The sequence below is a fragment of the Streptomyces sp. NPDC007901 genome (assembly GCF_042959465.1).
Taxonomy (GTDB): domain Bacteria; phylum Actinomycetota; class Actinomycetes; order Streptomycetales; family Streptomycetaceae; genus Streptomyces.
The window spans coordinates 968,468-1,025,022 of the sequence record NZ_JBIBKW010000001.1; the positions used below are offsets into that span (position 1 = coordinate 968,468).

At 71.1% G+C, this 56,555-nt stretch carries 49 protein-coding genes, 2 tRNA genes, 1 pseudogene and 1 riboswitch (2 of these 53 running past the window's edge); of the genes and pseudogenes, 24 read left to right on the top strand and 28 right to left on the bottom strand.

The genetic code is table 11. The features are described 5' to 3' along the window. From ACFZDK_RS04620 to ACFZDK_RS04630, 3 genes are all read left to right on the top strand, one after another. Positions 1–6: transfer RNA gene (locus ACFZDK_RS04620), tRNA-Met, on the top strand; it begins 68 nt to the left of the window's first position. A gap of 216 nt (positions 7–222) precedes the next feature. Further along, on the top strand, positions 223–2,061 hold the full coding sequence (locus tag ACFZDK_RS04625; RefSeq protein ID WP_390969678.1) for a tetratricopeptide repeat protein: 1,839 nt from the start codon (positions 223–225) through the stop codon (positions 2,059–2,061). An 85-nt stretch (positions 2,062–2,146) separates the two neighbouring features. Then, positions 2,147–2,220, top strand: a tRNA-Met gene (locus tag ACFZDK_RS04630). A 50-nt stretch (positions 2,221–2,270) separates the two neighbouring features. Here ACFZDK_RS04630 and ACFZDK_RS04635 read toward each other — a convergent pair. From ACFZDK_RS04635 to ACFZDK_RS04650, 4 genes are all read right to left on the bottom strand, one after another. After that, positions 2,271–3,401, bottom strand: coding sequence for an ABC transporter substrate-binding protein (locus ACFZDK_RS04635; protein WP_390969680.1), 1,131 nt, complete (start codon positions 3,399–3,401; stop codon positions 2,271–2,273). Next, complete coding sequence (locus tag ACFZDK_RS04640; protein WP_390969682.1) at positions 3,398–4,261, bottom strand: ABC transporter permease subunit; 864 nt, start codon at positions 4,259–4,261, stop codon at positions 3,398–3,400. The genes ACFZDK_RS04635 and ACFZDK_RS04640 overlap by 4 nt, the downstream gene beginning before the upstream one ends. Further along, positions 4,258–5,025 carry an ATP-binding cassette domain-containing protein gene (locus tag ACFZDK_RS04645; protein ID WP_390969684.1) on the bottom strand — a complete coding sequence of 256 codons (768 nt, stop codon included), beginning with the start codon at positions 5,023–5,025 and terminating at the stop codon, positions 4,258–4,260. The genes ACFZDK_RS04640 and ACFZDK_RS04645 overlap by 4 nt, the downstream gene beginning before the upstream one ends. Positions 5,026–5,155: 130 nt before the next feature. Next, a complete protein-coding gene (locus ACFZDK_RS04650; RefSeq protein WP_390969686.1) occupies positions 5,156–5,575 on the bottom strand; it encodes a transcriptional repressor in 420 nt (139 codons plus the stop codon). A 91-nt stretch (positions 5,576–5,666) separates the two neighbouring features. On the opposite strand from ACFZDK_RS04650, the pseudogene ACFZDK_RS04655 reads away from it, so the two are divergent. After that, a pseudogene (locus ACFZDK_RS04655) lies at positions 5,667–6,637 on the top strand (catalase). A 38-nt stretch (positions 6,638–6,675) separates the two neighbouring features. Here the strand turns inward: ACFZDK_RS04655 and ACFZDK_RS04660 are convergent. Together ACFZDK_RS04660 and hisN are read right to left on the bottom strand one after the other, a co-directional pair. Next, entirely contained in the window at positions 6,676–7,068 is a 393-nt protein-coding gene (locus ACFZDK_RS04660; protein WP_355715858.1) for a CBS domain-containing protein, read from the bottom strand. Between the two features lie 180 nt (positions 7,069–7,248). Further along, the gene (gene hisN, locus ACFZDK_RS04665) at positions 7,249–8,049 is read right to left on the bottom strand and encodes a histidinol-phosphatase (RefSeq protein WP_390969689.1); all 801 of its coding nucleotides are present in this window, start codon (positions 8,047–8,049) and stop codon (positions 7,249–7,251) included. A 207-nt stretch (positions 8,050–8,256) separates the two neighbouring features. Between hisN and ACFZDK_RS04670 the strand changes: the two genes are divergently transcribed. After that, positions 8,257–8,853: a TetR family transcriptional regulator gene (locus tag ACFZDK_RS04670; RefSeq protein ID WP_390969692.1), complete on the top strand. Its 597-nt coding sequence runs from the start codon at positions 8,257–8,259 to the stop codon at positions 8,851–8,853. A gap of 92 nt (positions 8,854–8,945) precedes the next feature. Here ACFZDK_RS04670 and ACFZDK_RS04675 read toward each other — a convergent pair whose 3' ends face one another. The 9 genes from ACFZDK_RS04675 to ACFZDK_RS04715 form a co-directional block, all read right to left on the bottom strand. Further along, a complete protein-coding gene (locus ACFZDK_RS04675) occupies positions 8,946–9,269 on the bottom strand; it encodes a multidrug efflux SMR transporter (protein WP_355715863.1) in 324 nt (107 codons plus the stop codon). A 76-nt stretch (positions 9,270–9,345) separates the two neighbouring features. Then, positions 9,346–10,356, bottom strand: coding sequence for a ribosome small subunit-dependent GTPase A (gene rsgA, locus ACFZDK_RS04680; RefSeq protein ID WP_390969695.1), 1,011 nt, complete (start codon positions 10,354–10,356; stop codon positions 9,346–9,348). Between the two features lie 12 nt (positions 10,357–10,368). Further along, positions 10,369–11,697, bottom strand: coding sequence for a 3-phosphoshikimate 1-carboxyvinyltransferase (gene aroA / locus ACFZDK_RS04685; RefSeq protein WP_390969697.1), 1,329 nt, complete (start codon positions 11,695–11,697; stop codon positions 10,369–10,371). A gap of 171 nt (positions 11,698–11,868) precedes the next feature. Next, the gene (locus ACFZDK_RS04690; protein WP_390969699.1) at positions 11,869–12,582 is read right to left on the bottom strand and encodes a M50 family metallopeptidase; all 714 of its coding nucleotides are present in this window, start codon (positions 12,580–12,582) and stop codon (positions 11,869–11,871) included. Between the two features lie 136 nt (positions 12,583–12,718). Then, positions 12,719–18,574, bottom strand: coding sequence for an amino acid adenylation domain-containing protein (locus ACFZDK_RS04695; protein ID WP_390969700.1), 5,856 nt, complete (start codon positions 18,572–18,574; stop codon positions 12,719–12,721). Beyond that, positions 18,571–19,362, bottom strand: a complete 792-nt coding sequence (locus tag ACFZDK_RS04700) for a methyltransferase domain-containing protein (RefSeq protein WP_390969701.1) — start codon at positions 19,360–19,362, stop codon at positions 18,571–18,573. The genes ACFZDK_RS04695 and ACFZDK_RS04700 overlap by 4 nt, the downstream gene beginning before the upstream one ends. Then, a complete protein-coding gene (locus ACFZDK_RS04705; RefSeq protein ID WP_390969703.1) occupies positions 19,356–20,060 on the bottom strand; it encodes an alpha/beta fold hydrolase in 705 nt (234 codons plus the stop codon). Before ACFZDK_RS04705 ends, ACFZDK_RS04700 begins: the two co-directional genes overlap by 7 nt. A 143-nt stretch (positions 20,061–20,203) precedes the next feature. After that, positions 20,204–21,703: an AarF/UbiB family protein gene (locus tag ACFZDK_RS04710; protein WP_390969705.1), complete on the bottom strand. Its 1,500-nt coding sequence runs from the start codon at positions 21,701–21,703 to the stop codon at positions 20,204–20,206. A gap of 116 nt (positions 21,704–21,819) precedes the next feature. Then, a complete protein-coding gene (locus tag ACFZDK_RS04715) occupies positions 21,820–22,338 on the bottom strand; it encodes a hypothetical protein (protein ID WP_390969708.1) in 519 nt (172 codons plus the stop codon). 313 nt (positions 22,339–22,651) lie between these two features. Between ACFZDK_RS04715 and ACFZDK_RS04720 the strand changes: the two genes are divergently transcribed. The 10 genes from ACFZDK_RS04720 (at position 22,652) to ACFZDK_RS04765 (ending at position 32,800) form a co-directional block, all read left to right on the top strand. After that, on the top strand, positions 22,652–23,467 hold the full coding sequence (locus tag ACFZDK_RS04720) for an SOS response-associated peptidase family protein (RefSeq protein ID WP_390969710.1): 816 nt from the start codon (positions 22,652–22,654) through the stop codon (positions 23,465–23,467). 34 nt (positions 23,468–23,501) lie between these two features. After that, positions 23,502–24,134: an alpha/beta family hydrolase gene (locus ACFZDK_RS04725; RefSeq protein WP_390969712.1), complete on the top strand. Its 633-nt coding sequence runs from the start codon at positions 23,502–23,504 to the stop codon at positions 24,132–24,134. A 256-nt stretch (positions 24,135–24,390) separates the two neighbouring features. Further along, on the top strand, positions 24,391–25,071 hold the full coding sequence (gene sigR, locus ACFZDK_RS04730) for an RNA polymerase sigma factor SigR (RefSeq protein ID WP_390970104.1): 681 nt from the start codon (positions 24,391–24,393) through the stop codon (positions 25,069–25,071). Further along, positions 25,068–25,382: a mycothiol system anti-sigma-R factor gene (gene rsrA / locus ACFZDK_RS04735; protein ID WP_355715892.1), complete on the top strand. Its 315-nt coding sequence runs from the start codon at positions 25,068–25,070 to the stop codon at positions 25,380–25,382. Before sigR ends, rsrA begins: the two co-directional genes overlap by 4 nt. 121 nt (positions 25,383–25,503) lie before the next feature. Next, the gene (locus ACFZDK_RS04740; RefSeq protein ID WP_390969714.1) at positions 25,504–26,820 is read left to right on the top strand and encodes an HD domain-containing phosphohydrolase; all 1,317 of its coding nucleotides are present in this window, start codon (positions 25,504–25,506) and stop codon (positions 26,818–26,820) included. Between the two features lie 77 nt (positions 26,821–26,897). Next, positions 26,898–28,139, top strand: a complete 1,242-nt coding sequence (locus ACFZDK_RS04745; protein WP_390970106.1) for an HD-GYP domain-containing protein — start codon at positions 26,898–26,900, stop codon at positions 28,137–28,139. Between the two features lie 114 nt (positions 28,140–28,253). Next, positions 28,254–29,234, top strand: coding sequence for a tetratricopeptide repeat protein (locus tag ACFZDK_RS04750; RefSeq protein ID WP_390970108.1), 981 nt, complete (start codon positions 28,254–28,256; stop codon positions 29,232–29,234). A 153-nt stretch (positions 29,235–29,387) separates the two neighbouring features. Next, a complete protein-coding gene (gene def, locus ACFZDK_RS04755) occupies positions 29,388–30,038 on the top strand; it encodes a peptide deformylase (RefSeq protein WP_359220191.1) in 651 nt (216 codons plus the stop codon). 291 nt (positions 30,039–30,329) lie between these two features. Further along, positions 30,330–31,415 (top strand): epi-isozizaene synthase, encoded by a 1,086-nt coding sequence (gene cyc1, locus ACFZDK_RS04760; RefSeq protein ID WP_390969716.1) that lies wholly within the window; start codon positions 30,330–30,332, stop codon positions 31,413–31,415. Next, positions 31,412–32,800 carry a cytochrome P450 gene (locus ACFZDK_RS04765; RefSeq protein WP_390969718.1) on the top strand — a complete coding sequence of 463 codons (1,389 nt, stop codon included), beginning with the start codon at positions 31,412–31,414 and terminating at the stop codon, positions 32,798–32,800. Before cyc1 ends, ACFZDK_RS04765 begins: the two co-directional genes overlap by 4 nt. An 81-nt stretch (positions 32,801–32,881) precedes the next feature. Here the strand turns inward: ACFZDK_RS04765 and ACFZDK_RS04770 are convergent, their stop codons facing one another. Then, positions 32,882–33,850: a helix-turn-helix domain-containing protein gene (locus ACFZDK_RS04770; protein ID WP_390969720.1), complete on the bottom strand. Its 969-nt coding sequence runs from the start codon at positions 33,848–33,850 to the stop codon at positions 32,882–32,884. Between the two features lie 93 nt (positions 33,851–33,943). On the opposite strand from ACFZDK_RS04770, the gene ACFZDK_RS04775 reads away from it, so the two are divergent. Next, positions 33,944–34,120, top strand: coding sequence for a hypothetical protein (locus tag ACFZDK_RS04775; RefSeq protein WP_390969722.1), 177 nt, complete (start codon positions 33,944–33,946; stop codon positions 34,118–34,120). A 34-nt stretch (positions 34,121–34,154) separates the two neighbouring features. Beyond that, entirely contained in the window at positions 34,155–34,934 is a 780-nt protein-coding gene (locus ACFZDK_RS04780) for a hypothetical protein (protein ID WP_390969724.1), read from the top strand. Between the two features lie 15 nt (positions 34,935–34,949). On the opposite strand, the gene ACFZDK_RS04785 is transcribed toward ACFZDK_RS04780, so the two are convergent. From ACFZDK_RS04785 to ACFZDK_RS04805, 5 genes are all read right to left on the bottom strand, one after another. Next, positions 34,950–35,960: a ribonucleotide-diphosphate reductase subunit beta gene (locus ACFZDK_RS04785; protein ID WP_390969726.1), complete on the bottom strand. Its 1,011-nt coding sequence runs from the start codon at positions 35,958–35,960 to the stop codon at positions 34,950–34,952. Continuing rightward, a complete protein-coding gene (locus ACFZDK_RS04790; protein ID WP_390969728.1) occupies positions 35,960–38,353 on the bottom strand; it encodes a ribonucleoside-diphosphate reductase subunit alpha in 2,394 nt (797 codons plus the stop codon). The genes ACFZDK_RS04785 and ACFZDK_RS04790 overlap by 1 nt, the downstream gene beginning before the upstream one ends. Positions 38,354–38,477: 124 nt before the next feature. Then, positions 38,478–38,626, bottom strand: a riboswitch (cobalamin riboswitch). Positions 38,627–38,806: 180 nt separating this feature from the next. Beyond that, entirely contained in the window at positions 38,807–40,435 is a 1,629-nt protein-coding gene (mctP, locus tag ACFZDK_RS04795) for a monocarboxylate uptake permease MctP (protein WP_390969730.1), read from the bottom strand. After that, complete coding sequence (locus tag ACFZDK_RS04800; protein WP_390969731.1) at positions 40,432–40,701, bottom strand: DUF3311 domain-containing protein; 270 nt, start codon at positions 40,699–40,701, stop codon at positions 40,432–40,434. The genes mctP and ACFZDK_RS04800 overlap by 4 nt, the downstream gene beginning before the upstream one ends. Before the next feature lie 150 nt (positions 40,702–40,851). Continuing rightward, positions 40,852–41,616 carry a GntR family transcriptional regulator gene (locus ACFZDK_RS04805; RefSeq protein ID WP_355715924.1) on the bottom strand — a complete coding sequence of 255 codons (765 nt, stop codon included), beginning with the start codon at positions 41,614–41,616 and terminating at the stop codon, positions 40,852–40,854. Positions 41,617–41,974: 358 nt separating this feature from the next. Between ACFZDK_RS04805 and ACFZDK_RS04810 the strand changes: the two genes are divergently transcribed. The 4 genes from ACFZDK_RS04810 (at position 41,975) to ACFZDK_RS04825 (ending at position 46,739) form a co-directional block, all read left to right on the top strand. Then, positions 41,975–43,261, top strand: a complete 1,287-nt coding sequence (locus tag ACFZDK_RS04810) for an extracellular solute-binding protein (RefSeq protein WP_390969733.1) — start codon at positions 41,975–41,977, stop codon at positions 43,259–43,261. Positions 43,262–43,437: 176 nt separating this feature from the next. Continuing rightward, a complete protein-coding gene (locus tag ACFZDK_RS04815; RefSeq protein WP_390969735.1) occupies positions 43,438–44,412 on the top strand; it encodes an ABC transporter permease subunit in 975 nt (324 codons plus the stop codon). Next, the gene (locus ACFZDK_RS04820) at positions 44,409–45,248 is read left to right on the top strand and encodes an ABC transporter permease subunit (RefSeq protein ID WP_390969737.1); all 840 of its coding nucleotides are present in this window, start codon (positions 44,409–44,411) and stop codon (positions 45,246–45,248) included. The genes ACFZDK_RS04815 and ACFZDK_RS04820 overlap by 4 nt, the downstream gene beginning before the upstream one ends. Positions 45,249–45,257: 9 nt before the next feature. Further along, a complete protein-coding gene (locus ACFZDK_RS04825) occupies positions 45,258–46,739 on the top strand; it encodes a glycoside hydrolase family 3 N-terminal domain-containing protein (RefSeq protein ID WP_390969739.1) in 1,482 nt (493 codons plus the stop codon). 120 nt (positions 46,740–46,859) lie between these two features. Here the strand turns inward: ACFZDK_RS04825 and nagB are convergent, their stop codons facing one another. Next, complete coding sequence (gene nagB / locus ACFZDK_RS04830; RefSeq protein WP_390969741.1) at positions 46,860–47,645, bottom strand: glucosamine-6-phosphate deaminase; 786 nt, start codon at positions 47,643–47,645, stop codon at positions 46,860–46,862. A 602-nt stretch (positions 47,646–48,247) separates the two neighbouring features. Here nagB and ACFZDK_RS04835 point away from each other — a divergent pair. Then, positions 48,248–49,714: a histidine kinase N-terminal domain-containing protein gene (locus ACFZDK_RS04835; RefSeq protein ID WP_390970110.1), complete on the top strand. Its 1,467-nt coding sequence runs from the start codon at positions 48,248–48,250 to the stop codon at positions 49,712–49,714. A 185-nt stretch (positions 49,715–49,899) separates the two neighbouring features. Here ACFZDK_RS04835 and ACFZDK_RS04840 read toward each other — a convergent pair whose 3' ends face one another. After that, entirely contained in the window at positions 49,900–50,157 is a 258-nt protein-coding gene (locus tag ACFZDK_RS04840; RefSeq protein WP_006142322.1) for a WhiB family transcriptional regulator, read from the bottom strand. A 320-nt stretch (positions 50,158–50,477) separates the two neighbouring features. Then, a complete protein-coding gene (locus tag ACFZDK_RS04845; RefSeq protein ID WP_390969743.1) occupies positions 50,478–51,446 on the bottom strand; it encodes a diacylglycerol kinase family protein in 969 nt (322 codons plus the stop codon). A 116-nt stretch (positions 51,447–51,562) separates the two neighbouring features. Here ACFZDK_RS04845 and ACFZDK_RS04850 point away from each other — a divergent pair, with 116 nt between their 5' ends. Further along, entirely contained in the window at positions 51,563–52,003 is a 441-nt protein-coding gene (locus ACFZDK_RS04850; RefSeq protein ID WP_390969745.1) for a hypothetical protein, read from the top strand. A 104-nt stretch (positions 52,004–52,107) separates the two neighbouring features. On the opposite strand, the gene ACFZDK_RS04855 is transcribed toward ACFZDK_RS04850, so the two are convergent. The 3 genes from ACFZDK_RS04855 to ACFZDK_RS04865 form a co-directional block, all read right to left on the bottom strand. Then, on the bottom strand, positions 52,108–53,181 hold the full coding sequence (locus ACFZDK_RS04855; RefSeq protein WP_390969747.1) for a SigB/SigF/SigG family RNA polymerase sigma factor: 1,074 nt from the start codon (positions 53,179–53,181) through the stop codon (positions 52,108–52,110). 17 nt (positions 53,182–53,198) lie between these two features. Then, positions 53,199–53,612 carry an anti-sigma regulatory factor gene (locus ACFZDK_RS04860; RefSeq protein ID WP_004925829.1) on the bottom strand — a complete coding sequence of 138 codons (414 nt, stop codon included), beginning with the start codon at positions 53,610–53,612 and terminating at the stop codon, positions 53,199–53,201. Between the two features lie 281 nt (positions 53,613–53,893). Beyond that, the gene (locus ACFZDK_RS04865; protein ID WP_390969749.1) at positions 53,894–54,154 is read right to left on the bottom strand and encodes a UBP-type zinc finger domain-containing protein; all 261 of its coding nucleotides are present in this window, start codon (positions 54,152–54,154) and stop codon (positions 53,894–53,896) included. Positions 54,155–54,215: 61 nt separating this feature from the next. Between ACFZDK_RS04865 and ACFZDK_RS04870 the strand changes: the two genes are divergently transcribed. Then, entirely contained in the window at positions 54,216–55,811 is a 1,596-nt protein-coding gene (locus ACFZDK_RS04870; RefSeq protein WP_390969751.1) for a Na+/H+ antiporter, read from the top strand. A gap of 38 nt (positions 55,812–55,849) precedes the next feature. Here ACFZDK_RS04870 and ACFZDK_RS04875 read toward each other — a convergent pair whose 3' ends face one another. Continuing rightward, positions 55,850–56,555 carry the 3' portion of a pyridoxal-phosphate dependent enzyme gene (locus tag ACFZDK_RS04875; RefSeq protein ID WP_390969753.1) on the bottom strand. Its footprint extends 203 nt past the window's final position, so the window shows 706 of its 909 coding nt (coding positions 204–909); its start codon lies beyond the right edge, outside the window; the stop codon is at positions 55,850–55,852.

The window sequence follows — 56,555 nt, forward strand, 5'->3', positions numbered from 1 at the left end:
CCGCTACTGAAGTCGAAGGCCCGGATCCTCTTGGGATCCGGGCCTTCGTGCTGTCCGGACGGGCGGCGAACGCATGTACCGATGCGCGGGGGCGCCGTGCCGCCGTGGGGAGTTGAGGGAGATGTGTTTGACTTGTCGTTCTGTGGGCATGTCGACAAAACGCTGAAGTGACCTCACGGTCTGCGGTATACGTGGTGTACCCAGGTTGCAGGTGGTGCGACGATGAACGTTATGGGGGACAAGGCAACTCTGTTCGAGACAGGGCGATTTGTGCAGCCTTCGGGCGAGGAGCCGACCCGCGACGAGGCCGCCGAGGCCGCTGAGGAGGCACGTCACCGGCTCCAGGCCGAGGCCGGTGACGTCGAGTCGATGAGTGTGCTCGGCGCCATGCTGCTGCGCCGTGGCGACCTCGACGGAGCCGAGCCCCTGCTGCGTGCCGCCACCGCCGCCGGTGACCGGGCCGCCGCCAACAACCTCGGTGTCCTGCTGCACCAGCGCGGTTACCCCGAGGAGGCCGCCGGATGGTGGCGGATCGCCGCCGTCGCCGGCTCCGCGGCCGCCGCCCACGCGCTGGGCCGGTACCACCGTGAGCGCGGGGACGAGCCCGCCGCCGAGTACTGGCTGCGCCAGTCCGCCGAGCAGGGACACGCGCTCGGCGCCTACGCGCTGGCCGACCTGCTGGAGCACCGCGGGGACCCGGGCGCCGGCCGGTGGATGCGGGCCGCCGCCGAGCGGGGGCACCGGGAGGCCGCGTACCGGCTGGCCCGTGCGCTCGACCGCAGGGCGACGGGGGCCGAGGGGGAGGCCGGGGGCGACAACGGTGTCGCCGCCGGTGCGGAAGCGGAGACGGAGACCGAAGAGGCGGAGCAGTGGTACCGGCAGGCCGCCGCCCGCGGGCACCGCCGGGCCGCGCTGCACCTCGGCGCGATCCTGGAGAAGCGGGGCGCGCTCAAAGAGGCCGGGCGCTGGTACCTGACCTCCGCCAAGGACGGCGAGGCCCGGGCCGCCTGCGCGCTGGGCTTCCTGCTGCGCGACGCCGGGGACACCGAGAGCGCGGCCGTGTGGTGGCTGCGGGCCGCGCAGGACGGCGACGGCAACGCGGCGAACGCGCTCGGCGCGCTGCACGCCGAGCGCGGCGAGACCCAGACCGCCGAGCGCTGGTACCGGGCGGCGCTGGACGCCGGGGACGACAACGGGGCGTACAACCTCGGGCTGCTCTGCGCCGAGCAGGGGCGGACCCCGCAGGCCGAGCAGTGGTACCGGCGGGCTGCCTACGCCGGGCACCGGGAGGCGGCGAACGCGCTGGCCATCCTGCTGCTCCAGGTGGGTGACACGAGCGGTGCCGAGCCGTGGTTCTCCAAGGCCGCCGAGGCCGGCAGCGTGGACGCCGCGTTCAACCTCGGCATCCTCTACGCGGGGCGCGGCGAGGACCGGGTCGCGCTGCGCTGCTACGAGCAGGCGGCCGCTGCCGGGCACACCGAGGCGGCGCTGCAGGTCGGCATCGCCCGGCTGCGCGAGGGCGACGAGGCTGCCGCCGAGCGGCATCTGCGGTGCGCGGCGGGCGGGGGCAGCGCCGAGGCCGCCTACCGGCTCGCCGCCGTGCTCGACGCGCGCCGGCCCGCGGTGTCCGAGCACGAGCTCGGGGAGTCGTCCCTGAACGTGAAGACCGAGTGCGAGGAGTGGTACGAGCGCGCCGCCTCGCAGGGACACCGGCGCGCCCAGGTGCGGGTCGGGATGCTCGCCGCGGCCCGCGGGGACGTGGTGGAGGCGGCGCGCTGGTACCGGGCGGCGGCCGAGGCCGGGTCGCGCAACGGCGCGTTCAACCTGGGGCTGCTGCTGGCCCGGGAGGGCAGCGAGCCGGAGGCGGCCGTCTGGTGGGAGCGGGCCGCCGACGCGGGGCACGGACGGGCGGCGTTGCGCCTCGCTCTCGTCTACGCGCGTCGGGGCGAGCTGGCGGTGGGACAGCAGTGGGCGGACCGGGCGGTGGCGCTGGGACCGGCGGAGGTGACCGAGCGGGCGGAGCGGCTACGGGACGCCCTGCGGGAGGAGCTGTCGGCGTAGGCCGAGGTATTTCCGCAGGTCAGATCGGTTCACCGGGATGGATTTGCCTCTGCCCGCATCCCTCACGTAATGTTCAGTTCACCGACGCGGGGTGGAGCAGCTCGGTAGCTCGCTGGGCTCATAACCCAGAGGTCGCAGGTTCAAATCCTGTCCCCGCTACTCAAGGCCGAGGGCCGGAATCCGGAAACGGATTCCGGCCCTCGGTGTTTCTACGGCGTGTGCCCCACCGCTTCCTCGTACTGGGCGCGATCCACCGTCCGGGACTCCGGCAGGGGCGCGCCCGAGGTGACGCCCTGGGCCTTGTAGGCCGACTGCAGACGCGTCGTCGTACCCGCCCGGATCTCCCAGTCCATGCGCAGGGGCGGGGTCGAGCGCAGGATCGCGGCGTCGGTCTTCAGGAGTTTCGCGAGGTAGGTGACGAAGCTCGCGTCCTTCTTGTAGTCGGCGGCGAAGTACGTGTCGACCGTCCGGATGTACGCCCTGAGCAGGGCCACGCCCGCGTCCACGTCCTCGCTCAGAAGCGAACGGCCGTACAGCATCCCGCCCAGCGGTTCGCCCTGCGGCTGGCCGCCCAGGAACGCGTAGCCCGCCTTGCCGGTGACCTGGCGCCAGACCGGGTCGAGCAGCCAGGCCGAGTCGACGCCGCCGTTCTGCAGGGCCGTGAGGACGTCGGCCGAGCCCAGCTGCTGGTAGCGGATCCGGTCCAGGCCCCCGCCGTGGCTCGCCAGCGCCTTCTGCATGGGGTACGCGATCACCGACCCCTTGCCGATCATCGTGCCCAGCGTGCGCCCCGCCATCGTCACGCCGGACGCGTTCTCGCCGTTCTTCAGCCGCACCCACAGGCCGCTCTGCGACTCGGGGTCGGGCGAGAAGTTGCCCGCGACCCACTTGATGTCGAAGCCGCCCCGGATGCCGTTCATCACGGCCGCCTCGGGCGCCGCCCACATCGCGTCGATGTCCCCCTTGGCCAGCAGGGGCAGCGCGTCCGGGGTCGGCAGCACCTTGAGCGTGACATCCAGGCCCTCCGCCTTGAACTCACCCTTGTCGAGGGCGACTTCCAGCGGGGCCACGTACTCCGCGCTCAGGGTGCCGGTCGCGATCGTGATCGTGCGCGGCTTCGCGAGCGGGACGGGCGCCGGCTTCCCCGGTGAGCAGCGGGCGGGGGAGCGGGTCGGGGAGAGGTCGGCCGGGTCGGTCCAGGAGGCCGTGCCGCAGCCCGCCACCGGACGGACCGTGCGGGGCGCCGAGGCCGTCTCCGGGTCCCCCGGGTGCTGCGCCGAGCAGGCCGTGGCCAGCAGGGCCAGCGCGGCCGTCGCCACCAGGCACCGAAGGGTTCTCATGACTGCCCCCGTCCCCGGTCCCGGGGCGCCCACGGGGTGAGCAGGCGTCCGGCGAGCCGGATCAGCTCGGAGAAGACCACGCCCAGCACGGCGACGCAGACGATCCCCACGAACATGACGTCGTTCTGGAACAGCGCCCGCGAGTCGAAGATCAGATGGCCGAGGCCGTCCGTGGCCGCTATCTGCTCGGAGGCGACGATCACCAGGACCGCCACCCCCGCGGCGATGCGCGCGCCGACCAGGACCGCCGGCAGCGAGGCCGGCAGCAGGACGTGCCGGAACATCTGCCACGGCGAGGCGCCGAAGACCCGGCCCGCGTCCAGGTGGCCGGACGGGACGGCGATCACCGCCGACATGGTGGAGATCCAGACGAAGAAGAAGACGGTCACCGCCACCAGGGCCACCTGCGGCCCTTCGCCCAGCCCGAACATGTTCAGGAAGATCGGCAGCAGGGCCAGTTTCGGTACCACGTACAGGGCGTCGAGGAGCGGTTCCAGGGCCGCCCTGACCAGGGGGAGCGACCCCATCAGCAGCCCCAGCGCATAGCCGGCCGCGGTGCCCACGGCGTAGCCCGCGAGTACCCGGCGGGTGGTGGCCCGGACGTCCGGCCACAGGTCGCCCGCGGCCGCCCGGTGCCAGCCGTCGGAGAGGATCGTGGACGGGGCCGGGTAGACGCGGTCGTCGATCCAGGCCCGGTTCGCGGCCAGTTGCCAGAGCAGGACCAGCAGGAGCGGGACGGCCGTCGCCAGGGTCAGTTCCAGGGCGCGGCGGCGCCGGTGGGTGCGGGCCGGGTGGAGTTCGGCCGGGCCGGGGGCACGGACCAGGACCCGGCTCTCCCGGTCCGGGGTGAGGGTCGTCATGCCGGGACCGCCTCCTTCCGCAGCAGCTCCCACAGTTCGCTCTTCAGCGCCGTGAACGCGGGGGTGTCGCGGATGTCGCCGGTGCGCGGGCGCGGGAACGGCGGGCGGTGCTCGGCGATGACCCGGCCCGGGCGGGCGGACATCACCAGGACGCGGTCGCCGAGCACCAGCGCCTCCTCCAGGCTGTGTGTGATGAAGAGGGTGGTGGTGCGCAGGGCCTGGGTGAGTTCGAGGAGTTCGTCCTGGAGGATCACCCGCAGTTGGGCGTCCAGGGCCGCGAACGGTTCGTCCATGAGGAGGAGTTCGGGCTCGACGGCGAGGGCGCGGGCGATCGCCACCCGCTGGCGCATGCCTCCGGACAAGGTCGCCGGGTAGGCGTCGGCGAAGTCGGACAGGCCCAGCCGGGCCAGCCAGTCCCGGGCCCGGGCGTTCGCCTCGCGGCGCGGGACGCGCTGCACGTCGAGGCCGAAGCGGACGTTGGCCAGGACCGTCTTCCAGTCGTAGATGCCGTAGTCCTGGAAGATCATCGCGGCCGGGCGGGGGCTGTCGGTACGGATCTCCAGACGCCCGCCGCTGGGGCGGAGCAGGCCCGCCGCGATGCGCAGCAGCGTGGACTTGCCGCAGCCAGAGGGGCCGACGAGACAGACGAACTCGCCGGGCGCGACGGTCAGATCGAGGGGGCCGAGAGCGTCGACCGCGTGGGGGGTTCGGCCGAAGGTGCGGGTCAGGGCATGGGCGCGGAGCTTCGGATACGGCTCTCCCACGGGATCTCCTCGCAAGAGTGCGGACCAGACGACCATATGACGGACCGTCAGATTCGGGAACCCCGTGTGCGGGTGCGACGCGAAGGCCCCGGCACCCGTGGTGGGTGCCGGGGCCTTTCGGGAACGTGTGTCAGACGCCCGTCGCGCAGTCCGGGCAGAGGCCGCGGTAGGTCACCTCGACGTCCGACACCGTGAAGCCGAAGCGCTCCGAGGTGGGGAGGTCGGCCAGCGGGTTGCCGGTCGGGTGGACGTCGCGGATCGAGCCGCACCGGGCGCAGACCAGGTGGTGGTGGGGCCGGTGCGCGTTCGGGTCGTACCGCTTGGCGCGCTTGTCCGTCGAGACCTCGAGGACCTCGCCGAGCGTGACCAGCTCGCCCAGGGTGTTGTAGACGGTCGCCCGGGAGATCTCGGGCAGCTTGGCGACGGCCCGGGCGTGGACCTCGTCGGCCGTCAGATGGACGTGTTCGCCGTCGAGGACCTCGGCCACGACGCGTCGCTGCGCGGTCATCCGCCATCCGCGTCCACGCAGCCGTTCCAGAAGGTCACTCATGCGATCCAGCCTAACAGCAGGAGGACCACTTTACGAACAGGTGTGACTTTGGAGCCAAGCTTGATTTGGACTCTGTCCAATGTGGGACGAGCTGACGCAGGAGACGGGTGTGACGCAGGGGCCGCTGACCGCCGAGGCGGGTGCGCCGGTGGCCGACAACCAGAACAGCGAGACCGGGCGTCGGCGGACCGGTGCTGCCGCAGGACCTGCTCCTGCTGGAGAAGCTCGCCCACTTCAACCGGGAGCGCATCCCGGGGCGCGGGCGCCTACGGCACCTTCACGGTGACCGCCGACGTCACGCGCTACACCCGCGCCGCCTTCCTCTCCGGGGTCGGCAAGGAGACCGAGACCTTCCTGCGCTTCTCGACCGTGGCGACTTCATCCACACCCGGAAGCGCGACCCTCCCCCACTGCCCGAAGGGCGTGGGGGGTGCCCCCATCGGGCAGCCAGGAGGCGGACAACGTCTGGGACTCGGCTCGCACACCTACCAGTGGAACGGCGCGGCCGGCGAGGTCTTCTGGGTCAAGTACCCGCACGCGGACTACCCGCCGATCGAGATCGGCCGGCTGGAGCTCAACCGCAACCCGCGGAACGTCTTCGCCGAGGTCGAGCAGTCGATCTTCAGTCCTGCGCACGTCGTGCCGGGCGTCGGCCCGTCCCCCGACAAGATGCTCCAGGGCCGCCTGGTCGCCTACGGCGACGCGCGCCGCTACCGCGTCGGCGTCAACGCCGACCACCTCCCGGTCAACCGCCCGCACGCCACCGAGGCCGGCGGCCCCTTCCGGGCGGACCGCCCGCTGTGGCAGGCCACCGCGGTGAGCGGCGCGACCGGCGAGCACCCGACCGCGGTGCACGCCGAGGACGACGACTTCGTGCAGGCGGGCAACCTGTACCGCCCGATGTCCGCGGACGAGCAGGCGCGGCTGGTGGCGAACCTGGCGGGCTTCCTCGCCAAGGTGTCGCGCGAGGACATCGCCGACCGCGCGATCGGCAGCTTCCGTCAGGCGGACGAAGACTTCGGCAAGCGGCTGGAGGCCGCGGTCCAGGCCCTGCGCGGCTGACACTCCAGTACTGGACCGCTTGTCGTGGGCGGGCGGGCCTACACGGGTTCCGGCGCGCGGGTCCCGACCCAGCAGCGGATGACGTCCCGGACCGAGACGATGCCGGCCGGCTCGCCGCCGTCGAGGACGATCAGATGGCGGAAACCGCCGTGGGCCATGGCCCGGGCCGCCTCCTCCAGGGTCCAGGTGGGGGTGCAGAACACGACGTCGTTGGTGGTGTGGGCGTGGATGCGCTCCGTGTCCGGGTTCTGGCCCAGACCGACGGAGTTGAGGATGTCGCGCTCGGTGAGAATGCCGATGCCGCCGGCGTCCGGGTCGTGGACGATCGCCGCGCCCACGCGGCGCGCGGACATCAGGGCGGCTGCCTGGCGGAGGGTGTGGGCGGGGCCGACGGTGAGGACCACCGTACTCATGGCGTCACGGACGAGCATGAAATGCCACCTCCTAGGGAATCGCGGAGTTAGTTCAGCGATTCACAAATGCACAAGTGGGAGTTCTCTTAGGGTGGCAGGTAAAGCGAGGGTCAACAAGGGGGTGCGTGTCGCCAATTGAGGGCGCACGCGCTCATATGTGCCGGGTCCTGCTGTCCGGTTGTGCCTCAGGAGGCTGTTTCAGTAACGCCGGCTGAGGTACGACAGCAGCTCGTCGTGGAGCAGACCGTTGGACGCGGCCGCGTTGCCGCTGTGCGGACCCGGACGCCCGTCCAGGCCGGTGAAGCTGCCGCCGGCCTCCGTCACGACGATCGCGTTGGCGGCCATGTCCCACAGCGACAGCTCCGGCTCGGCGCAGATGTCCACCGACCCCTCGGCGACCATCATGTACGGCCAGAAGTCGCCGTACGCGCGCGTGCGCCACACCTCGCGGGTGAGGTCCAGGAAGCCGTTCAGCTGTCCCCGCTCCTCCCAGCCGCTCAGCGAGGAGTACGCGAAGGAGGCGTCGGTCAGTTTCGAGACGTTCGAGACATGGATGCGGGAGGCCGAGGACAGGCTGCGGCCGGTGAAGGCGCCGTGCCCCTTCGCCGCCCACCAGCGGCGGCCCAGCGCGGGCGCGGAGACCACGCCGACGACCGGCTGGTAGCCGCCCTCGGCCGCCTCCATCAGCGAGATCAGGGTCGCCCAGACCGGCACCCCGCGCACGTAGTTCTTGGTGCCGTCGATCGGGTCGATCACCCAGCGGCGCGGGCCGGTGCCCTCGATGCCGTACTCCTCGCCGAGGACCGCGTCCCGCGGGCGGGCCCGCTGCAGCTGGCCGCGGAGCAGCTCCTCGGCGGCCTTGTCCGCCTCACTCACCGGGGTCATGTCCGGCTTGGTCTCGACCTTGAGATCGAGAGCCTTGAAGCGGCCCATGGTGGTGGCGTCCGCCGCATCCGCGAGCACATGGGCGAGACGCAGGTCATCAAGGTAGTCCGGCATGTACCGAACGGTATCTGCCGGGGTGGGCGCGGGGCTACAGAGGGACGCGAGGGATGCCGTGGGGATGCCGGGCGGAGACCGGGCGGTGATCTCGGTGCGCCCGCGTGTGTTGGCCGAAGGGCGCCCCCCGGTGCCTTCGCGAACCCTTGACAGTGGATTCGCGCGCGTCAAATCTGGGCGCAGAGTCGCTCGCCCCAGGAGGCGATGATGCCTGCAGCTCGGGAATCCCTACTGGAAGCCGCGTACACGGCGCTCGCGCGCCGGCCGTGGGCCGCGGTGCGGATGGTGGACGTGGCGGCGGCGGCCGGGGTGTCCCGGCAGACGCTGTACAACGAGTTCGGCAGCAAGGAAGGCCTCGCGCGGGCGCTGGTGCGCAGAGAGGCCGACGGGTATCTCGCGGGGGTCGAGCGGGCGCTGGGCAGCCATGCCGAGGTACGGGAACGCCTGACGGCGACGGCCGAGTGGATGGCGCTGGCCGCTCGGGACAACGCGCTGGTACGGGCGATGCTCACGGGGTGCTGGAGCGAGCGGTTGCCCACGCCGACGCTGTCCGCGGTGCCGTCGTCCTCGGCGGTGCCGGCGCAGCGGAGGGCGGACGGGCCGTTGCCGTCGCCCGGGGACTTCGTGCAGATCGTGCGGGATCGGGCGGTGGCGGTGCTGGGCGGGTCCGGGCGGGACGGGGGTGAGCTCGCCCGGTCCTGTGAGCTGGTGGTGCGGATCGCGTTGTCGTGTGTTGCGGCGCCGCCGGGGGAGGGTGGGGTGGGGGAGTTGGTGCGGGGGGTGCTGTCGCGGCAGCCGGTGTGATGCGTGGTGTTCGGCTGCGGGTGGGTGGGGCTTCTCGCGCCCGCGCGGCGGAGCCGCACATCGATACAGCCCCGCGCCCCTGACGGGGCGCTTCAGTGTGAGGAGCCCGAAAGTTGGAGGCCGATCACACCGACGATCACCAGGCTGATGGAGACGATCTTCAGGGTGGAGACCAGGTCGCCGAGGAAGATCATGCCGTAGATGGCGGTGCCGGCCGCGCCGATGCCCGTCCAGACCGCGTAGGCCGGGCCCACGTCCAGTTTTTTCAGGGACAGGGTCAGGAGGCCGAAGCTGCCGAGGGCGAAGGAGGCGAAGGCGATGGTCGGCCACAGGCGGGTGAAGCCGTGGGAGAGCTTGAGGCATACGGCGAAGCCTGTTTCCAGGATCCCGGCGACGATCACCAGCAGCCACGCCATGTGCTGTCCTCCCGTATGTCCAGCTCGGTGCGATTATGCACTTACCGAAGTCGGGGCATGACAAACCCTGCGGTGGTCAGTCGCCTTCCGTGCGTTCCCGGGTGGACAGCAGACGGCGCAAGGAGTAGAGGCGGGCGGGGTCCGCATGGCCCTCGGCGACCCATGCGTCCAGCGCGCAGTCCGGCTCGTCGTGGCTGCACGCGCGCGGGCAGTCGACGGTGCCGGGTTCCAGGTCGGGGAAGGCGTGGATCACGCGGGACGGGTCGATGTGGGCGAGGCCGAAGGAACGGACGCCCGGGGTGTCGACGACCCAGCCCCCGTCGTCGGAGAGCGGGAGGGCCAGGGCGGAGGTCGTGGTGTGGCGGCCCCGGCCGGTGACCGCGTTGACATGGCCGGTCGAACGGCGGCGGTCCTCGGGGACGAGGGCGTTGACCAGCGTCGTCTTGCCCACGCCGGAGTGGCCGACGAACGCCGTGATCTTGCCGTCGAGGTGGTCCCGGACGCGAGCGGCCGCGTCCCCCGTCTCCAGCTCCTCGCGGCTCGTGACCACGTAGGGGATCTCCAGGTCGCCGTAGAGCTCCAGGAGTTTGTCCGGCGGGGCCAGGTCCGACTTGGTCATGACCAGGAGGGGGGTGAGGCCGCCGTCGTAGGCCGCGACCAGACAGCGGTCGATGAGCCGGGGGCGGGGCTCGGGGTCGGCGAGGGCGGTGACGATCGCCAGCTGGTCGGCGTTGGCGACGACCACCCGCTCGAACGGGTCGTCGTCGTCGGCGGTGCGGCGCAGCACCGAGCTGCGGTCCTCGATGCGGACGATACGGGCGAGGGTGTCCTTATTGCCGGACAGGTCGCCGACCAGGGCGACCCGGTCGCCGACCACCGCCGCCTTGCGGCCCAGTTCACGGGCCTTCATCGCCAGGATCGTCCGGTCGTCGACCAGACAGGTCAGCCGGCCCCGGTCGACGGTGAGGACCATGCCCTCGGCCGCGTCCTCGTGTGCGGGGCGGATGTTCGTACGAGGCCGGGTGCCCTTGCGGTTGGGGCGGCTGCGGATGTCGTCCTCGTCGGTGTGCTTGCCGTAGCGGCGCATGGTCGTACGCCCCTACGCCCCGTCGCTCCCGAGCATCCCGGTCCACAGGCCGGGGAAGTCCGGCAGGGTCTTCGCCGTCGTCGCCACGTTCTCGATCCGTACGTCCGGCACGGCCAGGCCGATGATGGCGCCGGCGGTGGCCATGCGGTGGTCCTCGTAGGTGTGGAAGGTCCCGCCGTGCAGCGGGCGCGGGCGGATGTGCAGGCCGTCGGTGGTCTCGGTGACGTCGCCGCCGAGCTCGTTGATCTCCTTGGTGAGCGCGGCCAGCCGGTCCGTCTCGTGGAGGCGGAGATGGGACACGCCCCGCAGGGTGGAGGGGGAGTCGGCGAGGGCGGCGACCGCGGCGATGCCGGGGGTCAGCTCGCCGACGTCGCCCAGGTCGACGTCGATGCCGTGGATCCGGCCGGAGCCCGTGAACTCCAGGCCGAACTCGGTCAGTTCGCAGGAGCCGCCCATCTCGGTGAAGATCTCCCGCAGCCGGTCGCCCGGCTGGGTGGTCCGGGACGGCCAGTCCGGGATCAGCACCTTGCCGCCGGTGACGAGGGCAGCGGCGAGGAACGGCTGGGCGTTGGAGAGGTCCGGCTCGACGGTCAGGTCACGGCCGAGCAGGGCGCCCGGGGTGACCCGCCAGACGTTCGGCTCGCCGCCCGACTCCGGGGTGTCCACCTGGGCGCCGACGGCGCGCAGCATGTCGACGGTCATCCGGATGTGGGGGAGGGACGGGAGGCTCGCGCCGATGTGGCGGACCTCCACGCCCTGGTTGAAACGGGGGCCGGAGAGGAGCAGGGCCGACACGAACTGGGAGGAGGACGAGGCGTCGATCGAGACCGGGCCGCCGTCCAGGGCACCGCTGCCGTGCACGGTCAGGGGGAGCGCGCCCCGGCCGTCGTCGTCGATCCGGGCGCCGAGGGCGCGCAGGGCGTCGATCACGCCGTGCAGGGGGCGCTCGTAGGAACGGGGGTCGCCGTCGAAGCGGATGTCGCCGGAGGCGAGGGTGGCGACGGGAGGCAGGAACCGCATCACCGTGCCGGCGTTGCCGACGTCGACGGTGGCGGGGCCGCGGAGCCCTGCCGGGATCACGCGCCAGGCCTCGCCGGAACCGTCGGGGCCCACGCCCTCCTCGATGCCGACGCCCATCGCACGCAGGGCGCCGGCCATCAGCAGGGTGTCGCGGGACCGGAGGGGGCGGCGCAGCCAGCCGGGTTCGGAGGCGAGGGCGGCGAGGACGAGGGCGCGGTTGGTGACCGACTTGGACCCCGGCACGTGAACCGTCGCGTCGACGGCTCCGCGCGCGTGGGGGGCGGGCCAGAGGGCGGTTGGTGCGGTGGGGTTTGCGGCCATGGGGTCACTTTAGTGGCAGGGGGAGGTATCAGCCGGTGGGCGGGCGGGGGCGGCGCCGCTTCGCGAGAAGGCCGGTGGCTCGGTGCGGCGCCGTGGGGGCTGGTCGCGCCCGCGCGGCGGAGCCGCATGTCGATACCGCCCCGCGCCCCTTCGGGGCGCTGGTCGTGCTGCTCACAAGTCGAGCAGCCAGCGTCCCCCGCCGATCAGTGAGCACAGGGAGACCACGTGGAAGAGGAAGAGCCAGATGGCGGCGGGGAGGTGGGTGAGGCGGGAGAGTTGGTCGGCGTCGGAGTCGCCGGCGCCGCCGCGGGAGCGTTTGGCCTGGAGTTCGAAGGCGGGGCGTACTCCGCCGAGGAGCAGGAACCAGACGACCGCGTAGGCGAAGGCGGCCTGGACCTGGGGGCCCGCCAGCCAGGACACCAGGAGGAAGGCGCCGCCGGTGAGGAAGACCGTGAGGACGCCGTAGGCGTTGCGGATCATGACCAGCATGACGAGGAGGAGCGCGGTGGCGGCCCACAGGAGGAGGGTGATGCGGCCCCCGCCGAGGAGGGCCGCGCCGCCGAGGCCGAGGAGGGGCGGGGCCGTGTAGCCGGCCGCGGCGGTGAGGATCATGCCGATGCCGTGCGGCTTGCCGCGGCTGACGGTCAGGCCGCTGGTGTCGGAGTGCAGGCGGATGCCGGTGAGCTGGCGGCCGGTGAGCAGGGCGACCAGGCCGTGGCCGCCCTCGTGGGCGATCGTGATGGCGTTGCGGGATATCCGCCACAGGTTGTGCGGGACGACCACGGCGGCCGCGGCGGCGAGCGTCGCGATCACCACCCACAGGTCCGGGTCGGGCTGGGTGCCGGTCAGCTCGTCCCAGAGAGAGCTCGCTGTGCTGGTGTCCATGGTGTCCGGTCGTTCCCTCTCCTCGTACCGAAGTCGGCAGTGTGACACGTATGTATGTGTGGACGGCATGTCAACGGCCAGGAGAGGGAGAACGTCCCCGGGCACCCGGGCACCCGGGCACCATGTGCCGGGGACGTCAGACCGCGCCGGGCGCCTCCCCCTTGCGCCGGTCCACTGCCGTCGCCAGGTCGGCGACCGTGCGGGTGGTGAAGATCTCGCGCAGGCTGATCGAGATCTGGAAGCGGTCGCGGATCCTGGCGATCAGCCGGGTCGCGGCCAGGGAGTGTCCGCCGAGGTCGAAGAAGTTGTCCTGGACGCCCACCCGGGGCACGTCCAGGACCTCGCACCACAGGGTGGCCAGCTGGTGCTCGGTGGCGGTGCGCGGGGCGACGTAGCCGGTCGCCGGGTCGCCCTGCCGGGGGGCCGGCAGCCGGCGCCGGTCGACCTTGCCGTTGGCGCTGAGCGGCCAGCTGTCCAGGGTCAGGACGTGCTCGGGGACCAGGTGGGCGGGGAGCCGCTCGCGGAGCCAGTCGCGGAGCCGGTCGGTGAGGGGCGCCGGCTGGGCGGACCCGGGAGCGGCCGTACGGTCCACCCGGCCGCCCACCAGGGCGTGCGCCAGCAGATGCCGGTCGCCGAGTGCGAACAGCGGCTTGAGGGGGTCGAAGTCGAGTTCGCCGATGGGGCACAGGCCGACGTCGGTGCCCGCCGCCCAGTCCATCAGGAGCTGCCCCATGTACCCGGCCTCCAGCAGGCACAGGTCGCGGGCGAGGGAACCGTACAGCGGCTCGATCGCGGCCAGGTCGGCCACCAGGAACAGGGTGAAGCCGGCCGCGTCGACGACGGCGCGGTTGTGCCCGGCGTGCGCCCCGGCGCCGATCGTCACGTCCTCGCCGAGCAGCACCAGGGCGCTCTGCACCGGGTCGGCGTAGTACGCGCCCGGCGCCAGTCCGGCCACCGCCCCGGCCTTCACGTGCAGATACGTCTGGACGGGATACAGGCCTCCGGCGGACGGATAGCGGCACTTGGCCAGCCCGTCCACCTCGTCCTGCCCCAACAGGCCCAGGCAGGCGGCCAGTTCGGCGAGGGCGACGGGTTCGTCGAGGAAGGCCCGGTCGCTGCGCCTGCGGGACGGTCCGGCGGGGATCCGGGGCAGCGGCACCCGGGGCCGGCCGGGCTCCCGGCGCAGCCCGTGCCGGGCCAGTTTGAACTCGGCCCGGGCGAGCGGGTCGAGCACCTCGATGCCGGCGCGGCGCCCGGCCTCGAAGGCGGCCGGGTCGGTGCGCTCGCCGGGGACGACATAGGCGACCAGGCCGTCATGGCCGGGAGTTCCCTCCCGGGAGGTGGCCGTGACGACGGCCGAGGCGACCTCGGGATGGGCGAGCAGCGCCGACTCGATCTCGCCCGGTTCGACGCGCTGGCCGCGGATCTGCACCTGGAAGTCGGCCCGGCCCATGAACTCCAGGGTGCCGTCCGGACGCCACCGCCCCAGGTCCCCGGTGCGGTACATCCGCTCCCCGGTCTCCGGGTGCGCCACGAACACCGCGTCGGTGCGCTCGGGATCGCGCCAGTAGCCGTCGGCCAGGCAGACCCCGGAGACGTACATCTCGCCGGTCACCCAGTCCGGGCAGTCCCGCAGCCGGTCGTCGAGGACGTAGTAGCGGACGTTGGCGATCGGGGTGCCGTAGGGGATGCTCCGCCACTCCGGGTCGAGGCCGGTGACCGGGTACCAGATGCTCCACACCGTGGTCTCGGTCGGGCCGCCGATGGAGACCACCGAGACGCCCGGCACCAGCTCCCGCAGCCGGCCCGGCACGGGCAGCGGGATCCAGTCGCCGCCGAGGATCACCAGCCGGAGGGAGGCGGGCCGCGCCCCGCTCTCCAGGAGCATCTCCATCATCGCCGGCACCGAGTTCCACAGCGTGACCCCGTGGCGGGCGACCAGCTCCGCCCAGTGCGCCGGGTCACGGCGGTCGGCGGCGGCCGGGACGACCACGCTGCCGCCCGCGCCGAGCAGCCCGAAGAGGTCGAAGGCCGACAGGTCGTGGTGGAGCGCCGTGACGGCGAGGCAGCGGTCGCCCGCGTCGACCCCGTACGTCTCGATCGTCTGGACCAGGCAGTTGACCAGTGCCCGGTGCGGGACCATCACGCCCTTCGGCTCGCCCGTGGAGCCGGAGGTGAACATCGTGTAGACGAGGTCGTCCGGGCTGCCGGGCGCGGGGAGCGGGGTGTCGTCGGCGACGGCCGGCACCGGGCGGTCGACGCACAGCCGTGGGCGCCCGTCCAGCGGCACCTCCAGTAGGCCTTCCAGGTGCGACTGGGTGAGGACGAGGCCGACCTCGCCCCGGTCGAGCAGGTGCCGCACGCGCCGGGCGGGCAGTTCGGGGTCGACGGGCAGATAGGCGGCGCCGGAGAACAGCACGCCGTAGGCCGCGACGACCTGCTCCCAGCCCTTCTCCATCACGATGGCGACGAGCTGGCCGGGCCGGGCGCCGTGGGCGCGCAGCCAGCGGGCCACCTGCCGGGACTCCTCGGCGAGCCGGGCGTACGACAGGGTCCGGTCCGGGGCGATCACCGCGGGGGCGTCGGGGCGGAGCGCGGCCTGCCGTTCGAACAGCTGCTGCACCTGGAGGGCGGGGACGGGACGCTCGGGCCCCGCGGCGGGGTGCTCCGGCAGGGCGAGCGGTGCCGGGTGCGACCAGGCGTCCTCGTCGGTGGCGAGCCGGTGCAGCAGGGCCGTCTGGGCGTCGAACATGGCGTCGACCAGCCCGTCCGGGAAGAGCGCGTCGACCGAGTCCCAGTTCAGCAGCAGTGCCCCGTCCTGCTCGTGGGCCTGGCAGTCCAGCGTCACCTGCGGGGTCTGGGAGATGGTGAACACCGGGGTGAGCAGCCGCTCCAGCGGGGTCCGCTCGGCCGCGGCGAAGGCGAGGTTGCTGGTCATCACCACCGGCATCAGCGCCCGGTCGTAGCCGCCCTGCAGCCGCATCAGCTCGCGCAGCACCTCCACCCCGCTGACGGCCGCGTGCCGCAGATCGTCCCGGAGCCGGTGCTGCACCGCCCGGGCCCGCTCCAGAAAGGTCCCGGCGTCGCGGTGGTCGACCTCCAGGAGCGTGAAGGAGGCGAACTGGCCGAGCACCTCGTCGTACGACGGGTCGCGCACCGGCCGGGTCAGGCGCGGCACGTTCAGCGTGAAGTGGCGGCTGTTGCTCCAGACGGCCAGCACCTCCGCGTAGACCGCGAGCAGCAGGGCGCTCGGGGTCAGCCCGGCCCGCACCGCCCGCTCCTTGAGGCCGTGCCAGGTCGCGGCGGACAGCACGGTGTCCCGGCGGGTGAACCGCGGTACGCCGACCGGCACGGCCCGGGACGGCAGCTGCGGTGCCGGGGGCAGCTCCGGCAGCCGGCGCCACCAGTAGTCGTACGCGCGCCGGTACTCGGGCAGGTCCCGGCGCGCGATCTCGGCGTGCACATGGTCGCGGAACGACCTTGCGGGCGCCGGAAGCCGGAGGTCCGGCTCGCAGTAGAAGCGGGACAGGTCGTCGAAGAGCAGCCGTCCGGAGGAGAAGTCGGCGATCAGCGAGTCCACGCTGAGATGGATCCGCAGCCCGTCGTCCAGCCGGGTCGCGGTCACCTCGAACAGCGGCCACTGCCCTGCGGGCCGCACCTCGTGCGAGAGCCGCTCCCGGACCGCGGCCAGCTCGGCCTCGGCCGCGTCCTTCTCCTGTCCGCGCAGATCGGTCACCCGGATCTCGTACGGCGGCACCTCGGGCAGGATCCGCTGCTCGTTGCTGTCGGGCAGCATGACCGCCCGCAGCATCGCGTGCCGGTCGATCACCCGCCGCCAGGCATGCTCGAAGCGGGGCAGGTCGAGATCGGGGGCGTCGAACTCGACGTACACGTGCGTGGAGACGTTGCCCAGCTCGAAGGCGCCGGTGCGGCCCAGGCAGTAGGCCTGCTGGGTGTCGGTCTGCGGGAAGGGGGCGTGCGGGTCGTCCGGCGCCGGGGGCGCGTCGGCGGGCGTTGACCTCGGGAGTGCGCCGACGGCCGCCGCGAGCGCGGCGACCGTCGGGGCGTCGTAGAGCGCGTCCTCGGGCAGGGACACCCCGAGGTCGCGCTCGATCAGCCCGGCGAGCCGGAGCATGGCCAGCGAGTCCAGACCGAGGCCCGGCAGCGACTCCTCGCGGCCGGGCCGCCGCCCGGACCCGCCGGGGGCGAGGGAGGCGACGAGGCTGGTCAGGTGCTCCTCCAGGGCGGGGCCTGCCAGGGCGGATTCCGTCTCGGCCGGTCCCTCGGTCCACTCGGCCACCACGCTCAGCGCCCCCGCGACGAGCGCCGCCCGGGTCGCCCGGCGCTGGATCTTGCCGCTGGAGGTCTTCGGCACGGTCGAGGCACGGACCAGGACGAGCCGGTGCAGCCGGACGTCGAACTCCGCGGTGACGGCACGGCCGACGGCCTGCGCCACCTCGGCCACCGGTGGCACGTCCGTACCGCGCCGTACCTCGGCGACCACGACCAGCCGCTCCACCCCGTCGCCCGCGTCGGTCCCGACGGCCGCCGAGGCGTGGGCCCGCAGCGCCGGGTGGGCGCTCTCCGCGCAGCGTTCGATGTCCTGCGGATAGAGGTTGCGGCCGCGCACGATGATCAGGTCCTTGCTGCGCCCGGTCACGAACAGCTCGCCGTCGCGCAGGAATCCGAGATCGCCGGTGCGCAGGAAGGGACCCTCACCGCCCGCCGTGACGGCCCCGAAGACGGCCGCGCTCTCGTCGGGCCGGTTCCAGTACCCCCGCGCCACGTTCGGCCCGCCGACCCAGATCTCCCCGACCTCGCCGGGCCGGAGCGGGCTCCCGTCCGCCGGGTCGACGACGAGCAGCCGCTGCCCGTCGACGGCACCGCCGCACCCGACGACCGTCCGGCGCTGACCGGCACCGCCGGGCAGCACCCGGTGCGCCTCCAGGGCGGCGGCGTCCAGCGTGACCGCGGACGCTTCGGTGAGCCGGTCCCCGCAGGACACCATCAGCGTGGCCTCCGCCAGCCCGAAGCTGGGCCGCAGCGCCTCCCGGCGCATCCCCCAGGGGGCGAAGTGGCCGGCGAACCGGTCCAGCGTCGCGGCCGGCACCGGCTCCGCGCCGACGACCACGCTCTCCAGGCAGGCCAGGTCGAGCGGCGGGTGGGCGGTGGGGTCGACCCGCTCGACGCACAGGTCCAGGGCGAACGGCGGTACGGCGGACAGGGTGGCGCCGTACCCGGAGACCGCGCGCAGCCACTGCACGGGGTCCAGGACGAAGGTGCCCGGCGCCATCAGCACCCCGGGGAAGCCGCCGAACAGCGGCTGGAGGATGCCGCCGATCAGCCCCATGTCGTGGAACGGCGGCAGCCAGCTGACCACGCGGGAGTCCTCCGTGGTCCGCAGCCGCCGCTGGATCTGCGCGGAGTTGTGCAGCAGATTGCCGTGGGTGACCATCACGCCCTTGGGTACGGCGGTGCTGCCCGAGGTGTACTGCAGGAAGGCCAGGCCGTCCCGGTCGGCGCCCGGGTCCGTCCACGCGTCGGGGTCGGCGGCCGGGTCGTCGGCGGGCAGCCAGGGGACGCCCTGGAGTTCGGCCAGGTGCTGCCGGGCGGTGGCCGTGGCCCGGTCGCCGGCGAGCACGGCGGCGGGCGCCGCGTCCGCGACGATCGCCCGCAGCCGCGCCGCGTTGCGGGCGTGCGGCGGATACGACGGTACGGCCACCGTCCCCGCGTACAGGCAGCCGAAGAACGCGGTCAGGTACGCGGTGCCCGGTGGACGCAGGATCAGCACCCGGTCACCGAGGGCGCAGTGCGTCCGTAAGGCCGCCGCCACCCGGCGGGCATGGCGGTCCAACTCGGCGTAGGTGAGGGCGGATTCCTCCGCGCCGTGGCTGTCGAGGAAGACGTACGCCTGCCGGCCGGGCTGCTGTGCCGCGCGGGTGCGCAGCAGGTCGACGAGGGTGCGCGGGGCTGTCTGGAGAGAGGTGGTCACGCTGTTCCTCCGGTTGCGGTCGAAGAGGGGGGTACTGAGGGGGGTACTTCCGTCGGGTCGGCCTCTCCCGGACCCCCGGGTTTCTCCGCCCGCACCCACCGCGTGGGCACCCACGGCCCGCTCCACCACATGCGGTGGCCGACGTCGGCGCAGGTCACGTCTCGCGCGCCGGCGGTGAGCAACAGGTCGCGGTACTGGCCGGTGTGGAAGATGTCGACGACGAGCAGCCGACCGCCCGGCCGCAGCACCCGGTACGCCTCGCGCACCGCCTCCCCGCGGCCCCGCGCGTCGGTGATGTTGTGCAGCGCCATGCTGGACACCACGAGGTCGAACCGGCCGTCCTCGAAGGGGAGTTGCCGCATGTCCGCGGTGACCAGGTCGATCCGGTCGGCGACCCGTTCCCGGCCGGCGTTGTCCAGGGTGGTCGCGGCGTGGTTGCCGGACTGGTCGACGGAGCGCCACAGGTCGACCCCGGTCACCCGCCCGCCGGGCACCCGCCGGGCCACCGCGGTCAGGACCGCGCCGCGTCCGCAGCCCAGGTCCAGGACCTGTTCGTCGCCGCGCAGCCGGAGTCCGTCGAGCAGCTCCTCCCAGACCAGGAACTTGCCGCGCACGCTGGCGTGCAGGAACAGCCCGGCCGGGGCGGCCGTCACCGCCGGGATGCGCAGCAGCCACCGGGGCGCTCCCGCGGCGACCGCCACCAGCGGCAGCACGACCGAGCCGCCGAGCCCGAGCAGCCAGCCGGGCGCGTCGACGCCGTACCGGCCCTGCCCGCCCGCGCCTACCACGCCGGCTCCTCGGTGGTCAGGAAGGCCAGGACCTGCGCGGCCGAGGCGAAGACGAAGAAGTGGTCGCCGGGGAAGACCCGGACGGTGACGTCGGTGCCCAGGTCGCGCCAGCGCTCGACCTCGGCGGGGGTGGCGGCGGGGTCGTCGGCCCCGCCCAGGGCGATCAGCGGGATGCCGGGGCGCAGGACGGCACGGGTCCGGTAGGTCTCGGCGGCCTCGAAGTCCGCCCGCAACCGCGGCAGGAAGAGCGCGCACCACTCCTCGTCTGCCAGCAACTCCGGCGGGATCCCGCCGAGTTCGCGCAGCCCGGCCATGAACTCCGGGTCCGGCAGCGGGTGCAGGGCGGGGGTGGAGCGCGGGATGTGGGGCGGCACGCTGCCGGAGACGACCAGCGCGGCGGGCGGACGGGCGGAGTCCTGCAGGGCCAGGCCGAGTTCGTAGGCGAGCAGCGCGCCCATGCTGTGGCCGAACAGGACGTACGGCAGCCCTTCGGCCCGGCGGGCGAGGGGCCCCGCGAGGCGCTGCGCGAGCCGTACGACCGACGGCTCGGCGGGCTCCGTCATCCGGACCTCACGGCCGGGCAGCTGGACGGGGACGACCTCGGTGCCGGGACCGAGCAGCCGCTGCCAGGGCCGGAACACCGAGCCGCCGGCGCCGCCGTGGGGGATGCAGAAGAGCCGGACACGGGGACGGGACACGCCGGGCAGGGCGTGCGGGAACCACGAGGGTGCTGTTGTGACACACACGGGCAGACAGAGACCTTCGGTTCACGGGTGACGGGTCACGTCACACGAAACGGACGGAATGGGGAACGCAACGGAGGGGCGACGGCGGCGGGCGGTCACGCCCGGCGCCGCCGGTGGTCCAGATAGAGCGCGAGGGCACCGAGGGCGAGCGCCACGTTCGGGCCGGCTCTGCCGCCCTGGGACCGGGTCGGAGCGACCTCGCTGAACTGCACCCGCAGGGTGCGGTCGGCGATGTCGTCGTTGAGCGCGCGGAGCTGTTCGGAGGCGCCGGCCTGGGTGAGGGTGGCCTCCAGGAGCCGCCGGGCCGACTGCTGCGGGGAGGCGGTCTCGCGCACCATGTGCAGGACGATGCGGGGGACCTCGCGCTGGAAGACGTCGACCAGCGCCAGCTCGGGTGCCAGACAGCGCACCGAGCCCTCCAGGTTGGCGAAGGACTTGCCGAGGAGCGAGACCGCCGGGCAGGAGGCGATGGACCGGCGGGTGGACTTCTCCAGGACGCTGGTGAGCGTGATGCCGAAGTTCAGCTCCGCCAGGGACGCCGTCGCGATCTTCGGCACGAGCGCCGCCATGTCCTGGGAGAAGCCGGGGATGTCCGACCACGGTGTGGTGCGGCCCATCTCCACCCAGGCCTTGGCCAGGCCGTGGCCGTCGTTCTGGGCGACGGCCATCAGCACCAGCAGCAGCCGCATGCTGGTGCGCTGGTCGATCCGGCCGATCATGCCCCAGTCGATCAGCGTGGCCTCCCCGTCGTCGGTCACGAAGACGTTCCCGGCGTGCGGATCGGCGTGGTAGATGCGCTCGATGAAGTAGCTGCGGTACATGAACGCGATCAGCTCGCGGCTGACGGCGAGCCGGTCTCGGTCGCGCAGGGCGGCCGGGTCGGCCTTGCGCACGGAGACGCCCGGGGCCATCGACTGGACCAGGACGCCCTCGGTGGCGGCCAGCACGTTCGGCACGGACAGCCGCGAGAAGCCGCGCAGCGCCTCGCGCGCCCGGTCCATGTTCGCCGCCTCCTTGGTGAAGTCGAGTTCCGGCTCCATGGCGTCGAAGACCCCGCCGAGCATGGACTCGACATCCACCACCGCGCTGAACCTCGGAGCCACCCGGGAGGTCAGCCGCGCGGCCCGGCGCAGCAGCGCCATGTCCGCCAGCACGGTCTCCCGGATGCCGGGCCGCTGCACCTTGATCACCCCCGGCCGGCCGTCGGCCAGGGTGACCCGGTGCACCTGGGCGAGGGAGGCGGCGCCGAGCGGGCGTTCGACATCGATGTCGTCGAAGTACCGTTTCCAGTCCGGCCCGAGGTTCTGCTCCAGGACGGGTTCGAGCTCGGAGAACGGCTGGACGTCCACCTCGTCGTGCAGGTTCTGCAGCTCCTCGATCATGATCGGGGAGACCATGTCGGGCCGGGTGGACAGCATCTGGCCGATCTTCACGTAGAAGGGCCCCAGGCTCTCCAGGGCGCTGCGCACGGCCCGGGCCCGCCGCCGCTCCCGCTCGTCCGGGGCGTCGGACGGCGGGGCCGCTCTGGTCTCACCGACGACCTGTTTCAGTACGGCGGCTACCGTCCGCATCCGGCTGCCGGTGCGCGGGGCCATGGACGGGGTTCCTTCCGGTGGCGCGCGCACCGCGACGGAGTGCGGGTCCGTCGCGGTACGCGGACGGGCGGGGCGTGCGGGGTCCGGGAGCCGGAGCGGCGCTACGACTTCCGGCGCTACGACTTCCTGGGCACGCTCTTGGTGACCGCCCCGATCGCTCCGGCCGCGCCGAGCAGCGGCTCCACCGTCTTCAGCGCCTCCATCAGCAGGCCGACCACATCGGTCAGTTGCTGGATCTGCTGGGGCAGTGCGGCCAGTTGCTGGGGGAGCGCGCCCACCTGCTGCGGGATCGCGCCGAGTTGCTGGGACACCTCGCCCGCCGCCTGGGCACCGACAGCGCCGATCCCGCCGGCTCCGCCGAGCCCGCCGAGCCCGCCCGCTCCGCCGGACAGCAGGGCCAGGGCCGCGAGGTTGCGGTTCTTGTTCTTGTTGTTCTTCTTCTTGTCGTCGTCCTGGAGCAGGGACATGGCCGTGAGCGTGCGCAGCGTGTCCCCGGGCATGGCCGCTAAGGCGTGCGCGGGCAGTCCGAAGGGCAGATCGTCGTCGTCGTCCCGGTCGAGCAGGTCGTCCCAGGCCTTCTTCCAGTCGTCGGCGACGTCGCCGTAGAAGTCCTTGATGGTGTCGATGGTTCCCACAGGGGTCCTTCCTGGTGCTGTTCGACGGCAGCCCACGGCCGACCGCCGGCCGCGGGGAGAGGTGGGGTGCGGGAGAGGGATCACCGCTGAATCTCGGGAAAATGCATCCGAAGCACTCAAAAATCTAGCAAGTCACTTGGAAGGAGAGAAGTAATAGAATTTTGCACTACTTGCGGATGTTTGCCTGATCTGCCTAGCGCCATGAGTGGCAGACCAGCGGATATGCCAGACGTGTGTGCCCGGCCCCGGGCCGCCGGACGCGGTTTCCGCCGTCCCGGCTTCAGCCCTGGGAGTGAAATGTAGGGTTGTGAAGATGTGCGGACGGTACGCGTCGAGTCGTGGGCCCGGGGATCTGGCCGGAATCTTCGAGGTCGAGAAGTGGGAGCCTGAGGAGACCCTGGAGCCGGACTACAACGTGGCCCCCACCAAAGAGGTCTACGTGGTCCTGGACCGGCCCATGAAGGACTCGGACGACAAGCGGCCCGTCCGTCAACTGCGCAGGCTCAAGTGGGGCCTTGTGCCCTCCTGGGCCAAGTCGCCCGAGGGCGCCGCCCGGATGATCAACGCGCGGGCCGAGACCGTGCACGAGAAGCCGTCGTACCGCCGCGCCTTCGCGACCCGCCGCTGCATCGTCCCCGCCGACGGCTACTACGAGTGGGTCACCGCGAAGGACGAGCGGGACCTGGAGGTCGAGGGCAGGAAGAAGCGGCCGCGCAAGCAGCCGTACTTCGTGCTGCCCGCCGACGGGTCCGTGTTCGCCATGGCGGGGCTGTACGAGTTCTGGCGGGACCGCACGCTGCCCGACGACCACCCGCTGGCCTGGTGGGCGACCTGCTCGGTGATCACCACGGAGGCGGAGACCTCGCCGCTGGCGGTGGCACCGGCCGAGGGGCCCCGGGCGCTGGCGGACATCCATCCCCGGATGCCGCTGATGCTGACGCCCGACCGGTGGGACGCCTGGCTCGACCCGGCGCGCACCGACGTCGAGGACCTGCGCCCGCTGCTCGCCCCGCCGCCGGAGGGCCTCATGCGCGCCTATCCGGTCGCCACGGCCGTCAGCAACGTCCGCAACAACGGCCCCGAGCTGCTGAAGGAGCTGGAGGGGCCCGAGGTGGGCACGCTCTTCTGAGCTCCTGAGCTCCTGACCTGGTTAGCCTGCTGCCGTGACCACATCGAAGATCGTCGGTACGGAGGCGGGGGACGCCCGCATCACCTGGTACGAGGCGGAGCAGGCGCGGCTGGTGCTCGCCGTCAGCCATGGGGCGGGCGGCGGGATCGAGGCGCGGGATCTCCAGGCGATCGCCGCCGTGCTGCCGGAGCACGGTGTGACGGTCGCCCTGGTGGAGCAGCCCTGGCGGGTCGCCGGCAAGAAGCTCGCGCCCGCGCCGAAGACCCTCGACACGGGCTGGCGGGGTGTGTGGCCCGCGCTCGCCGCGCCCGGGCTGCCGGTGGTGTCCGGCGGCCGCAGCGCAGGCGCCCGCGTCGCCTGCCGTACCGCCACCGAGCTGGGCGCGGCCGCCGTGCTCGCCCTGAGCTTCCCACTGCACCCGCCGGGTAAGCCGGAGAAGTCGCGGGCCGAGGAGCTGCTGGGGGACGGGGTGCCCACGCTCGTCGTGCAGGGCGGCAACGACCCGTTCGGGAAGCCGGCCGAGTTCCCGGAGGGGGACTACAGGCTGGTCGAGGTCCCGTACGGCGATCACGGCTTCGCGGTGCCCAAAAGGGCAGACCTGGGGCAGGAGGAGGCAGTGGCGATCATCACGCGGGCGGTCGTCGAGTGGACCGTGTCACTCGGGTAACGCCCGGGAATGTTGGGTGGCCGACCACTGTTGAGGCGGACAGAAGTGCTGGAACACCAGCGCCGACGCCGTACGAGAGGAAGTCCGCCGCATGGGTTCGACCATCTGCCCGAGCCGCGACAGCCGTGCTGATCTGGACTGGTCGGTGCTGCATGCGGCGAAGACCGCTCCTATTCGAGCGGCGGCAGGCGCGGGTCGTGTTCTATCCTCCGATTCGAGTGGGATCGGTTTCGGTCCTGCCCAGGATCTTGAGGAGGTGGGTCCGGTCACCGGTACCGACGCAGGGGCCGACAACGGCCAGGCGGAGCCCGAGGGCCAGGGCGTGGGCGCGGAGTCGTCTGCGGAGCGCACCGCGCGCTTCGAGCGGGACGCGCTCGAATTCCTCGACCAGATGTACTCGGCCGCGCTGCGCATGACACGCAACCCGGCCGACGCCGAGGACCTGGTGCAGGAGACCTACGCCAAGGCGTACGCGTCCTTCCATCAGTTCCGCGAGGGAACCAACCTCAAGGCGTGGCTCTACCGCATTCTCACCAACACCTTCATCAACTCGTACCGCAAGAAGCAGCGCGAACCCCAGCGCTCCGCGGCCGAGGAGATCGAGGACTGGCAGCTCGCCCGCGCCGAGTCGCACATGTCGACGGGTCTGCGCTCCGCGGAGTCGCAGGCGCTCGACCACCTGCCCGACTCGGACGTGAAGGAAGCGCTGCAGGCGATCCCCGAGGAATTCCGCATCGCCGTCTACCTCGCCGACGTAGAGGGCTTTGCGTACAAGGAGATCGCGGACATCATGGGGACACCCATCGGTACGGTGATGTCCCGGCTGCACCGGGGCCGTCGCCAACTCCGCGGCATGCTGGAGGACTACGCGCGTGAGCGCGGGCTCGTCCCGGCCGGCGCCGGAGAGTCGAACGAAGCGAAAGGCTCGGGCTCATGAGCTGCGGAGAGCCGCACGAGACGGACTGCAGTGAGGTACTCGATCATCTGTACGAGTTCCTCGACAGTGAGGTGCCGGACGTCGATCGCGTCAAGTTCAAGCAGCACTTCGACGAGTGCTCCCCCTGCCTGGAGAAGTACGGGCTGGAGCAGGCCGTGAAGAAGCTGGTCAAGCGGTGCTGCGGCCATGACGACGTACCGAGCGACCTGCGGGCCAAGGTGCTGGGCCGGCTGGACCTGATCCGGTCCGGCCAGACCGTCCCCGAGCACGACGTGACCGCCGCCGCGCCGGTCACCCCGCAGGAGAGCTGAGCGTTCCGCTCCGCGCGCCCCATCACCCGAACGTGCTAATCCTCCGGTCATAAGCCCCCGGACCCGCCGGCTCCCGCCCTAGGCTCCGGAGCCTGGACAGGCATGGTCGGGGGAGGGCGCGATGGAGGCGGTTCCGGCACGGGTACGCGCCTACGTGTCCTGTGTCGTCCTCGGCGCCCTGTGCTGTCTGCTGCCGCTGCCCGGCCTCCGTACGCCCTGGTGGGCCGTCGCCCTGCTCGCCGCGCTGTACGCGGGCTGCGAGCACGTCGTTCGGCGCCGTCTCGGCGGCACCTTCTACCCCGTGCTGCTCGCCGGTGCCTTCCTGCTGCCGCCGCCCGCCGCCATGCTCGTCCCGCTGCCGGGCGCGCTGCTCTCGCACGTCGACCAGCGGCCCCGGGCGCTGCGCCGGGTGTGGCGGGCCGCCGAGCTGGCCCTCGCCGTATGGGGCGCCGGCTGCGTGCACCGGGTGCTGGGCGGGCGGGACGCCGTCGTGGGCTGCGACTTCCCGTACGCGCTGCTGCCCTGCGCCGCCGCCGTCCTGGCCTTCTGCGGGGTGCTGGCCCTGCTGGACGGCGGGATCCTGGCGGTCGCCGACCGCGTTCCGGTACGGCGGGCCTGGCGCGGCCTGCTCTCCCGCTCCCTCGCGCCGATCGGGGTGCACGGGCTCGCCGGGCTGATGATGGCCGTGCTCTGGCGCAGCCCCTACGGCCCCGTCGCCGCGCTCCTGGTCCTGCTGCCGATGTGCGTGTCCTGGTGGGTGTTCGCGCAGTACCACCGGGAACGGGCCGCCCACCAGGCCACCATCCGCGCGCTCGTCCAGGCCGTCGACATCAAGGACGGCTACACCCGGGGCCACAGCGAGCGGGTCGGCCAGGCCTCCGTGCTGATCGCCCGCGAACTCGGCATGGACGACGAGCGGGTCGAGGTACTCCGCTTCGCCGGGATCCTGCACGACGTCGGGAAACTGGGCGTCCCCACCCGGCTGCTCCGCAAGGACGGACCGCTCACCCCGGAGGAACGGCGGATCATCGAGCTGCACCCCGAGTACGGCCACGAGATGGTGCGCGGGATCTCCTTCCTCGGCGAGGCCCGCGCGGCGATCCTCCACCACCACGAGCGCATCGACGGCAGCGGCTACCCCTACGGCCTGGCCGGCGCCCAGATCCCGGAGCCCGCCCGCGTGGTGGCCGTCGCCGACGCCTTCGACGCGATGACCTCGACCCGCTCCTACAGCCGCGCCCGTCCGGTGGACACCGCGCTGGCGGAGTTACGACGGTGCGCCGGCCGCCAGTTCGACGCCGGGGTCGTCGAAGCACTGGTACGCGCCCTCGCCAGAGACGGCTGGCACCCCGCGGTCACCGCCGACTCCCCGCCCGGCCCCCCGGCCCCGGACCGGCCGGGCAGCGGGCGGCAGAGCGTCGGGCGGGCGGCCCGGTGAGCGCCGCCGAGCCGACGACCGCCGGTCTCCCGGCCCACCGGCCCGGCGCGGACCCCTCGCCCGCGTCCGGACGGGGACTGCCCCTCACCCTCTCGCTCATCCGTCTCGCCGCCCTCCTGCTCGCCCTCGGCTGTCTCGCCGGAACCCTCTGGGAGGGCCTCGACAACCGCGGGATCGCCCTCGCCTTCGGGGTCCTCGTGGTGATCGGCGAGTTCGCCCGCTGGACCGGCGCCGACGTACGGGAGGCCGCCCCCCTCGGGGCCGCCGGAGGGCTCGCCTACGCCCTGCTCGGCGCCGACGCCGGGGTCGCCACGCACGACGGGGTCTTCCAGGTCGTCGCCGTCGTCGGCGCGGCCTCGCTGCTCGGCAACGTCCCGCACATCGCCGCCGGCCGCCGGCCCACCCTCGACCACCTCGCCCGCCGGGTCCTCACCGTCGGCTTCGCCGCGATCTGTTTCCAACCCCTCTCCAGCAGGGGCGTGTTGGAGCAGTGGGGCGGACCGGCGTACGCGCTGCTGCTGGTCGCGCTGCTGGTGCTCACCGCGCTGTGCGACGCCGTGCTGGCGGCGGCCCAGGCGCACTCCCGGGCCGGATGGCCGTTCGGGCCGCGGCTGCGGGACGAACTGCGCGGGCTGCTCGGCATCGGGTCCGCCGTCTGCGCCACCGGCGCGGTGATGGCGCTGGCCGTCGCCGTCGTGGGGCTGTGGGCGCTGCCCGTCTTCTGTCTGCCCCTCCTTCTCACCCAGCTGTCCCTGCGCCGGTACGCGGCCGTCCGGGCCACCTACCGGCAGACCATCGCCTCCCTCGCCCGCGCCACCGAGATAGCGGGGTACACCCCGGCCGGGCACGCCCGCCGGGTCGCCACGCTCAGCCAGGCCGTCGGGCGGGACCTGGGGCTGTCCGGAGCGGAGCTCACCGTGCTGGAGTACGCGGCGCTGATGCACGACATCGGCCAGCTGAGCCTGGTCGACCCGGTGCCGGCCGGGGCCACGGCCGTACTGCCGGCGGTGGAACAGCGGCGGATAGCGCTGCTCGGCGGGGCGGTCGTACGGCAGACCGGGGTGGCCGGGGTGGCCGGTGCGGTCGCCGTGGTCGTGGAGCGGCAGGCCGACCCCTACCGGGAACAGCCGGTCGCCGCCCGGATCGTGCGGGTCGTCAACGCGTACGAGGAGAAGGCCCGGGATTCCGGGCCCGGCGGCCCGCTGACCGCGCTGGAGGAGTTACGCCTGGCCACCGCGGGGGACTACGCTCCCGAGGTCGTGGAGGCCCTGGCCCGCGTGCTCTCCAGAGACTGTCTGACCCTGCGCGCGGCTGGGTAACCCATGGGTAATGAGCGGCCCTCCCGTCGTACGTGGTTGGATGCGAGGGAGAGGGTGATGTCCGGGGGCACAAGCCAGCCCACTGTGCGGAACTGGAACTGGCAGGCGGGAATCGTGAGGATCTTCGGCAAGGGACGGCACCGGCCCTCCGCCTCCTGGCGGCAGGCCACCGATCGCGCCTTCACGCTGATCGGTGACGGCCGGTACGAGGACGCGGGCGAGCTGCTGACGCGCGCCGCCGATCTGGAACCCTGGCTGTCCGAGTCCTGGTTCAACCTCGCCCTGCTGCACAAGTTCCGGCACGACTGGGAGCAGGCCCGGGCGGCCGGGCTGCGGGCGGTCGCTCTCCTCGACCGCGAGACCGGGGCGCCCGACTGGTGGAACGTGGGCATCGCGGCGACCGCGCTGCAGGACTGGCCGCTGGCCCGGCGGGCCTGGCAGGCGTACGGGCTGCGGGTGCCCGGCGGGGCCACCGCGTCCGCGGAACCGACCGGGATGGACCTCGGCAGCGCCGCCGTACGGCTCTCCCCGGAGGGGGAGGCCGAGGTGGTGTGGGGGCGGCGCCTCGACCCCGCCCGGATCGAGGTGCAGTCCATTCCGCTTCCCTCGTCCGGGCGGCGCTGGGGCGAGGTCGTCCTGCACGACGGCGTGCCGCACGGCGAGCGGACCACGGCGACCGGGCATTCGTACCCCGTCTTCGACGAGATCGAGCTGTGGGCGCCGTCGCCGGTGCCGACGTGGGTGGTGCTGCTGGAGGCGGCGACGGAGGCCGACCGGGACGCGCTGGAGCAGCTGGCGGGGGACGCCGGGTTCGCGGCGGAGGACTGGTCGTCGTCGGTGCGGTTGCTGTGCCGGATGTGCTCGGAGTCGCGGATGCCGTCCGACGAGGGTGACGGGGTGCACCTGGATCCCCATGACCACAGTGAGCCGGGGCATCCGGGGCCGCTGGGGCATCGGACGGACGGGCAGCTGTGGGTGCCGGAGCGGGAGTGCGGGGTGGCCGCGCCGGCTTCGCTGGTGAGGGGGCTGCTGGACGGGTGGGTTGCCGACAGCCCTGAGTCGCGGGATTGGCGGGATTTGGAAGAGGTCTGCTGAGCGTTGTGATTCGGCTGCGGGTTCGTCGTGGCTGGTCGCGCCCACGCGGCGGAGCCGCATATCGGTACAGTCCCGCGCCCCTGACGGGGCGCGTCCACGTACCCTGTATCAGCAATATCACCCCCGTTTTACCTAGGAAGGCTTACGTCGGTCATGGCGCAGCAGGACACCGATCAGCAGCACGCGGGCGTGCTCCCCGTGGACGACGAGGGGTTCGTCGTCGACACCGAGGGGACCGAGGAGCGCGAGAACGCCTGGCGTGAGCGGGGGACCTCGCGGCCCATCACCGTCGTCGGGAACCCGGTGCTGCACAAGGAGTGCAAGGACGTCACCGAGTTCGGGGCGGAGCTGGAGCAGCTGGTCGCGGACATGTTCGCCAGCCAGCGGACCGCCGAGGGTGTGGGTCTCGCCGCCAACCAGATCGGTGTCGACCTGAAGGTCTTCGTCTACGACTGCCAGGACGACGAGGGCGCCCGGCACGTGGGCGTGGTGTGCAACCCGAAGCTGGTCGACCTGCCGGCCGAGAAGCGGCGGCTGGACGACAGCAACGAGGGGTGCCTTTCGGTGCCGACCGCGTACGCGCCGCTCGCCCGGCCCGACTACGCCGAGGTCACCGGGCAGGACGAGAAGGGCAACCCGATCAAGGTGCGCGGCACCGGCTACTTCGCTCGGTGTTTGCAGCACGAGACGGATCACCTGTACGGCTACCTGTACATCGACCGGCTCTCCAAGCGCGAACGCAAGGACGCGCTGCGGCAGATGGCCGAGAACGAGCCACGCTACCCCGTGGTCGCCAACGACTGAGACGCAGAGGGCAGATGTGACGCCTGGTCGGGACCGTTCCGGCCAGGCGTTCGTCATGTTCGGTCAGACTCGCTCGTCTGTGCGTCGTGCATTCGATCCTTTGTGCGCCCCTAGCGATCCCTAACCAGTCACGCAAGGGGAGATTCTCGGCACTGTGGGGTAGTGAATGAAGCAAATCCGTTCCCAGACCGGTCAGTTGTGGTGCTGAATGGAAGTGCGGGGATACGCAACGGCGCACGCCCGGCACAGCGGGAGGGGCGTGCGCTCCTGGCGGCTGAGAGGGGTTTGTTCGTGCATGCTTTCCCACACAGCACCACATCGACGCCGACGGCGCTCGCGGTTCCACCACAACTCGCCCTGCCGTTGATCGAGGCCGAGTTTCCCCGGCAACTGCACCCGTATTGGCCGCGGCTCCAGGAGATGACCCGCCTCTGGCTCCTCGAAAAGCGGCTGATGTCGGCGGACAAGGTGCAGGAATATGCCGACGGTCTTTGCTACACCGACCTCATGGCCGGGTACTACCTGGGCGCCCCCGAGGAGGTGATCCAGGCGATATGCGACTACAGCGCCTGGTTCTTCGTCTGGGACGACCGGCACGACCGTGACGTCGTGCACGGCCGGACCGGGGACTGGCGGCGGCTGCGGTTCCGGCTGCACGCGGCCCTCGACGCCCCCCTGCACCATCTGCGCCACCCGGACACCGTGGTCGCCGGGTTCGCGGACAGCGTCGCGCGGCTGTACTCGTTCCTGCCGCAGACCTGGAACCAGCGCTTCGCCCGGCACTTCCACGCGGTGATCGAGGCGTACGACCGCGAGTTCCGCAACCGCACCAAGGGATATGTTCCCGGGGTCGAGGAGTACCTCGCCCTGCGGCGCCTCACCTTCGCGCACTGGATATGGACGGATCTGCTGGAGCCGAGCGCCGGGACCGAACTCCCGGACGCGGTACGGAAACACCCGGCATACCGCCGTCCGGCGCTGCTCAGCCAGGAATTCGCCGCCTGGTACAACGACCTCTGCTCACTGCCCAAGGAAATAGCGGGGGCCGAGGTCCACAATCTCGGGATCAGTCTCGTCACCCACGAGGGAATGAGTCTGGAACAAGCGGTCGAAGAAGTCAGGCGACGCGTCGAGGAATGCATTCGTGAATTCCTGGTCGCCGAGCGGGACGCTCTTCGGCTCGCCGAGCAACTCGACGACGGCACCGTACGAGGAAAGGAAACCGGTGCCGCGGTCCTGGCCTGTGTCGCCAATATGCGGAACTGGTTCAGTTCCGTCTACTGGTTCCACCACGAATCCGGCCGTTACATGGTCGACAGCTGGGACGACCGGTCCACGCCCCCGTACGTCAACAACGAAGCGGCAGGTGAGAAATGACCGTCGAGTCCGTGAAGCCCGCGACCGCCGAGGCTTCCGTACCGAGTGCACCGAGCGAACTGCGTGAACCGCCCCTCGCCGGGGGCGGTGTGCCGATACTCGGCCACGGCTGGAAGCTGGTCCGCGACCCGCTGGCCTTCATGTCCCGGCTGCGCGAGCACGGCGACATGGTGCGCCTGCGCCTCGGCCCCAAGGAGGTGTACGCCGTCACCGCGCCGGAGCTCACCGGCGCCCTCGCCCTGAGCCCCGACTTCCTCATCGCGGGCCCGCTCTGGGAGTCCCTGGAGGGACTGCTCGGCAAGGAGGGCGTGGCCACCGCCAACGGCCCCCGCCACCGGCGCCAGCGCCGCACGATCCAGCCCGCGTTCAACCTCTCCGCGATCCCCGGCTACGGGCCGATCATGGAGGAGGAGGCGCACGCGCTGACCGAGCGCTGGCAGCCCGGCGCCACCGTCGACTGCACCTCGGAGTCCTTCCGGGTCGCCGTCCGGATCGCCGCCCGCTGCCTGCTGCGCGGCGAGTACATGGACGAGCGCGCGGAGCGGCTGAGTGTCGACCTCGCGAGCGTCTTCCGCGGTATGTACCGCAGGATGGTCGTACCACTCGGCCCGCTGTACCGGCTGCCGTTGCCCGCCAACCGTGAATTCAACCGGGCGCTGGCCGATCTGCATCTCCTGGTCGACGAGATCGTCGCCGAGCGCCGGGCATCTGGTCAAAAGCCGGACGATTTGCTGACGGCATTGCTCGCGGCGAAGGACGAGAATGGCGAGCCCATCGGGGAACAGGAGATCCACGACCAGGTCGTCGCGATACTCACCCCCGGCAGCGAAACTGTCGCGTCCACGATCATGTGGCTGCTCCAGGTGCTCGCCGAACACCCGGAACACGCGGAGAAGGTACGGACCGAGGTCCAATCCGTGACGGGCGGTCAGCCGGTTGGTTTTGAGCATGTTCGCCGGCTGACGCACACCAACAATGTCGTCGTCGAGGCGATGCGTTTGCGGCCCGCCGTATGGATATTGACGCGGCGCGCCAAGACCGACACCGAGCTCGGCGGCTATCGCATTCCGGCGGGGGCCGACATCGTCTACAGCCCCTACGCCGTCCAGCGGGACGCCCGCTCGTACCCCGGGCACCTCGACTTCGACCCGGACCGCTGGCTGCCGGAGCGGGCCAAGGACGTGCCCAAGTACGCGATGAGCCCCTTCAGCGTCGGCAACCGCAAGTGCCCCAGCGACCACTTCTCCATGACCCAGCTGAGCCTGATCACCGCGGCGTTGTGTGCCAGGTACCGCTTCGAACAGGTCCCCGGGTCGGACGACGCGACCCGGGTGGGTATCACCCTGCGCCCCCAGCGCCTGCTGCTGACGCCCGTGCCCTGGTGACGGCCCGATCGGCGGGCACCTCCTGATACCGGCGCGCGCTCAGGCGGCCCACCCGGCCCCCGGACGCGCGCCGGTAGGCGTTCAGGCGGCCGCCTCCGGTCCCCGGAACGCGCGCCGGTAGGCGTTCGGTGTGGTGCCCAGCTCCTTCATGAACTGATGCCGCAGCGCGGCCGCCGTGCCGAAGCCGGTGCGGGACGCGATGGCGTCCATGGTCTCGTCCGTCCTCTCCAGCAACTCCTGTGCCAGCAGCACCCGTTGCCGCAGGATCCAGCGGTACGGCGTGGTGCCCGTCTCCTGCTGGAAGCGGCGGGCGAAGGTGCGCGGGGCCATCAGGGCGCGGGTGGCGAGCTGTTCGACGGTGACCTCCTGGTCGAGATGTTCCGTCATCCAGGCCAGCACCTCGCCGACCGTGTCGCAGGGGCCGTCCGGCAGCGGGCGTTCGATGTACTGGGCCTGGCCGCCGTCCCGGTGCGGGGGCACCACCATCCGCCGGGCGATCTTCTTGGCCACCTCGGGGCCCTGTTCCTTGCGGACCAGGTGCAGACAGGCGTCGATACCGGCGGAGGTGCCCGCCGAGGTGATCACCGGGTCCTCGTCGACGTACAGCACGTCCGGCTCGACCCGGGTCCGCGGGAAGCGGCGGGCCAGCAGGTCCGCGTGGCGCCAGTGCACGGCGCACCGGCGCCCGTCCAGCAGCCCGGCGGCGCCCAGCACGAACACGCCGGAGCACACGCTGAGCACCCGGGCGCCCCGGTCCACCGCCCGGCGCAGCGCGTCGAGCAGCTCGGGCGGATAGTCCCGGGCGACGTTGGTGTCGGAGGCCGGGACCGCGATCAGATCGGCCTCCTCGAGGCGGTCGAGGCCGTACGGCGTGGAGATGGTGAGGCCCGGCACATGGGTGCCGAGCGCCGGCCCCTCCGCCGAGACCACCGCGAAGTCGTACACCGGCAGCCCCTCGTCGGAGCGGTCGAGGCCGAAGACCTCGCAGACCACTCCGAGCTCGAAGGGGTGCACGCCGTCGAGCAGTACTGCCGCCACGTTCTTCAGCATGCTGCCAGTGTGCCTCGCCGCTGGCAGTAATTCGAGGGTGCATGGCAGTGCTGCCACTCACGGTAAGGAGCATCCGGCGCCACAGTGGTGTCCATGAACGGAAACCAGATCGAAGGTCTCATCGGAATGGTCCTGGTCCTCGGCATCCTGGTCCTCATGGCCCTCCCGTCCGTGCTCGGCGTCCTGCGCGACCGGCGCATGGACCGGCAGATCAGGGTGGCGCGGCGGATCAGGGACGCCGCACACCGGGGAAAGTCCCTGATCGCATAGCCTCTCCTGACAAGCGCACGACAAGGGGAGGAACATGAGAGGCGGAACAGCCTGGGCCGCGGCCTGCGGGGCGGCGGCCCTGGTGCTGACGACGGCGACCGGAGCGCACGCGGAGGGGCGGGGCGACATCAGGGTCGTGAAGACCGTCGTCAACGGCGGCGGCAACGTCATCGTCGGTACGTCGAAGACGATCAAGTACCCGATCGACATCACCGTCAAGGACAACTCGGGGGTGAAGGGGCTCACGCACGTCAGCACCTTCAACAAGACGAGCGCCTACACCTTCGCGACCTGGAACGACGACTCGTCCTGCACCAAGAAGAGCGCGACCACCTCGGTGTGCCGGGCCACGATGACCATCGACCCCGCCTGGATCGCCGACAGCGACGACATCGACAGCAACAGGGTCGCCGGCGTCTGGCAGGTCAACGCCACCGTCAAGGCGAACGACGGCGACTACTGGATCTCCGACGACATCGCGGACTACAAGGTCAAGCGGGCCGCCCGGCTCACCACGGTGATCGCACCCGAGAAGGTCGCCAAGGGCGCCGCGGTGACCGTCACCGGCAAGCTGTCGCGGGCCAACTGGGAGGACCTCAAGTACCACGGGTTCACCGGGCAGCAGGTCAGGCTCCAGTTCAGGAAGAGCGGCGCCGCCCACTACAGCACGGTCAGGACCGTGACCACGGGCGACGCCGGAAAGCTGAGCACCAGGGTGACCGTCACCTCGGCGGGCAGCTGGCGCTGGTACTTCCCCGGCACGACCACCACCTCGCGGAAGGTGTCGGCCGGGGACGCACTCGGCCTGAAGTAGCCGGAAACCGGCGGCTCAGAAGTCCTCGTCCAGGTCGACGGTGCCCTCCACCGCGACCTGGTACGCGGACGGACGCCGCTCGAAGAAGTTCGTCAGCTCCTGGACGCCCTGCAACTCCATGAAGGAGAACGGGTTCTCCGAGCCGTACACCGGGGCGAAGCCGAGCCGGCCGAGCCGCTGGTCGGCGACGCACTCCAGGTACTGGCGCATCGAGTCGGTGTTCATGCCCGGCAGACCGTCACCGCACAGATCGCGGGCGAACTGCAGCTCCGCCTCGACGGCCTCCCGCAGCATGTCGGTGACCTGCTGCCGGAGCTCGTCGTCGAACAGCTCCGGCTCCTCCTTGCGGACCGTGTCGACGACGTCGAACGCGAAGCTCATGTGCATTGTCTCGTCGCGGAACACCCAGTTGGTGCCCGTGGCGAGACCGTGCAGCAGACCCCGGCTGCGCAGCCAGTAGACGTACGCGAAGGCGCCGTAGAAGAACAGGCCCTCGATGCACGCGGCGAAGCAGATCAGGTTGAGCAGGAAGCGGCGGCGGTCGGCCTGGGACTCCAGGCGGTCCAGGTTCTCCACCGAGTCCATCCACTTGAAGCAGAACTCGGCCTTCTCGCGGATGGAGGGGATGTTCTCCACGGCGGCGAACGCGGCGGCGCGGTCGTCCGGGTCGGGGAGGTAGGTGTCCAGGAGCGTCAGATAGAACTGGACGTGCACGGCCTCCTCGAAGAGCTGGCGGCTCAGGTACAGCCGCGCCTCCGGGGAGTTGATGTGCTTGTACAGGGTGAGCACCAGGTTGTTCGCCACGATCGAGTCGCCGGTGGCGAAGAAGGCGACCAGCCGTCCGATCAGGTGCTGCTCGGCCGGGGTCAGCTTCGCGAGGTCGGCGACGTCCGAGTGAAGGTCGACCTCCTCCACGGTCCAGGTGTTCTTGATGGCGTCCCGGTAGCGCTCGTAGAAGTCCGGGTAGCGCATGGGGCGCAGAGTCAGCTCGAAGCCGGGGTCGAGCAGGTTCTGGTTACTGGGCATTACTGGCAGGCCTCGCAGGACTCGGGGTTCTCAAGGGAGCAGGCGACGGCGTCTTCGGCGGCCGTCTGCTGGACGGGGACGGGGACGGGGACGGTGGCCTGGGCCTGCGCGGCCCGGGCGATCCGGGTCGCCGGGCGCGAACGAAGGTAGTACGTCGTCTTCAGGCCCGACTTCCAGGCGTACGCGTACATCGAGGAGAGCTTGCCGATGGTCGGCGTCTCCAGGAACAGGTTCAGGGACTGCGCCTGGTCCAGGTACGGGGTGCGGGCCGCGGCCATGTCGATCAGGCCGCGCTGCGGGATCTCCCACGCCGTGCGGTACAGCCGCCGTACGTCCTCCGGGATCCACACGAAGTCCTGCACCGAGCCGTTCGCCTCGCGCAGCGCCTCACGGGTACGGGCGTCCCAGACGCCGAGGCTCTTCAGCTCCTCCACCAGGTACGAGTTGACCTGGAGGAACTCACCGGAGAGCGTCTCGCGCTTGAACAGGTTGGAGACCTGCGGCTCGATGCACTCGTACACGCCCGCGATCGAGGCGATGGTGGCGGTGGGCGCGATGGCGAGCAGCAGGCTGTTGCGCAGACCGGTGCCCGCGATCCGCGTGCGCAGGGCCGCCCAGCGCTCCGGCCAGGTGAACTCGACACCGTAGTGGTCGGGGTGCAGCACGCCCTGTGCGGTACGGGTCTTCTCCCAGGCCGGCAGCGGGCCGCCGCGCTCGGCGAGGTCGGCGGAGGCCTCGTACGCGGCGAGCATGATCCGCTCGGCGATCCGGGTGGAGAGCGCCTTGGCCTCGGGGGAGTCGAAGGGCAGCCGCAGCTTGAAGAAGACGTCCTGGAGGCCCATCGCACCGAGGCCGACGGGACGCCACTTGGCGTTCGAACGGCCCGCCTGCTCGGTCGGGTAGAAGTTGATGTCGACGACCCGGTCGAGGAAGGTGACCGCGGTGCGGACCGTCTCGTCGAGCCGCTCCCAGTCGATGTCACCGGTCGCCGTGTCGACGAACGCGCCGAGGTTGACCGAGCCGAGGTTGCAGACCGCCGTCTCGCCGTCGTCCGTGACCTCCAGGATCTCCGTGCAGAGGTTGGAGGAGTGGACGACATGGCCGGGGACGGCCGTCTGGTTCGCGGTGCGGTTGGCCGCGTCCTTGAAGGTCATCCAGCCGTTGCCGGTCTGTGCGAGGGTCCGCATCATCCGGCCGTACAGGTCGCGGGCCGGGATGGTCTTGCGGGCGAGCCCGTCGGCCTCGGCCCTGCGGTAGGCCGCGTCGAACTCCGCGCCCCACAGGTCCACCAGCTCCGGCACGTCGGAGGGGGAGAACAGCGACCACGGCTCGTCGGCGTTCACCCGGCGCATGAACTCGTCCGGGATCCAGTGCGCGAGGTTCAGGTTGTGCGTACGGCGGGCGTCCTCACCCGTGTTGTCGCGCAGCTCCAGGAACTCCTCGATGTCGGAGTGCCAGGTCTCCAGGTAGACCGCGGCCGCGCCCTTGCGCCGGCCGCCCTGGTTCACCGCGGCGACCGAGGCGTCCAGGGTCTTCAGGAACGGCACGATGCCGTTGGAGTGCCCGTTGGTGCCGCGGATCAGCGAACCCCGGGAGCGGATCCGGGAGTACGACAGCCCGATGCCGCCGGCGTGCTTCGAGAGGCGGGCCACCTGGTGGTAGCGGTCGTAGATCGAGTCCAGCTCGTCCATCGGGGAGTCGAGGAGGTAGCAGGACGACATCTGGGGGTGCCGGGTGCCGGAGTTGAAGAGGGTGGGGGAGGAGGGGAGGTAGTCGAGGCGGCTCATCAGGCGGTAGAGCGCGGCGACTTCGTCCAGCGCGCGCGTGGTGTCGTCCTCCGCGAGCCCGGCCGCGACCCGGAGCATGAAGTGCTGGGGGGTCTCGATCACGCGCCGGGTGATCGGGTGCCGGAGCAGGTAGCGGCTGTGGAGCGTGCGCAGGCCGAAGTAGCCGAAGCGGTCGTCGGCGGCCGGGTCGACCAGGGCGTCGAGGCGGGCCGCGTGGACCCGGGCGAACTCGGCGGTGCGGTCGGCGATGAGGCCCTCGCGGTGGCCGACGGCGACCGACTCCGTGAAGGATGTCACGCCCTGCGAGGCGGCCTCGGCGCGGACGGAGATCATGAGCAGGCGAGCGGCCAGCCGCGAGTAGGCGGGGTCCTCGGAGATCAGACCGGCGGCGGCCTCCGTGGCCAGCTCGCGCAACTCCACGATCATTTCGGCGGAGGCCTCACGCGAGGACCGGCCGCGCAGCGCGGCGGCGGCGACCCGGCCGGGGTCGGCGTCGGGGATGTCGGCGGTCAGCTCGGTCAGGATCCGCAGCAGGGCCGTTCCGGGACCGTCGGTCTCCGGCACGGTCGTGGTCGCTGAAGCCGGTTCGGCTGGCGCGATGGTCACGTGGGGCTCTCCCTCGCTCGGCACGGGGCCTGGCGGAGGGCAGCGGGCAGCGCGAGCGCGCGGGGCGCGCGTCGAGACCCTGGCCCACTCCACGAGGCCCGGACGTCAGAACACCCGGGCCGGATTGGCCGGGTGTGCTGTCGACAGGTCCTCGGACTGACTCTCGTGCACAGATGTGCGCAAGTACACCGTTGCGGGACAGTTCCGGATTCGCACCGGATTCCCCTGTGGTGACAGCGAGCATGAGCATACATCTAGTGCCGGGTCGTCGTGTCACCCCCAGATGTTGTGTCGCGGAGGTGTCGGAGCGTCAGGTGATCTGTACGGTGAGATACGAGGAGCGGGCCGCCGAGGGGGTGCTCTCGGTGGCCCGCTGCGGGTTGTGTGGGGCTGGTCGCGCCCACGCGGCGGAGCCGCACATCGATACAGCCCCGCGCCCCTATGGGGCGCGTTCTAGTGGGCGCTTCCTGCGACGGCCGGGGGGAGTTCGGTTTGTACGGCGGGGTCGCCCGCGTCGGCCGAGTAGTCCTGGGGCTGGGTCTCGTCGATGCCCTCGGGGGCCTTGAGGGCCTTGAGGGCGAAGGTGAGGACCACGGTGACCACCACGTTCATCACGAACGCCGTGAGGCCGATGTAGCCGATCTCGCCGATGCCGGGGATCTCCTTGGCGCTGCCGCCGAAGTGCTTCTGGGTGGGGGAGGCGACGCCGTAGGCCGCGACCGTGCCGTAGACCATGCCGACCGCCCAGCCCGCGAGCAGGGCCCAGCGGTGGAACCAGCGGGTGAACAGGCCGCCGACCAGGGCCGGGAAGGTCTGCAGGATCCAGATGCCGCCCAGGAGCTGGAAGTTGATGGCGACCGTCTTGTCCATGGTGAGGACGAAGACCAGCGCGCCGACCTTCACCAGCAGCGAGACGATCTTGGAGACCTGGGCCTCCTGCTTCGGCGTGGCGTCCGGCTTGATGAAGTCCCGGTAGATGTTGCGGGTGAAGAGGTTCGCGGCCGCGATGGACATGATGGCCGCGGGGACCAGGGCGCCGATGCCGATCGCCGCGAAGGCCACGCCCGCGAACCAGTCCGGGAACATGTTCTCGAACAGCTGGGGGATCGCCAACTGGCCGTTGGTGACCTTGACTCCGGCCGCGATGGCCATGAAGCCCAGCAGGGCGAGCAGGCCGAGCATCAGCGAGTACAGCGGCAGGATCGTGGTGTTGCGGCGGATCACGTCACGGCTCCGGGAGGAGAGCGTCGCGGTGATCGAGTGCGGGTACATGAACAGGGCGAGCGCGGAGCCCAACGCCAGCGTGGCGTACGTCCATTGGCCCGCCTCGGCCGGTGCCAGCGCGCCGCGCGGTTTGCCGGTCGCCGGGTTGGTCTGGGCGAACGCCTGGCCCGCCTTGGCGAAGATGTCGTCGAACCCGCCCAGCTTGATCGGGATGTAGATGATCGCCACCGCGATGACGAGGTAGATCAGCCCGTCCTTCACGAACGCGATCAGGGCGGGGGCGCGGAGGCCGGAGGAGTAGGTGTAGGCCGCGAGGACACCGAAGGCGATCAGCAACGGCAGGTCCTTCACGAACCAGTTGGTGCCGTCGCTGCCGCCGACGCCCATCACGTCGAGGACCGCCTGGATGCCCACGAGCTGCAGCGCGATGTAGGGCATCGTTGCCAGGATGCCGGTCAGGGCGACCGCCAGCGAGAGCCCCTTGGAGCCGAAGCGGCCGCGTACGAAGTCCGAGGTCGTCACATAGCCGTGCTTGTGGGAGACCGACCACAGCCGGGGCAGGAACGTGAAGATCAGCGGGTAGACCAGGATCGTGTACGGCACCGCGAAGAAGCCGGCCGCGCCCGCCGCGTAGATCGCCGCCGGTACGGCGACGAAGGTGTACGCCGTGTAGAGGTCGCCGCCGAGCAGGAACCAGGTGACCCAGGTGCCGAACGACCGGCCGCCCAGGCCCCATTCGTCGAGGGAGTGCTCGTTCTCGGCCTTGCGCCAGCGCGCGGCCAGGAAGCCCATGACCGTGACGGCCAGGAAGAAGAAAATGAAGACGCCGAGCGCGACGCCGTTCACACCGTCCTTCACTGCTGCGCACCCCCGCTCGTGCTCGCGGCCTTTCGGGCGCGCTGGTCACGCTGCCACAGCTGGTACGCGGTCATGGTGAGCGCGGTGGAGATCAGCACCCACAGCATCTGGTACCAGTAGAAGAACGGGATCCCGATGAACTCCGGGTCCGTCTTGGCGTACGAGCCCACCCACAGCATCGCCACGAAGGGCGCGACGAGGCAGACGGCGATGATCACGCGCACCGGTGTCACCACCGGGTGTCTCGTTTCCGGTACTTCCGACATTCAGCGGCTCCGTCCCCTGACCGTTCGCCTGTGTAATGCGCAGGCAATCTAGGTCACGGCGTCAGGGGAGCGGAAGACGCTGTCCGCGTATCGGTATGTCGATTCCGTGAAGGGTGGTCCGGGGCCGGTCCTGGCGGCCGGTCCCGGCGGTCAGTCCTGCGGGCGCTTGAGGCGGGCCACGAACTTGTAGCGGTCGCCGCGGTACACCGAGCGCACCCACTCCACCGGCTGGCCCTCGCGGTCCAGGGAGTGCCGGGAGAGCATCAGCATCGGCAGGCCCACGTCGGTACCGAGCAGGCCGGCCTCGCGCGGGGTGGCCAGCGAGGTCTCGATGGTCTCCTCGGCCTCGGCGAGATGGACGTCGTACACCTCGGCGAGGGCGGTGTAGAGGGAGGTGTACTTGACCAGGGAGCGGCGCAGCGCCGGGAAGCGCTTCGCGCTCAGGTGCGTGGTCTCGATGGCCATGGGCTCGCCGTTGGCCATGCGCAGCCGCTCGATGCGCAGCACCCGGCCACCGGCACTTATGTCGAGCAGTCCGGCGAGCCGGTCGTCGGCGGTGATGTAGCCGATGTCCAGCAGCTGCGAGGTCGGCTCCAGGCCCTGGGCGCGCATGTCCTCGGTGTACGAGGTCAGCTGGAGCGCCTGGGAGACCTTCGGCTTGGCGACGAAGGTGCCCTTGCCCTGGATGCGCTCGAGGCGGCCCTCGACGACGAGTTCCTGGAGGGCCTGGCGGACGGTGGTGCGGGAGGTGTCGAACTCGGCGGCCAGCGTGCGCTCGGGCGGCACCGGGGTGCCGGGCGCCTGGGTCTCCGTCATCTCCAGCAGATGCTTCTTCAGGCGGTAGTACTTGGGCACGCGCGCGGTACGGACGGCTGTCCCGCTCTCGTTCTCCGCACTGCTGACGTCGGTGCTCATGCTCCGCCTTCCCGGCTCTTGATCCGGCCATCTCGTGGCACGGCAGCGTACCGGGATTTCCCCTGCACGCTGCGTGATCCCCTTTGTATACCGCCGCAGGGCCTTTTGGTCTAGTCCACCAGTCGAGTGGTCTACCGGAATTGTCTCCTCCGTGGCTCGGGTTTTCGAGGGGTTCTTACTTAAAGGTTCCTGCATATGTAGGTCGCATAACGGCTGGTCGGAGCCTATTCGGCCACCCTTGACAGGCCTGGTGGTCTGGGCCAAGCTTCCGGCACTGGTCTACACCATTGGTCCAGGTCCCGGCCCAACGCTCGTGCGGGGAGGCAGGGGGGTTTGTGGCATCCCTGAGGAGGGTGGCGTGAAGCGCAAGCTGATAGCCGCGATTGGTATCGCGGGCATGGTCTTCTCCGTCGCGGCGTGTGGCAATGACAAGGACGGCGGCGACTCGAGCAAGGGCACGGACGCCAAGGAGCTGACCGTCTGGCTCACGGTGGACGCCCAGAACAACTGGCCCGACCTGGTGAAGGCCGCCGACGCGGCCGTGCAGAAGAAGCACCCCGGCATCAAGATCAAGCACGAGTACTACGGCTGGCCGGACAAGAACACCAAGCTGGACGCCGTCCTCGCCACGGACAAGGCCCCCGACGTGGTCGAGATGGGCAACACGGAGATGCTCGGCTACATGGTCAAGGGCGCCTTCGCCCCTGTCGACACCTCCCAGTTCACCAACTCCGACCAGTGGCTCGACGGCCTCAAGGCCTCGGTGACCTACGACGGCAAGACCTACGGCGTGCCGTACTACGCCGGTGGCCGCGTCGCCAACTGGCGCAAGGACATCGCCGCCTCGGCCGGCATCAAGACCACGCCGAAGACCTACACCGAGCTGACCGCCGACCTGGACAAGATCCAGAAGAAGGAAGGCGACAAGTTCAGCGCCTGGTACCAGCCCACCCGTGACTGGTACGCGGCCATGTCCTTCGTCTACGACGCCGGCGGCTCCATCGCCGTCGACTCCGGCGGCCAGTGGAAGGGCAACCTCTCCTCGCCCGAGTCCATCAAGGGCCTCAACGAGTTCAAGACCGTCATCGACAAGTACATGCACGGTGACAAGACCAAGGACGAGTCCGACCGGTACATCGTCTACGGCCAGGGCAAGTCCGCCATGATCTTCGGTGCCGCCTGGGAGGGCGCGACCGCGGCCGACCCGAAGAACGACAAGACCGGCGGCAAGCTGAAGGACAACCTCGTCAACTTCGTGATGCCCGGCCCGTCCGGCAAGAACATGCCGGTCTTCCTCGGCGGTTCCGACCTCGCCATCCCGGTGAAGTCCAAGGCGCAGGGCGTCGCCGCCGAGTGGATCAACGCGTTCACCGGCCCCTCCGGCCAGAAGGGTCTGATGGCCAAGGGCAACCTGCCGAACAACAAGACCGACCTCGCCACGCTGAAGAGCGACCCGGCGACGGCGGTCCCGGCCACCGCGGCCGAGTCCAACTGGTTCGTCCCGATGGCGCCGGGCTGGGGTCAGGTCGAGAAGGCCCAGGTCCTGCAGACGATGCTGCAGAACATCGGTACCGGCAAGCAGACGGTGGAGGCCGCCGCCAAGACCGCGGACGCCGCGATCGACAAGGTCATCAACACCAAGTAGTCGGACAGCGGCCGGGCCTGGGTCACGGGGGGCAGGTCCGGCCGGTGGGTGATCTCAGGAAGTGCCGCGACGGGTCGGTGGGTTGGTGCCGGTTCGTCGTGGCTGGTCGCGCAGTTCCCGCGCCCCTGAAGGGGCGCGTTGCTGCGGGCCTCTCTTCATCTGCTTAGGAGCGCGCGATGAGTGCCGTCGATACGACCACACCCGCCAAGGTGCCGGCACCTCCACCGGAGTCCCAGCAAAGACCACGTGCCGACCGGCGCTCGGGCGGGCCCGCGGTGCCCTGGCTGCTGCTCGCGCCGTGCCTCGCGATTCTCGGGCTCGTGCTCGGTTATCCCCTGTACCGGCTGGTCGCCCTGTCCTTCCAGGAGTTCGGGCAGTCCCAGCTGTGGGGGTTCAAGCCGGCCGAGTGGGTCGGGTTCGGGAACTTCTCCAAGGTGCTGGGCGACACCGAGTTCTGGCAGGTCGTGCTGCGCACGATCATCTTCGCCGTCGGCTGCGTGGTCTTCACCATGGTCGTCGGCATGCTCATCGCCCTGCTGCTGCAGCGGGTCTCCGGCTGGGTGAAGACCCTGGTCAACATCGTGCTGGTGGCCAGCTGGGGCATGCCGGTCATCGTCGCCACCACGCTCTTCAAGTGGCTCTTCGACTCCGACTACGGCATCCTCAACGCCCTGCTCAGCAAGCTCCCCGGGGTCGACATGATCGGCCACAACTGGTTCGCCAGCGGACCGCAGGGCCTCGCCGTGATCATGCTCCTGGTGGTCTGGGGCGCCGTGCCCTTCGTGGTCATCACGCTCAGCGCCGGTCTCACCCAGGTCCCCAAGGAACTGGAGGAGGCCGCACGGCTCGACGGCGCGGGCGCCTGGGGCGTCTTCCGTTACGTCACGCTGCCCATCCTCAAGCCGATCGTCGTGATGCTCACGACCCTCTCGGTGATCTGGGACATGGGCGTCTTCCCGCAGGTCTTCGTGATGCGCGGCGGCCACCCCGAGCCCGAGTTCCAGCTGCTGACCACCTACTCCTACGACCGCGCCTTCGTGGTCAACGACTACGGACAGGGCTCCGCGATCGCCCTGCTCACCGTGCTCCTCCTGCTCGGTGTCGTCGCCGTGTACATGCGCCAGATGCTGAAGATCGGAGAGGTCGAATGAGCACCGTCGCCACCGCCCGCAAGGGGTCACGCTGGGGCTGGAACCTGCTCGGCCTCCTGGTCTTCGTCATTGCCGGCTTCCCCGTCTACTGGATGCTCAACACGGCGTTCAAGCCGGCCAAGGACGCCATCGACCCGGACCCGAGCCTGCTGCCGACCGGCATCACGCTCTCCAACTTCCGCCGCGCGCTGGCCATCGCCGACTTCTGGGGGCCGGTCGGCCGCAGCCTGATCGTCTCCCTGTCCGTCGTCGTGATCGGCATGGTGATCGGCCTGCTGGCCGCCCTCGCCATCTCCCGGTTCGCCTTCCGCGGCCGGAAGGTCGTGATCGTCGGCATCCTGGCGGTCCAGATGATCCCGCTGGTCGCCATGATCATCCCGGTCTTCCTGCTCCTCAACGACCTGGACCAGTACGACAAGCTCAGCGGCCTGATCATCACCTACCTGACCTTCATCCTCCCGTTCACGGTGTGGACCCTGCGCGGCTTCATCGTCAACATCCCGAAGGAGCTGGAGGAGGCCGCCATGGTCGACGGCTGTTCCCGCACCGGCGCCTTCGTCCGCGTGGTCTTCCCGCTGCTCGCCCCCGGCATGGTCGCCACCTCGGTCTACGCCTTCATCCAGGCCTGGAACGAGTACCTCTACGCCCTGATGCTGCTCAGCCAGGAGCACCAGACCGCGACCGTCTGGCTCGCCAACTTCAGCACCAAGAACGGCACCGAATACGCCCCGATGATGGCCGGCTCCACCATGATGGCCGTGCCGATCGTCGTCCTCTTCCTCCTCGTCCAGCGCAAGATGGCCGCGGGCCTGACCGCGGGCGCCGTGAAGGGATAACCCCACCCGATGACGACTCTCGCCAGCGGCACCGACACCCTCACCCGCGACGCGCTGACGGTCCTGCAGCCCGGCTTCACCGGGACCACCGCCCCCGACTGGCTGCTGCGCCGGCTCGGCGAAGGCCTCGCCTCCGTGGGCCTGTTCGGCCGCAACGTCGCCTCTCCCGAGCAACTCACCGCCCTCACCGCCCAGTTGCGGGCCGAACGCGACGACGTCCTGGTCGCGATCGACGAGGAGGGCGGCGACGTCACCCGCCTGGAGGTGCACACCGGCTCCTCGTTCCCCGGCAACCACGCCCTCGGCGCCGTCGACGACGTGGAGCTGACCCGCCAGGTCGCCCTGGAACTTGGCCGCCGGCTGGCCGCCTGCGGGGTGAACTTCAACTGGGCCCCGTCGGCCGACGTCAACTCCAACCCCGCCAACCCGGTCATCGGCGTCCGCTCCTTCGGCGCCGACCAGGACCTGGTCGCCCGGCACACGGCGGCCTATGTCACCGGCCTCCAGGCGGCCGGGGTGGCGGCCTGCACCAAGCACTTCCCGGGCCACGGCGACACCGCCGTCGACTCCCACCACGCCATGCCCCGCATCGACGCGGCGGCGGAGGTCCTGCACGCCCGGGAGCTGGCCCCCTTCCACGCCGCCATCGCCGCGGGCAGCCTCGCCATCATGAGCGCGCACATCCTGGTCCCCGCCCTGGACCCGGCCCGGCCGGCGACACTGTCGCCCACGATCCTCACCGATCTCCTCCGTACCGAGCTCGGCTACGACGGCCTGATCGTCACCGACGGCATCGAGATGCAGGCCATCTCCGCGACCTACGGCATCGAACACGGCAGCGTCCTGGCGCTCGCCGCCGGAGCCGACGCGATCTGCGTGGGCGGCGGCCTGTCGGACGAGGAGACGGTACGGCGCCTGTGCGACGCCCTGGTGGCGGCGGTCCGCTCCGGCGAACTCCCCGAGGAGCGGCTGGCCGAGGCGGCGGAACGGGTCCGGGCGCTGGCCCGCTGGACGGCGACGACGGCCACCGCGCCGGACGCCGAAGCCCCGGACATCGGCCTGGTCGCTGCCCGGCGCGCGCTTCATGTGACGCGCGTCGACTCCTTCACCCCCCTGGTCACACCCCCCTTCGTCGCCTCCCTCACCCCGGTGGCCAACATCGCCGTGGGCACGGAGACACCCTGGGGCGTGGCCGCCGAACTGGGCCGGCTGCTCCCCGGCACCGAGACCGGCAGCTTCGCCGGCGAGGACGCGGGGCACGCGGCGATCCTGGCGGCGGGGGAGCGCCGTATCGTCGCCGTGGTCCGCGACGAACACCGCCACCCCTGGATGAGCAACGCCCTGGACGTCCTCCTCAAGGCCCGCCCCGACACCATCGTGGTCGAGATGGGCCTACCCCGCGCCACCCCCCGGGGCGCCCTCTACATCGCCACGAACGGCGCGGCAAGGGTCTGCGGCACGGCAGCGGCGGAGGTCATCGCACTCCGCTAGGTACCGCGCCCCTTCAGGGGCGCTGGGGGTCCCCCCGGCCGAAGGCTGGGGGAGGAACTGCGCGGCCAGCCCCCACCGGCCCGCAGTCCACCCCGAACCGAACCGCCCCCGAACCCGCCCTTAAATCCCTTGCCACTCAGGCTTGTTGACAAAGGTGTACCGGAAGTAGTCCGCAAGCTTCAGCTTGGACGCGGCACCCTCGTCGACGACAACCGTCGCATGCGGATGCAACTGCAGCGCCGACGCGGGACACACCGCGGCGACCGGCCCCTCCACCGTCGCCGCCACCGCGTCGGCCTTCCCCTCACCCGTCGCGAGCAGCACCAGGTGCCGCGCCTCCAGGATCGTCCCGATCCCCTGGGTGATCACGTGATGCGGCACCTGCTCGACGTCCCCGTCGAAGAACCGGGCGTTGTCGGCGCGCGTCTGCTCGGTCAGCGTCTTGATCCGGGTCCGCGAGGCCAGCGAGGAACAGGGCTCGTTGAACCCGATGTGCCCGTCGGTCCCGATCCCGAGCAGTTGGAGGTCGACACCGCCGGCCGCCGCCAGCGCGCCGTCGTACGCCTCGCACGCGGCCTGTACGTCCTCGGCCGCGCCGTCGGGACCCAGGAACGCGTCCATCCCGATGCCGAGCGGCTCCAGCACCTCACGCCGCAGCACCGAGCGGTACGACTCCGGATGCTCGGCCGGCAGCCCCACGTACTCGTCGAGCTGGGCTATGCGGGCCCGGGAGGTGTCCACGGCCCCGGCGCGGACCTTGGCCGTGAGCGCCTGGTAGATGGGCAGCGGGGTCGAGCCCGTGGCCACCCCGAGCAGCGCGTCCGGCTTGTGCCGGAGCAGCCGGGCCATGGCCTCGGCGATCAGCTCGCCACCCGCGGCGGCGTCCGGAACGATCACAACTTCCACGCTGGGCCTGCCGTTCCTATGTGGTTTAGACCAATCTGATGGGACCAATTTAACAGAACCGGCCCCTGTCGCCGCGGGTCGGGCGCAGGCAAAGGGGACAAGTGCGAGGTTACGTGAATACGTCAGATGGGGTGAATTGAGGAAAAATTTCCGCTGTGTGCGCTCGTGTCCTCGCCCGGTCGCGAAAATTGGAGCGGCCAACCGCCCCCACGGCTGATCCCGGCGGGCTAGGCTGCCACCGCATCAACTGTGAACAGTCTCCAACGCATGGACACACACCGTGGTCTAGTCCACAATTGCGTACGAGGGCTGAAGCAGTACGGCAGGTCCGTACGGCACAGTCGCACTCTTCCGTCTTCCCCGCACAGGAGGACGGACCGAGGAACCGGAGCTCTCTGCCCTGACTGCCCCGGATCCTCACCTTCGGCCGACCGGGACCGCACACCCCGCGGCCGTTGCTGCTCCGGGCTGCGGTGCCGGGAGGGTTGAGGGTCCCTCTCAGGCGCCGCGGCCCGCGGGTGTTTCCGGACCCCCCGGCTTCCCCGGCCCGCTCTTTTTCGGCCATCCACATACCGCCAGGTACGCTCGCAGACGTGCCCTCCATGAACGAGCTGGTCCGCCAGCACACCGCCCTCGACGACTCCGATCTCGAGTGGCTCCATCTGCTGGTCTCGGAGTGGCAGCTGCTCTCCGACCTCTCCTTCGCCGACCTGGTCCTGTGGGTCCCCACCAGTGACGGCACCCGGTACGTCTCGGTGGCGCAGATGCGCCCCAACACCGGCCCCACCTCCTACCAGGACGACATGGTCGGCCATCTGGTCCCGCGCGGCCGCCGGCCCATGCTGGACATCGCCCTGGACGAGGGCCGGATCGTCCGCGAGGGCGACCCGGAGTGGCGCGAAGAGGTCCCCGTACGGGTCGAGTCCATCCCGGTACGGCGCGAGGGGCGGGTCCTCGGGGTCATCGCCCGCAACACGAACCTGCTGACCGTGCGCACCCCGAGCCGGCTGGAGCTCACCTATCTCCAGAGCGCCTCCGACCTCGCGCAGATGATCGCCGCCGGATCGTTTCCCTTCCCGAACCAGCAGGTCGACATGGACGCCTCGCCACGGGTCGGCGACGGTCTGATCCGGGTGGACGCGGACGGCCTCGTGCAGTACGCGTCCCCGAACGCGCTCTCCGCCTACCACCGCCTCGGCCTCGCCGCCGACCTGCTCGGCCACCACCTGGGCCAGACCACGGCCGAACTCGCCCCGAGCAAGGGACCGGTGGACGAGGCGCTCGCCAAGGTCGCCAGCGGCTGGGCGCCGCGCGAGTTCGAGATCGAGTCCGACGACGGTGTCATCCAGTTCCGGGCGATCCCGCTCAAGCCCAAGGGCACCCGCATCGGTTCCCTGGTCCTGCTCCGGGACGTCACCGAACTGCGGCGCCGCGAGCGCGAGTTGATCACCAAGGACGCGACCATCCGGGAGATCCACCACCGGGTGAAGAACAACCTCCAGACGGTCGCCGCGCTGCTGCGGCTGCAGGCCCGGCGCATCGAGTCCGACCGCGGCCGGGAGGCCCTGGAGGAGGCCGTACGGCGGGTCGGCTCGATCGCCATCGTGCATGAGACGCTGTCTCAGAACCTGGACGAACGGGTCGAGTTCGACGAGATCGCCGACCGGGTGCTCGCGATGGTCGCCGAGATCTCGCCCGGCAAGGTCACCGGCCGGCGCACCGGGCGCTTCGGAATACTCGACGCCGAGGTCGCGACCCCGCTGTCGATGGTTCTCACCGAGATCCTGCAGAACGCCCTCGAACACGGCTTCCGCGAGGGCGAGACCGGCACCGTCGAGGTGACGGCGGTACGCGGCGGCACCACCAAGGAGGCCCGGCTCCTGGTCACCGTCCAGGACGACGGCGTCGGCCTGCCCGAGGGCTTCGACCCGCACCGCTCCGGCAACCTCGGTCTGCAGATCGTACGAACGCTGGTGGAGGGCGAGTTGGGCGGCACCTTCGACATGGTGCCGGCGCCGGGACGGGGCACTCGGGTGATTCTCGACCTGCCGGTGCGCCCGCAGAAGTAGGCGACGCCCGCGGGGTGTTCGGGCACAGCAAAGAGCCCCGGACCTGGTGGGTCCGGGGCTGCTCGCTCGTTGCTGCTTCTGTTCTTGCTAAGCGCATCGGGGGTACTGCGCGCTGCGGCTCGGGGGCGGGAGATGCGTACTCGCTGTACGCGCCGCCAAGCTCAGGCTGAGCGGGGTGGGTCGGATCAGGCGGAGGCCTGACGGGCCCGGTTGCGGGCGGCACGGCGCTTCATCGCGCGACGCTCGTCCTCGCTGAGGCCACCCCAGACGCCGGAGTCCTGGCCGGACTCGAGCGCCCACTGCAGACACTGGTCCATAACGGGACAGCGACGGCAGACGGCCTTGGCTTCCTCGATCTGCAGCAGCGCAGGACCAGTGTTGCCGATGGGGAAGAAGAGCTCGGGGTCTTCCTCGCGGCAAACGGCGTTGTGACGCCAGTCCATGGCTGCTACCTCTCCTTGGTATTACATGCACGTTGCTTGTGAATGTGAACGCTTTCACGAATCCCTCAACAAGTGAAGGGCCGACCGCCAGGTTCCCTGGCAGGGGTCCTGTGAGTTGAAGGGGGATTCCGGTGATCAGTGGAGGCCGGTCTTGCGGGCCGTCCCGATCGCCACGTAGAGCCTCGCAAACCTCAGCGACGGATACAACCCCTTCCGAAAAGTTTTTTTTGATTCCTCGGTGTCGACTGGGTCACAGCCGTACTTCCATGGGGTGGATCCTGGCCTAAACGTTCGAGTGAAAGGACTTTAGCCCGTTCCGCTCACACAATCACACGCAGTGCACTGCGTACGCCTGTGAACGTCACGCTCGTACGCAGTCCTAGGTGGTCGCCGTCCATCTGGAGGGGGAGGGGGACCTTCGAATGCAAGGTGAACCGGTCCAGGTCGTGCAGGGACACCGCGTGCTTTCCATGGGGTCCGCGCTCGGGGGACGAAGTGAGCAACTGTGTGCCATACCGGGCAGCCGCGGCGGTCGACAGACGGCTGAGACCGAGCACGTCGATGCCCTTATCGAACGAGGCCTTAGGCGACGTGTACATCGGGCGATTGCCGAGATACGTCCAGGGCGAGGTGTTGCAGACTATCGCCACGACAAGATCGGTGATCGGGTCGGCGCCGTCCCTCTCCAGGGTGATCGTCCCGTGCCGGCGGTGCTGCTCGCCGAGGAACTGCCGGACGACCTGGCGCACGTACAGCGCGTGCGTGGACTTCTTGCCGAGCTCGCGCTGCTGCTCGACCCGGCCGACCACGCCGGCGTCGAAGCCGAGCCCCGCGTTGAAGGTGAACCAGCGGGCCGGGACCGCCTCGTCCTCGGTGCCGGGCGTACCGGCGGTCAGGCCGAGACCGACGAGACGCTCGCGTTTCTCGCGCAGCGCGTCCAGCAGGTCGCCGGTGGCCTCGACCGGGTCGTTGGGCAGACCGAGGGCGCGGGCGAAGACATTGGTGGAGCCGCCGGGGACCACGGCGAGACCGGGCAGCCGGTCCGGGTCGGGGCCGTTGTGCAGGAGGCCGTTGACCACCTCGTTGACCGTGCCGTCGCCGCCGAGCGCCACGACGAGATCGATGTCGTCGCTCTCCGCGGCCTGCCGGGCCAGGTCGCGGGCGTGGCCGCGGTACTCGGTGGTGACCGCCTCCAGATTCACTTCGCTCGCGAGCGCGTGGATCAGGACATCGCGCCTACGTGCGCTTGTGGTGGTTGCCGCCGGATTGACCACGAGAAGTGCACGCATGGATTGCAGCGTACCTACTGGGAAGTACCGGGCCCAGACCGAGTTAGGGATCGGGTAAGAGAAAGGGGCGTGAGCCTGAACACTTACGTGTGTCAGCCGAGGGCTACCCTGCTGGGGTGAGTGAAGCACCTACGGCTGAGAAGACCGACGGAATCGAGGCGCCCCGTCCGCCGCGGCTGACGTACGCCGCCGCGCTGGTCGGGCTGGAAGGGCTCGCCCTGTTGGCCGGCGGGGTGTGGCTGGCCGTGCTCGGGGTCACCGGGGATCCGGACGACCGGGGGCAGGCGATCACCGGGGGCGTCACCGTGGTCGTGCTTGCGCTGTTGCCGCTGATCGCTGCGCGGGGGCTGCTGCGGCGGAAGAGCTGGAGCCGGGGGCCGGCGGTGATCACCCAGATCATGGCGTTGCCGGTGGCGTACAACCTGTTGCAGGCCGACAGTGTGGCGATTCCGGTGGGGATCGCGCTGGCGGTGGTGGCTGTGGCTTCGCTGGTGTTGCTGGTGAATTCGGCTACGACCCAGGCCCTTGGGATCAAGGGGCCCGGGCGTAGTAGCTGATCTGCGGGTGGGTGGAGGCCGGTCGCGCCCACGCGGCGGAGCCGCACATCGATACAGCCCCGCGCCCCCTACAGGGGCGCTCGAGCGTGGGGCGTCGTAAAGATCTACTCCTCGACCAGCAACTTTTCCCGCAGCTGTGCCAAGGTCCTCGCCAGCAGCCGCGAGACGTGCATCTGGCTGATGCCGACCTCCTGGGCGATCTGGGACTGGGTCATGTTGCCGAAGAAGCGCAGGAGAAGGATCCGCTTCTCTCGGGGCGGGAGGTCTTCGAGGAGGGGCTTGAGGGACTCGCGGTACTCGACGCCCTCCAGTGCCTCGTCCTCCGCGCCGAGGGTGTCGGCGACCGCCGGGGACTCGTCGTCGGTGTCGGGGACGTCGAGGGACAGCGTGGAGTAGGCGTTGGCCGACTCCAGGCCCTCCAGGACCTCCTCCTCCGAGATCGCGAGCTTCTCGGCCAGTTCGTGGACCGTGGGGGAGCGGCCGTGCTGCTGGGACAGCTCCGCCGTGGCGGTGGTGAGCGCGAGGCGCAGTTCCTGGAGGCGGCGCGGGACGCGGACCGCCCAGCCCTTGTCGCGGAAGTGGCGCTTGATCTCGCCGACCACGGTCGGGGTGGCGTACGTGGAGAACTCCACACCCCGGTCCGGGTCGAAGCGGTCGACCGACTTGATCAGGCCGATCGTGGCGACCTGGGTGAGGTCGTCCAGCGGCTCGCCGCGGTTGCGGAACCGGCGCGCGAGGTGCTCCACGAGCGGCAGATGCATCCGGACCAGCCGGTTGCGCAGCTCCGCGTACTCGGCGCTGCCCTCCTTCAGTCCGCGCAGCTCGACGAACAAGGCGCGCGCCCCGCTGCGGTCCTGAGGCGTGTGCTGGGTCGCCTGTACTACCTCCGCGGCCAGCGCCTCGTTCTCGGCGTATCGCTCGTGCTCGCTCATCGTCCCGCCCGTCGCCCTTCCACGAGCCCTCGCCCCGGCTCGGTGCGGGGCCGTGACCCCGTTCCGTCCTTCCGGAGGCGCGCTCTGCACGGCACCCTCAAGACCGACCTGCGCGGAGGGGTCCTCCGGGTGCGGCCTGGCCTGTTCCGGGATGCCGTCGATGCCGTCAGCCATGCGGCGGGAACCGGTCTCGGGGTCTTCGCCCCCGGCCGGCAGTTCCCGTGTGCCGCGTTCTTCGTCCCGCACCGGCCCGTCCCCGTTCCTCACGCCGGCCCGGGTCCCGCGCCGCGCTGTTTGTAGAGGCTGATCGACACGGTCTTGTCCTCGTCGACGGCCGACGAGACCTTGCCCGCCAGGGCCGAGAGCACGGTCCAGGCGAATGTGTCGCGCGAAGGGGCGTGGCCGTCCGTGGTCGGGGCGGAGACCGTGACCTCCAGCGAGTCGTCGACGAGGCGGAAGACACAGCTGAGCACCGAGCCGGGAACGGCCTGCTGGAGCAGGATCGCGCACGCCTCGTCCACAGCGATGCGCAGATCCTCGATCTCGTCCAGGGTGAAGTCCAAGCGGGCGGCGAGGCCGGCCGTGGCCGTACGCAGCACCGACAGGTAGGCACCCGCAGCCGGCAGCCGGACTTCCACGAAGTCCTGGGTCGCGGGCTCGCCTGCGATCTGGGACACCCTCACCTCCATGGTGGTACAAGCTTTTCGGGGCCGAGGGTCGCCCCCCGGGGTAACGCACTACGTGGTTCAGCGGTGACGCTACCGCGCTCCGAACTTTTCTGTCCCGGGACCCCAACCCCCTGGCGTCACTCACAGTAAACCTGTGGATACGCTCCGTGTCTAGAGGTCTGCCTTGGCCAATTGGGAAGAGCGCGCGCCGGGTTGACGTACCCCGGTGTCGAACCGTCGAACCGTCGGTCTTCGGCAGCTGTGGTGCGGTAGCAGTGTCTGGTGCAGTGTCACACGAGGACGTGGTCGACGAAGCACCAGCGCCAGTCCTCGCCGGGCTCGAAGGTCCGCATTATCGGGTGACCGGACGTCTCGTGGTGGCCCGTCGCATGTCTTCCCGGCGACGAGTCGCAGCAGCCGACGTGCCCGCAGCTCAGACAGAGCCGCAGCTGGACCGGGTGCCAGCCCCGTTCGAGACACTCCGGGCAGGTCTTGTTCAGCGGCTCGGGTTCCGGGTGCGGCAGCGCGCCGGCATGCGTGCACTGTTTCATGATTGCCAGATTACGACGGGTGTGCGGGTGGCCGCGCGAAAAAAGAGGGCGGGCGAGGACCATGGACGTGTTGCCACTGCTGTTGCTGGTGGCGGGGAGTGCCGCGATCGCGGCGGCGGCCCGTCGCACCCCGGTGCCCGCGCCCCTGCTCCTGGTGGCGGTCGGCCTGGCGGTGTCGTACATCCCCGGCGTACCGGACTACACCCTCGACCCCGAGGTGGTCCTCCCCCTGCTGCTGCCTCCGCTCCTCTACACCTCGGCGTCCGACAGCTCCTACCTCGACCTGCGTGCCCAGCTGAGACCGGTCGCGCTGCTCTCGGTCGGATACGTCCTGTTCGCCACCGTGGTGGTCGGCTGGGCCGTCTACCTGCTGGTACCGGGCATGCCGCTGACGGCCGCGCTGGTGCTGGGCGCGGTGGTGGCGCCGCCGGACGCGGTGGCGGCGACGGCGGTGGCGCGGCGGGTCGGACTGCCGTCGCGGATCACGACCATCCTCCAGGGCGAGTCGCTGCTCAACGACGCCACCGCGATCACCGCCTACAAGGTGGCCCTCGCGGCGGCCGTCGGCGAGGGCGCCACCTGGGCCGGCGGCATCGAGGAGTTCCTGCTCGCGGCGGTGGGCGGCGTGGGCGTCGGCCTGATCCTGATGGCCCCGCTGCACTGGCTGCGCACCCACCTCAAGGAACCGCTCCTGCAGAACACGCTCTCCCTCCTCATCCCGTTCGTCGCGTACGGCATCGCCGAGCAGTTCCACGCCTCCGGTGTGCTCGCCGTCGTGGTCGTCGCCCTCTACCTCGGTCACCGCGCCTGGGAGGTCGACTTCGCCACCCGCCTCCAGGAGGAAGCGGTGTGGAAGATGGTCGCGTTCATCCTCGAGTCGGCGGTATTCGCGCTGATCGGCCTGCAACTGCCGGTCGTCCTGCGGGGACTCGGGGCGTACGAGGGTGCCGAGGCCGTCTGGTACGCGGTGGCCGTCTTCCTGGTGGTGGTCGCGGCCCGCTTCGCCTGGGTCTACCCGGCGACCTTCCTGCCCCGGACGGCCTCCGCGCGGATCCGCGAACGCGAGCCGAACCCCACCTGGAGGGGCGCGATGGTGACGTCGTGGGCGGGGATGCGCGGCGTGGTCTCGCTGGCCATCGCCTTCTCGATCCCGGTCACCGTGCACGGCGGCGGCGCCTTCCCGCACCGCAACCTGATCCTGTTCCTGACCTTCACCACGGTGATCGGCACGCTGGTGGCGCAGGGCCTGACCCTGCCCCCGCTGATCCGCCGGCTGCGCTTCCCCGGCCGCGACCCGCAGGCCGAGACCCTCGCCGAGGCCAACGCCCAGGCCCAGGCGTCCCGCGCGGCCGAGAACCGGCTCGACGAGCTCCTCTCCGACGAGCGCAACGAACTGCCCCCGCCGCTCGCCGACCGCCTCCGCGACGTCCTGGAGCGCCGCCGCAACGCCGTCTGGGAGCGCCTCGGGCAGACCAACCCCGTCACCGGCGAGTCCGTCGACGACACCTACCGCAGGCTCTCCCGCGACATGATCAGCGCCGAACGGGAGGTCTTCGTCCGCCTCCGCGACCACCGCTACATCGACGACGAGATGCTGCGGACCCTGCTGCGCCGGCTGGACCTGGAGGAGGCCGCCGCCTACCGGGAGGCGGGCTGAGCCCACGGCGGGCCGGGTGAGCCTGCGGCGGCGGCCGGTCAGGCGGTGATCACCGCGGCCACCGCCGTCCCCCGCGCGAACGCCCCCTCCGCCGCCAGAGCGACAAGTCCGTACAGCAACTTGGCGACATACAGCCGCTCCACCGCCAGACCGTGCCGCGCCTCGAAGTCCGCCGCGAAGGCGTGCAGTTCGGGCGTGGTGCGCCCGTACCCGCCGAAGTGGAACCGCTCGTCGAGCGACCAGTCCCCGCGTCGCCCGCCGAACGCCTCCGCCTGCAGCCGCGCGATCTCGCCGTCCAGGAAACCGCCCTTGAGCACCGGCACCCCCCACACCCGCTGACCGGCCCCGAGACCGGCGGCCAGCCCCGCCAGCGTGCCCCCGGTCCCGCACGCGATCGCCACCACGTCCGCCCGCCCCCGCAATTCCTCCCCGAGGGCCTGGCAGCCGCGCACCGCGGCCGCGTTGCTGCCGCCCTCGGGCACCACGTACGCGTCCTCGGCCCCGGCGGCCCGCAGCAGACCGGCCAGCGTCTCCGGCTCCGCCTTCCGGCGATACGTCGACCTGTCGACGAAGTGCAGCCGCATGCCGTCGGCGGCGCACCGGGAGAGGGACGGGTTGAGCGGGCGGCCGACCAGTTCGTCGCCCCGCACCACCCCGACCGTCGGGAGGCCGAGGAGCCGGCCGGCGGCGGCCGTGGCCCGCAGGTGGTTGGAGTACGCGCCGCCGAAGGTGAGGAGCGGCCGG

Bases quoted from the DNA above. Each gene is read 5' to 3' on its own strand.
- ACFZDK_RS04845 (WP_390969743.1), bottom strand. From the start codon at position 51,446: ATGCGTGCACTTCTCGTGGTCAATCCGGCGGCAACCACCACAAGCGCA.
- ACFZDK_RS04785 (WP_390969726.1), bottom strand. From the start codon at position 35,960: ATGCCCAGTAACCAGAACCTGCTCGACCCCGGCTTCGAGCTGACTCTG.
- ACFZDK_RS04865 (WP_390969749.1), bottom strand. From the start codon at position 54,154: ATGAAACAGTGCACGCATGCCGGCGCGCTGCCGCACCCGGAACCCGAG.
- hisN (WP_390969689.1), bottom strand. From the start codon at position 8,049: ATGCCGGACTACCTTGATGACCTGCGTCTCGCCCATGTGCTCGCGGAT.
- aroA (WP_390969697.1), bottom strand. From the start codon at position 11,697: ATGGCCGCAAACCCCACCGCACCAACCGCCCTCTGGCCCGCCCCCCAC.
- ACFZDK_RS04660 (WP_355715858.1), bottom strand. From the start codon at position 7,068: ATGCTCGTCCGTGACGCCATGAGTACGGTGGTCCTCACCGTCGGCCCC.
- rsgA (WP_390969695.1), bottom strand. From the start codon at position 10,356: ATGCGCCGCTACGGCAAGCACACCGACGAGGACGACATCCGCAGCCGC.
- ACFZDK_RS04765 (WP_390969718.1), top strand. From the start codon at position 31,412: ATGACCGTCGAGTCCGTGAAGCCCGCGACCGCCGAGGCTTCCGTACCG.
- ACFZDK_RS04720 (WP_390969710.1), top strand. From the start codon at position 22,652: ATGTGCGGACGGTACGCGTCGAGTCGTGGGCCCGGGGATCTGGCCGGA.
- ACFZDK_RS04710 (WP_390969705.1), bottom strand. From the start codon at position 21,703: ATGGCCCCGCGCACCGGCAGCCGGATGCGGACGGTAGCCGCCGTACTG.
- ACFZDK_RS04690 (WP_390969699.1), bottom strand. From the start codon at position 12,582: ATGGACACCAGCACAGCGAGCTCTCTCTGGGACGAGCTGACCGGCACC.
- ACFZDK_RS04625 (WP_390969678.1), top strand. From the start codon at position 223: ATGAACGTTATGGGGGACAAGGCAACTCTGTTCGAGACAGGGCGATTT.
- ACFZDK_RS04835 (WP_390970110.1), top strand. From the start codon at position 48,248: ATGAACGAGCTGGTCCGCCAGCACACCGCCCTCGACGACTCCGATCTC.
- ACFZDK_RS04825 (WP_390969739.1), top strand. From the start codon at position 45,258: ATGACGACTCTCGCCAGCGGCACCGACACCCTCACCCGCGACGCGCTG.
- ACFZDK_RS04870 (WP_390969751.1), top strand. From the start codon at position 54,216: ATGGACGTGTTGCCACTGCTGTTGCTGGTGGCGGGGAGTGCCGCGATC.
- ACFZDK_RS04640 (WP_390969682.1), bottom strand. From the start codon at position 4,261: ATGACGACCCTCACCCCGGACCGGGAGAGCCGGGTCCTGGTCCGTGCC.
- ACFZDK_RS04800 (WP_390969731.1), bottom strand. From the start codon at position 40,701: ATGTCGGAAGTACCGGAAACGAGACACCCGGTGGTGACACCGGTGCGC.
- ACFZDK_RS04740 (WP_390969714.1), top strand. From the start codon at position 25,504: ATGGAGGCGGTTCCGGCACGGGTACGCGCCTACGTGTCCTGTGTCGTC.
- def (WP_359220191.1), top strand. From the start codon at position 29,388: ATGGCGCAGCAGGACACCGATCAGCAGCACGCGGGCGTGCTCCCCGTG.
- ACFZDK_RS04780 (WP_390969724.1), top strand. From the start codon at position 34,155: ATGAGAGGCGGAACAGCCTGGGCCGCGGCCTGCGGGGCGGCGGCCCTG.
- ACFZDK_RS04770 (WP_390969720.1), bottom strand. From the start codon at position 33,850: ATGCTGAAGAACGTGGCGGCAGTACTGCTCGACGGCGTGCACCCCTTC.
- ACFZDK_RS04650 (WP_390969686.1), bottom strand. From the start codon at position 5,575: ATGAGTGACCTTCTGGAACGGCTGCGTGGACGCGGATGGCGGATGACC.
- ACFZDK_RS04820 (WP_390969737.1), top strand. From the start codon at position 44,409: ATGAGCACCGTCGCCACCGCCCGCAAGGGGTCACGCTGGGGCTGGAAC.
- ACFZDK_RS04670 (WP_390969692.1), top strand. From the start codon at position 8,257: ATGCCTGCAGCTCGGGAATCCCTACTGGAAGCCGCGTACACGGCGCTC.
- ACFZDK_RS04840 (WP_006142322.1), bottom strand. From the start codon at position 50,157: ATGGACTGGCGTCACAACGCCGTTTGCCGCGAGGAAGACCCCGAGCTC.
- ACFZDK_RS04805 (WP_355715924.1), bottom strand. From the start codon at position 41,616: ATGAGCACCGACGTCAGCAGTGCGGAGAACGAGAGCGGGACAGCCGTC.
- ACFZDK_RS04675 (WP_355715863.1), bottom strand. From the start codon at position 9,269: ATGGCGTGGCTGCTGGTGATCGTCGCCGGGATCCTGGAAACAGGCTTC.
- ACFZDK_RS04775 (WP_390969722.1), top strand. From the start codon at position 33,944: ATGAACGGAAACCAGATCGAAGGTCTCATCGGAATGGTCCTGGTCCTC.
- ACFZDK_RS04635 (WP_390969680.1), bottom strand. From the start codon at position 3,401: ATGAGAACCCTTCGGTGCCTGGTGGCGACGGCCGCGCTGGCCCTGCTG.
- rsrA (WP_355715892.1), top strand. From the start codon at position 25,068: ATGAGCTGCGGAGAGCCGCACGAGACGGACTGCAGTGAGGTACTCGAT.
- ACFZDK_RS04815 (WP_390969735.1), top strand. From the start codon at position 43,438: ATGAGTGCCGTCGATACGACCACACCCGCCAAGGTGCCGGCACCTCCA.